General features: G+C 70.7%; 53 protein-coding genes and 8 pseudogenes (2 of these 61 running past the window's edge). 26 read left to right on the top strand and 35 right to left on the bottom strand.

Going from position 1 to position 55,452, the window contains the following annotated elements; genetic code table 11:
• From ABZU99_RS30115 to ABZU99_RS30125, 3 genes are all read right to left on the bottom strand, one after another.
• A protein-coding gene (locus ABZU99_RS30115; RefSeq protein ID WP_355952880.1) for a hypothetical protein crosses the window boundary here: on the bottom strand, positions 1-939 show its 5' portion. Its footprint begins 687 nt before the window's first position; the window shows 939 of its 1,626 coding nt (coding positions 1-939); its start codon is at positions 937-939; the stop codon falls past the left edge of the window.
• Between the two features lie 219 nt (positions 940-1,158).
• Complete coding sequence (locus tag ABZU99_RS30120; RefSeq protein ID WP_355952884.1) at positions 1,159-2,493, bottom strand: MFS transporter; 1,335 nt, start codon at positions 2,491-2,493, stop codon at positions 1,159-1,161.
• Positions 2,494-2,697: 204 nt separating this feature from the next.
• Positions 2,698-3,159: an SRPBCC family protein gene (locus tag ABZU99_RS30125; RefSeq protein ID WP_355952887.1), complete on the bottom strand. Its 462-nt coding sequence runs from the start codon at positions 3,157-3,159 to the stop codon at positions 2,698-2,700.
• A 400-nt stretch (positions 3,160-3,559) separates the two neighbouring features.
• Here ABZU99_RS30125 and ABZU99_RS30130 point away from each other — a divergent pair, with 400 nt between their 5' ends.
• A complete protein-coding gene (locus tag ABZU99_RS30130; protein ID WP_356048886.1) occupies positions 3,560-4,579 on the top strand; it encodes a glutathione S-transferase C-terminal domain-containing protein in 1,020 nt (339 codons plus the stop codon).
• 370 nt (positions 4,580-4,949) lie between these two features.
• Here the strand turns inward: ABZU99_RS30130 and ABZU99_RS30135 are convergent.
• Positions 4,950-5,309 (bottom strand): annotated as a pseudogene (locus ABZU99_RS30135) (ROK family protein); the annotation flags it as partial.
• On the opposite strand from ABZU99_RS30135, the pseudogene ABZU99_RS30140 reads away from it, so the two are divergent.
• Together ABZU99_RS30140 and ABZU99_RS30145 are read left to right on the top strand one after the other, a co-directional pair.
• Positions 5,205-5,521 (top strand): annotated as a pseudogene (locus ABZU99_RS30140) (alpha-amylase family glycosyl hydrolase); the annotation flags it as partial. The pseudogenes ABZU99_RS30135 and ABZU99_RS30140 overlap by 105 nt on opposite strands.
• A 454-nt stretch (positions 5,522-5,975) precedes the next feature.
• Positions 5,976-7,820: a glycoside hydrolase family 9 protein gene (locus ABZU99_RS30145; RefSeq protein ID WP_356048888.1), complete on the top strand. Its 1,845-nt coding sequence runs from the start codon at positions 5,976-5,978 to the stop codon at positions 7,818-7,820.
• 87 nt (positions 7,821-7,907) lie between these two features.
• Here ABZU99_RS30145 and ABZU99_RS30150 read toward each other — a convergent pair whose 3' ends face one another.
• Positions 7,908-8,522: a helix-turn-helix domain-containing protein gene (locus tag ABZU99_RS30150; RefSeq protein WP_355954720.1), complete on the bottom strand. Its 615-nt coding sequence runs from the start codon at positions 8,520-8,522 to the stop codon at positions 7,908-7,910.
• Positions 8,523-8,655: 133 nt separating this feature from the next.
• On the opposite strand from ABZU99_RS30150, the gene ABZU99_RS30155 reads away from it, so the two are divergent.
• From ABZU99_RS30155 to ABZU99_RS30165, 3 genes are all read left to right on the top strand, one after another.
• Positions 8,656-10,866, top strand: a complete 2,211-nt coding sequence (locus tag ABZU99_RS30155) for an MMPL family transporter (protein WP_355954718.1) — start codon at positions 8,656-8,658, stop codon at positions 10,864-10,866.
• Positions 10,867-11,088: 222 nt separating this feature from the next.
• Positions 11,089-12,099, top strand: a complete 1,011-nt coding sequence (locus ABZU99_RS30160) for a beta-ketoacyl-ACP synthase III (RefSeq protein WP_355954715.1) — start codon at positions 11,089-11,091, stop codon at positions 12,097-12,099.
• Between the two features lie 124 nt (positions 12,100-12,223).
• Positions 12,224-12,973, top strand: coding sequence for an SDR family NAD(P)-dependent oxidoreductase (locus ABZU99_RS30165; protein WP_355954712.1), 750 nt, complete (start codon positions 12,224-12,226; stop codon positions 12,971-12,973).
• 105 nt (positions 12,974-13,078) lie between these two features.
• Here ABZU99_RS30165 and ABZU99_RS30170 read toward each other — a convergent pair whose 3' ends face one another.
• From ABZU99_RS30170 to ABZU99_RS30205, 8 genes are all read right to left on the bottom strand, one after another.
• Positions 13,079-15,079, bottom strand: coding sequence for a BTAD domain-containing putative transcriptional regulator (locus tag ABZU99_RS30170; RefSeq protein ID WP_356048920.1), 2,001 nt, complete (start codon positions 15,077-15,079; stop codon positions 13,079-13,081).
• Positions 15,080-15,488: 409 nt separating this feature from the next.
• Positions 15,489-15,830 carry an antibiotic biosynthesis monooxygenase family protein gene (locus tag ABZU99_RS30175; RefSeq protein WP_355954709.1) on the bottom strand — a complete coding sequence of 114 codons (342 nt, stop codon included), beginning with the start codon at positions 15,828-15,830 and terminating at the stop codon, positions 15,489-15,491.
• On the bottom strand, positions 15,827-16,663 hold the full coding sequence (locus ABZU99_RS30180) for an SRPBCC family protein (RefSeq protein WP_356048892.1): 837 nt from the start codon (positions 16,661-16,663) through the stop codon (positions 15,827-15,829). Before ABZU99_RS30180 ends, ABZU99_RS30175 begins: the two co-directional genes overlap by 4 nt.
• Position 16,664: 1 nt before the next feature.
• On the bottom strand, positions 16,665-16,925 hold the full coding sequence (locus tag ABZU99_RS30185) for a phosphopantetheine-binding protein (protein ID WP_355954704.1): 261 nt from the start codon (positions 16,923-16,925) through the stop codon (positions 16,665-16,667).
• Positions 16,926-17,017: 92 nt separating this feature from the next.
• Positions 17,018-18,229 (bottom strand): ketosynthase chain-length factor, encoded by a 1,212-nt coding sequence (locus tag ABZU99_RS30190; RefSeq protein ID WP_356048894.1) that lies wholly within the window; start codon positions 18,227-18,229, stop codon positions 17,018-17,020.
• On the bottom strand, positions 18,226-19,497 hold the full coding sequence (locus ABZU99_RS30195) for a beta-ketoacyl-[acyl-carrier-protein] synthase family protein (protein WP_355954699.1): 1,272 nt from the start codon (positions 19,495-19,497) through the stop codon (positions 18,226-18,228). Before ABZU99_RS30195 ends, ABZU99_RS30190 begins: the two co-directional genes overlap by 4 nt.
• Entirely contained in the window at positions 19,487-19,930 is a 444-nt protein-coding gene (locus ABZU99_RS30200; RefSeq protein WP_355954696.1) for a cupin domain-containing protein, read from the bottom strand. Before ABZU99_RS30200 ends, ABZU99_RS30195 begins: the two co-directional genes overlap by 11 nt.
• A complete protein-coding gene (locus ABZU99_RS30205; RefSeq protein ID WP_355954693.1) occupies positions 19,930-20,250 on the bottom strand; it encodes a TcmI family type II polyketide cyclase in 321 nt (106 codons plus the stop codon). Before ABZU99_RS30205 ends, ABZU99_RS30200 begins: the two co-directional genes overlap by 1 nt.
• Positions 20,251-20,446: 196 nt before the next feature.
• On the opposite strand from ABZU99_RS30205, the gene ABZU99_RS30210 reads away from it, so the two are divergent.
• From ABZU99_RS30210 to ABZU99_RS30225, 4 genes are all read left to right on the top strand, one after another.
• Complete coding sequence (locus tag ABZU99_RS30210) at positions 20,447-21,493, top strand: methyltransferase (RefSeq protein WP_356048897.1); 1,047 nt, start codon at positions 20,447-20,449, stop codon at positions 21,491-21,493.
• Between the two features lie 137 nt (positions 21,494-21,630).
• Positions 21,631-22,020, top strand: coding sequence for a hypothetical protein (locus ABZU99_RS30215; RefSeq protein ID WP_355954688.1), 390 nt, complete (start codon positions 21,631-21,633; stop codon positions 22,018-22,020).
• Between the two features lie 72 nt (positions 22,021-22,092).
• On the top strand, positions 22,093-22,524 hold the full coding sequence (locus tag ABZU99_RS30220; RefSeq protein WP_355954686.1) for a hypothetical protein: 432 nt from the start codon (positions 22,093-22,095) through the stop codon (positions 22,522-22,524).
• A gap of 279 nt (positions 22,525-22,803) precedes the next feature.
• The gene (locus ABZU99_RS30225; protein ID WP_356048900.1) at positions 22,804-23,067 is read left to right on the top strand and encodes a hypothetical protein; all 264 of its coding nucleotides are present in this window, start codon (positions 22,804-22,806) and stop codon (positions 23,065-23,067) included.
• 274 nt (positions 23,068-23,341) lie between these two features.
• On the opposite strand, the pseudogene ABZU99_RS30230 reads toward ABZU99_RS30225, so the two are convergent.
• Both ABZU99_RS30230 and ABZU99_RS30235 read right to left on the bottom strand, forming a co-directional pair.
• Positions 23,342-23,702 (bottom strand): annotated as a pseudogene (locus ABZU99_RS30230) (respiratory nitrate reductase subunit gamma); the annotation flags it as partial.
• Entirely contained in the window at positions 23,701-24,183 is a 483-nt protein-coding gene (locus tag ABZU99_RS30235) for a pyridoxamine 5'-phosphate oxidase family protein (RefSeq protein ID WP_356048902.1), read from the bottom strand. The pseudogene ABZU99_RS30230 and the gene ABZU99_RS30235, both read right to left, overlap by 2 nt.
• Positions 24,184-24,537: 354 nt before the next feature.
• Here ABZU99_RS30235 and ABZU99_RS30240 point away from each other — a divergent pair, with 354 nt between their 5' ends.
• Positions 24,538-25,740 (top strand): globin domain-containing protein, encoded by a 1,203-nt coding sequence (locus ABZU99_RS30240; RefSeq protein WP_356048904.1) that lies wholly within the window; start codon positions 24,538-24,540, stop codon positions 25,738-25,740.
• Between the two features lie 168 nt (positions 25,741-25,908).
• Entirely contained in the window at positions 25,909-26,076 is a 168-nt protein-coding gene (locus ABZU99_RS30245; RefSeq protein WP_355954676.1) for a hypothetical protein, read from the top strand.
• Here ABZU99_RS30245 and ABZU99_RS30250 read toward each other — a convergent pair.
• Positions 26,039-27,793, bottom strand: a complete 1,755-nt coding sequence (locus ABZU99_RS30250) for a GAF domain-containing protein (protein WP_356048906.1) — start codon at positions 27,791-27,793, stop codon at positions 26,039-26,041. The genes ABZU99_RS30245 and ABZU99_RS30250 overlap by 38 nt on opposite strands.
• 76 nt (positions 27,794-27,869) lie before the next feature.
• Positions 27,870-28,460: pseudogene (locus ABZU99_RS30255) on the bottom strand (SDR family NAD(P)-dependent oxidoreductase); the annotation flags it as partial.
• On the opposite strand from ABZU99_RS30255, the gene ABZU99_RS30260 reads away from it, so the two are divergent.
• On the top strand, positions 28,374-28,559 hold the full coding sequence (locus ABZU99_RS30260) for a hypothetical protein (protein WP_356048908.1): 186 nt from the start codon (positions 28,374-28,376) through the stop codon (positions 28,557-28,559). The pseudogene ABZU99_RS30255 and the gene ABZU99_RS30260 sit on opposite strands and share 87 nt — an antisense overlap.
• 130 nt (positions 28,560-28,689) lie before the next feature.
• On the opposite strand, the gene ABZU99_RS30265 is transcribed toward ABZU99_RS30260, so the two are convergent.
• Positions 28,690-30,579: a serine/threonine-protein kinase gene (locus tag ABZU99_RS30265; RefSeq protein ID WP_356048910.1), complete on the bottom strand. Its 1,890-nt coding sequence runs from the start codon at positions 30,577-30,579 to the stop codon at positions 28,690-28,692.
• A 275-nt stretch (positions 30,580-30,854) separates the two neighbouring features.
• Between ABZU99_RS30265 and ABZU99_RS30270 the strand changes: the two genes are divergently transcribed.
• From ABZU99_RS30270 to ABZU99_RS30280, 3 genes are all read left to right on the top strand, one after another.
• Positions 30,855-31,025 (top strand): hypothetical protein, encoded by a 171-nt coding sequence (locus tag ABZU99_RS30270; protein WP_356048912.1) that lies wholly within the window; start codon positions 30,855-30,857, stop codon positions 31,023-31,025.
• 64 nt (positions 31,026-31,089) lie between these two features.
• Complete coding sequence (locus ABZU99_RS30275; RefSeq protein WP_356048914.1) at positions 31,090-31,683, top strand: 3'-5' exonuclease; 594 nt, start codon at positions 31,090-31,092, stop codon at positions 31,681-31,683.
• 236 nt (positions 31,684-31,919) lie between these two features.
• Entirely contained in the window at positions 31,920-32,348 is a 429-nt protein-coding gene (locus ABZU99_RS30280; RefSeq protein WP_356048916.1) for a VOC family protein, read from the top strand.
• Here the strand turns inward: ABZU99_RS30280 and ABZU99_RS30285 are convergent.
• Positions 32,320-33,009 (bottom strand): flavin reductase family protein, encoded by a 690-nt coding sequence (locus ABZU99_RS30285; RefSeq protein ID WP_356048918.1) that lies wholly within the window; start codon positions 33,007-33,009, stop codon positions 32,320-32,322. The two genes, ABZU99_RS30280 and ABZU99_RS30285, sit on opposite strands and share 29 nt — an antisense overlap.
• Positions 33,010-33,140: 131 nt before the next feature.
• Complete coding sequence (locus ABZU99_RS30290; RefSeq protein ID WP_355942260.1) at positions 33,141-33,740, bottom strand: TetR/AcrR family transcriptional regulator; 600 nt, start codon at positions 33,738-33,740, stop codon at positions 33,141-33,143.
• A 71-nt stretch (positions 33,741-33,811) separates the two neighbouring features.
• On the opposite strand from ABZU99_RS30290, the gene ABZU99_RS30295 reads away from it, so the two are divergent.
• Positions 33,812-34,654, top strand: coding sequence for a class I SAM-dependent methyltransferase (locus ABZU99_RS30295; RefSeq protein ID WP_356050242.1), 843 nt, complete (start codon positions 33,812-33,814; stop codon positions 34,652-34,654).
• A gap of 7 nt (positions 34,655-34,661) precedes the next feature.
• On the opposite strand, the gene ABZU99_RS30300 is transcribed toward ABZU99_RS30295, so the two are convergent.
• Complete coding sequence (locus ABZU99_RS30300; RefSeq protein WP_355942324.1) at positions 34,662-35,438, bottom strand: TetR/AcrR family transcriptional regulator C-terminal domain-containing protein; 777 nt, start codon at positions 35,436-35,438, stop codon at positions 34,662-34,664.
• A 101-nt stretch (positions 35,439-35,539) separates the two neighbouring features.
• Here ABZU99_RS30300 and ABZU99_RS30305 point away from each other — a divergent pair, with 101 nt between their 5' ends.
• Positions 35,540-36,415 (top strand): siderophore-interacting protein, encoded by an 876-nt coding sequence (locus ABZU99_RS30305; protein ID WP_355942321.1) that lies wholly within the window; start codon positions 35,540-35,542, stop codon positions 36,413-36,415.
• A gap of 79 nt (positions 36,416-36,494) precedes the next feature.
• Positions 36,495-36,674 (top strand): annotated as a pseudogene (locus ABZU99_RS30310) (substrate-binding domain-containing protein); the annotation flags it as partial.
• 112 nt (positions 36,675-36,786) lie between these two features.
• Here ABZU99_RS30310 and ABZU99_RS30315 read toward each other — a convergent pair.
• The 4 genes from ABZU99_RS30315 to ABZU99_RS30330 all read right to left on the bottom strand — a co-directional run bounded on the left by ABZU99_RS30315 (position 36,787) and on the right by ABZU99_RS30330 (position 40,728).
• Positions 36,787-37,608 carry an adhesin gene (locus tag ABZU99_RS30315; RefSeq protein WP_356050241.1) on the bottom strand — a complete coding sequence of 274 codons (822 nt, stop codon included), beginning with the start codon at positions 37,606-37,608 and terminating at the stop codon, positions 36,787-36,789.
• Positions 37,609-37,947: 339 nt separating this feature from the next.
• Positions 37,948-38,691 carry an HAD family phosphatase gene (locus tag ABZU99_RS30320; RefSeq protein ID WP_355942252.1) on the bottom strand — a complete coding sequence of 248 codons (744 nt, stop codon included), beginning with the start codon at positions 38,689-38,691 and terminating at the stop codon, positions 37,948-37,950.
• Positions 38,688-40,187: a mannitol dehydrogenase family protein gene (locus ABZU99_RS30325; protein ID WP_355942249.1), complete on the bottom strand. Its 1,500-nt coding sequence runs from the start codon at positions 40,185-40,187 to the stop codon at positions 38,688-38,690. Before ABZU99_RS30325 ends, ABZU99_RS30320 begins: the two co-directional genes overlap by 4 nt.
• Before the next feature lie 274 nt (positions 40,188-40,461).
• Positions 40,462-40,728 carry a hypothetical protein gene (locus tag ABZU99_RS30330; protein ID WP_356050240.1) on the bottom strand — a complete coding sequence of 89 codons (267 nt, stop codon included), beginning with the start codon at positions 40,726-40,728 and terminating at the stop codon, positions 40,462-40,464.
• A gap of 41 nt (positions 40,729-40,769) precedes the next feature.
• Between ABZU99_RS30330 and ABZU99_RS30335 the strand changes: the two are divergent.
• Both ABZU99_RS30335 and ABZU99_RS30340 read left to right on the top strand, forming a co-directional pair.
• Positions 40,770-41,168, top strand: a pseudogene (locus tag ABZU99_RS30335) (short-chain dehydrogenase); the annotation flags it as partial.
• Positions 41,169-41,487: 319 nt separating this feature from the next.
• Positions 41,488-42,693 (top strand): alpha/beta hydrolase, encoded by a 1,206-nt coding sequence (locus ABZU99_RS30340; RefSeq protein WP_356050239.1) that lies wholly within the window; start codon positions 41,488-41,490, stop codon positions 42,691-42,693.
• 21 nt (positions 42,694-42,714) lie between these two features.
• Here ABZU99_RS30340 and ABZU99_RS30345 read toward each other — a convergent pair whose 3' ends face one another.
• Complete coding sequence (locus tag ABZU99_RS30345; protein ID WP_355942240.1) at positions 42,715-43,380, bottom strand: helix-turn-helix domain-containing protein; 666 nt, start codon at positions 43,378-43,380, stop codon at positions 42,715-42,717.
• Positions 43,381-43,489: 109 nt separating this feature from the next.
• On the opposite strand from ABZU99_RS30345, the gene ABZU99_RS30350 reads away from it, so the two are divergent.
• The 3 genes and pseudogenes from ABZU99_RS30350 to ABZU99_RS30360 all read left to right on the top strand — a co-directional run bounded on the left by ABZU99_RS30350 (position 43,490) and on the right by ABZU99_RS30360 (position 45,547).
• Positions 43,490-44,611 carry an ABC transporter permease gene (locus ABZU99_RS30350; protein ID WP_355942237.1) on the top strand — a complete coding sequence of 374 codons (1,122 nt, stop codon included), beginning with the start codon at positions 43,490-43,492 and terminating at the stop codon, positions 44,609-44,611.
• Positions 44,612-44,695: 84 nt separating this feature from the next.
• Positions 44,696-44,931 (top strand): annotated as a pseudogene (locus ABZU99_RS30355) (ABC transporter permease); the annotation flags it as partial.
• Between the two features lie 73 nt (positions 44,932-45,004).
• The gene (locus ABZU99_RS30360; RefSeq protein WP_355942234.1) at positions 45,005-45,547 is read left to right on the top strand and encodes a hypothetical protein; all 543 of its coding nucleotides are present in this window, start codon (positions 45,005-45,007) and stop codon (positions 45,545-45,547) included.
• A 3-nt stretch (positions 45,548-45,550) separates the two neighbouring features.
• On the opposite strand, the gene ABZU99_RS30365 is transcribed toward ABZU99_RS30360, so the two are convergent.
• A complete protein-coding gene (locus ABZU99_RS30365; RefSeq protein WP_356050238.1) occupies positions 45,551-46,177 on the bottom strand; it encodes a pentapeptide repeat-containing protein in 627 nt (208 codons plus the stop codon).
• A gap of 417 nt (positions 46,178-46,594) precedes the next feature.
• Between ABZU99_RS30365 and ABZU99_RS30370 the strand changes: the two genes are divergently transcribed.
• The gene (locus ABZU99_RS30370) at positions 46,595-46,957 is read left to right on the top strand and encodes a hypothetical protein (RefSeq protein ID WP_356050237.1); all 363 of its coding nucleotides are present in this window, start codon (positions 46,595-46,597) and stop codon (positions 46,955-46,957) included.
• An 88-nt stretch (positions 46,958-47,045) separates the two neighbouring features.
• Positions 47,046-47,615, top strand: a pseudogene (locus tag ABZU99_RS30375) (hypothetical protein); the annotation flags it as partial.
• A 122-nt stretch (positions 47,616-47,737) separates the two neighbouring features.
• On the opposite strand, the gene ABZU99_RS30380 reads toward ABZU99_RS30375, so the two are convergent.
• The 8 genes from ABZU99_RS30380 to ABZU99_RS30415 all read right to left on the bottom strand — a co-directional run.
• On the bottom strand, positions 47,738-48,118 hold the full coding sequence (locus ABZU99_RS30380) for a TraR/DksA C4-type zinc finger protein (RefSeq protein WP_356050236.1): 381 nt from the start codon (positions 48,116-48,118) through the stop codon (positions 47,738-47,740).
• Between the two features lie 118 nt (positions 48,119-48,236).
• On the bottom strand, positions 48,237-49,586 hold the full coding sequence (locus tag ABZU99_RS30385) for an MFS transporter (protein WP_355942225.1): 1,350 nt from the start codon (positions 49,584-49,586) through the stop codon (positions 48,237-48,239).
• A gap of 236 nt (positions 49,587-49,822) precedes the next feature.
• Complete coding sequence (locus ABZU99_RS30390; protein WP_356050235.1) at positions 49,823-50,293, bottom strand: RpiB/LacA/LacB family sugar-phosphate isomerase; 471 nt, start codon at positions 50,291-50,293, stop codon at positions 49,823-49,825.
• Positions 50,294-50,494: 201 nt separating this feature from the next.
• Entirely contained in the window at positions 50,495-51,526 is a 1,032-nt protein-coding gene (locus tag ABZU99_RS30395) for a LacI family DNA-binding transcriptional regulator (protein ID WP_356050234.1), read from the bottom strand.
• 109 nt (positions 51,527-51,635) lie between these two features.
• Positions 51,636-52,679 (bottom strand): pentapeptide repeat-containing protein, encoded by a 1,044-nt coding sequence (locus ABZU99_RS30400; RefSeq protein WP_356050233.1) that lies wholly within the window; start codon positions 52,677-52,679, stop codon positions 51,636-51,638.
• Positions 52,680-52,697: 18 nt separating this feature from the next.
• On the bottom strand, positions 52,698-53,663 hold the full coding sequence (locus ABZU99_RS30405) for a sensor histidine kinase (protein WP_356050232.1): 966 nt from the start codon (positions 53,661-53,663) through the stop codon (positions 52,698-52,700).
• Entirely contained in the window at positions 53,660-54,004 is a 345-nt protein-coding gene (locus tag ABZU99_RS30410) for an STAS domain-containing protein (RefSeq protein ID WP_355942210.1), read from the bottom strand. The genes ABZU99_RS30405 and ABZU99_RS30410 overlap by 4 nt, the downstream gene beginning before the upstream one ends.
• A gap of 218 nt (positions 54,005-54,222) precedes the next feature.
• Positions 54,223-55,452, bottom strand: partial view of a BTAD domain-containing putative transcriptional regulator gene (locus ABZU99_RS30415; RefSeq protein ID WP_355942207.1) — the final stretch only. 1,566 nt of this gene lie beyond the right edge of the window; 1,230 of the gene's 2,796 nt are visible here — the last part of the coding sequence; its start codon lies beyond the right edge, outside the window; it ends in the stop codon at positions 54,223-54,225.

Genomic DNA, 55,452 nt, shown 5'->3' on the forward strand with positions numbered 1-55,452 from the left:
CACGGGGATCTGGCTGCGCGGCACCAGGTCGCGGGGCTCGCCCTGCGGCTCCTGGTGCAGCCCGGAGGATTCCGCGTATCGCACCCGGGCCGCGAGTCTGTAGCGCGCCTCTCTGCGACCCTGTCTTCTGCGCTTGGCGTCCACGGGGGTCAGATCGGGTGCCACCTTGACGAACAGCCTGATCACGGGGCGCTCCGGTTCGGAGCCGAGCCCGTCCACGCTGCGGCCGCCCAAAGGCAGGGCATCCGCGGTGCGGCCGCCGGCCAGGCCTGCGCGCATCGAGATCAGTCCGTCGTCGCCGTCCGCGACACCCCACTCCTGGGCGAAGTGATCGTTCCACGCGTACAACTCGCCCACCGAGGAGGCCAGGTCGGGGTGGAGGGCGAGATGCTCCAGCAGGGCCATGCTGGGCGGCAGCCCCCCGGGCGGGGCGTTGCGGCAGGCCAGATGGAGGAAGGCGTGCCAGGCGGTGGGGCAGTGGGCAGGGAGGCGGAACCGGTCCCCGCAGACCTCGGCGACGATCGCGCTCAACTCGGGTATGCCTATGTCGAGCGCCTGCCGCAGCGCCGCCCAGTCGCGTCCCCGGTACAGATCGGCCGCGTTCCACTCATCGAGCAGGGGCTGCAGCCGGTGGGTGAGGGCCGGAGCCACGAAGCCGGTGATCTCCAAGAGCACCTCCAGGCCCCCGTTCCGGTCGCCGCAGGCCCGTACTGCCTCGAAGAACTCCTGGTGGGAGGTTGGATAGGGCTCCAGCTCCAGCCCGCCGAACGCCTCGGACAGCTCTCGCCGCCACTGGTGCCGACCGCGAGCGTCGGCCAGTGCCACCGACCCTCCCAAGACAGTCACCATCTCCGCCAGCACCCGGCGCCGCGCACGGCTTTCCGCGAACCGCTCCGACACGTGCGTCCCCCCTCGCACCCGACAAGCGCGCTCCGGCATCGCGCTTATCCGGCATACCCATCGTCGCGAGCGTTTAGCGTAGAGGCACGATCGGCTTACTGGACACTATTCGTGCATGGAACACGGTGTCCGGGACGTGCCACCTTTGCCAGGGCCTCTGGGGACGGCTCCGCGGTCGATGTCGTGACGCCGTGGCGCCGGCGCGGAAGGACCGGGCCGGCGCCGAGGCAGCCGCGGCTGCGGCTCGGACGGTCCAGGTCACTCCCGGACGGCTGCCCGTTTTGCGAGAATTCTGATCGATATGAGGGCGATCACGGCGAGGCCGATGATGTAGCCGGAGACGGCCATCGAGGTGCCCGTCGCCTCCAGCAGCAGCACCATCACGAACGGCGCCAGACCTCCGCCGAACACCGCGGCGATCTGGTAGCCGAGCGAGGCGCCGGTATAGCGCATCTCGGCGGTGAACAGCTCGGCGAACAGGGCGGCCTGCGGCCCGTACATGATGCTGAGGAAACAGCTCGTGACGAACGTGCCGACGGCCAGCCACAGCAGCGACTTGGTGTCGATGAGCAGGAACAGCGGGACCGCCCAGACCAGCAGGCCGACCGCGCCCGCCGCGTAGATCCGCAGCCGTCCGATGCGGTCGGAGAGCGCGGCGGCGGCGGGTATCAGCGCGAGCTGGGTCAGGCTGACGCAGAGCGAGACGGTGAGCACCGACTCGCGGTTCATGTGGAGTTCGCGGGTCGAGTAGTCCAGTACGCCAGTGATGATGATGTAGAACGTCGCGGTGTTCACGGCGAAGGAGCCGCCGGCGAGGAACACCGTGCCGAGGTGGGTGCGCAGGATCGTCCGCAGCGGGGAGCGGGGCTCGTTCTTCTCCTGCTCGGCCAGTGCCTGTTCGGCCTCGCGGAACTCGGGGGTCTCCTCGACGCGGGTGTGGATGTACCAGGCGAGGGCGAGGACGAGGAGGCCGACCAGGAACGGCACCCGCCAGCCCCAGGAGGCGAAGCTGGCGTCGTCGGTGAGGGCACCCGCGGTGAGGAACACGGTGTTGGCCGTGACCACGCCGATCGGCACCCCGAGCTGCACCAGGCTGCCGTAGAGCCCGCGCTTGCCCTCGGGCGCGTACTCGGTGGCCATCAGCATCGCGCCGCCCCACTGGGCGCCGACCGCGATGCCCTGCATGACGCGGAGCAGGACGAGCAGCAGCGGTGCCGCGATGCCTATCGTCTCGTACGTCGGCAGGACGCCGATACCGGTGGTGGCCAGGCCCATCAGGGTGAGCGCGAGGACGAGCATCGGCTTGCGGCCGCGCTTGTCACCGAGCTGGCCAGCGATGATGCCGCCGATGGGGCGGGCGAGGAAGCCGACCGCGAAGGTCGCGAAGGCGGCGAGTACGCCGGTCGAAGGGCTGCCTTGGGGGAAGTAGAGATCGCCGAGGACGAGAGCAGCGGCGATGCCGAAGACGAAGTAGTCGTACCACTCGACGGCGGAGGCGAGGGTGGCCGCGGTGGCCACGCGGCGGCGGTGCCGGTCGGGGGGAGCGGTCGCCTGCGCCGTACCGGCGAGCGGGGAAGGGGGTGCCGTGTCCATGCGTGCACACTCCGATAGGTGCGGGGACGAGGAGTGCGGGGACCGTACCGACCGGATGGTATGGCGGTCAACGGTTCGCACAGCAGGAGTTTTTGCTCGGGCATTACTCGCCGGTAGTGACCACTGCCGGGCGCGGGCCCCGTCCCGGCCCGTTCGCCGCCACCCCGCACCACCTGGCCTCTTCGCGGGCGGGTCCCCCACCCGCTACCCGCGGGATTCGACCAGTCGGGCGAGATTGTCCAGGGCCATGCGCGTACCCAGTTCGTTGTCTTCGCGGGGTACGTCGTCGGGGACGCCCTCGTGCACCATCACGATCTCCGTCCCGCCGCTCACCTCGGTGAGCGACGTGGTCAGCGTCATCGTGCCGCGCAATGCGCCGTCGTCGGTTTCGAACTCCATCACCTCGACCACCAACTCGTTGGGAAGGAGCTTCGCGAAGTGGCCGCGGTACGTGTCCGTGTGCGCGCCCGACTTTCCGCAGCCCAGCGGCTCGTCGTAGGTGAGGGACACGCGGAAGGTGCCGCCTTCGCGAGGATCGAACGCGTGCACATGGCTGGTCATGCCGCTGGGCACTCGCCATGCCGCTACCGCGTCCGGGTCGATGAGTGCCCGGTAGACCGTCGCGGGCGACGCTTGCACACGTCGCGAAACCTGGGTGGCATACATGAAACCCAACGTACGGGTGGCGGCGGACCTGTGATGGCGAGGACGCGAGCGGAGGAGGGCCGCGGGACGCCGCCCGAACCGCGTCGCATAACGCTCCGGGGGTGTGGAACAGGGTAGGTGTTGAGCCCGCCCCGTGGACGCACCGCCCCGTGGACGCACCGTCCCATGGACGCACCGCCTCACAGACGCACGCCCCACAGGCGCACCGCCTCACAGGCGCACCGCCTCACAGGCGCACCGCCTCACAGGCGCACCGCCCCGTGGACGCACCGCCTCACAGGCGCACCGCCCCACAGGCGCACCGCCCCGTGGACGCACCGCCTCACAGGCGCACCGCCCCGTGGACGCACCGCCTCACAGACGCACCGCCCCACAGACGCACCGACAGGAGAGGGTCGAGTTGAACACCGCAGGCCAGGAGACACCCCGTGAGGAGAAAGAGTTCACCCGGTCCGGTCCGCACTTCTCCGACCGGATCACGGCCGACGGCCGGGACGGCTGGCCGGTGGAGGCCGGCCGGTACCGGCTGGTGGTCAGCCGGGCCTGCCCCTGGGCCAGTCGCGGGCTGATCTCCCGGCGGCTCCTCGGCCTGGAGTCGGCCCTTTCCGTCGCGGTCACCGATCCCATCCAGGACGAGCGCAGCTGGCGCTTCACCCTGGATCCGGGGGACCGGGACCCGGTGCTGGGCATCGCGTTCCTCAGTGAGGCGTATGACGCCCGCGAGACCGGCTGTCCGGGCGGCGTCAGCGTACCCGCGATCGTCGACATCCCCAGCGGCAAGCTGGTCACCAATGACTACCAGCGCATCACTCTGGACCTCGCCACGGAGTGGACCGCTCTGCACCGGGAGGGTGCCCCGGACCTGTACCCCGAGGAGCACCGCGACGAGATCGACGAGGTGATGGAGGCGGTCTACCGCGATGTGAACAACGGCGTCTACCGGGCGGGCTTCGCCGCGAGCCGGGGGACGTACGAGGATGCGTACCGGCGCCTGTTCGCCCGCCTGGACTGGCTCTCCGAGCGACTGTCCAGGCGGCGGTACCTGGTCGGCGACACCCTCACCGAGGCCGACATCCGGCTGTTCACCACGCTGGTCCGCTTCGACGCGGTCTACCACGGCCACTTCAAGTGCAATCGCAACAAGCTCAGCGAGGACCGGGTGCTGTGGGCGTACGCCCGGGACCTCTTCCAGACGCCGGGCTTCGGCGACACGGTGGACTTCAACCACATCAAGCGGCACTACTACCAGGTGCACGCCGACATCAACCCCAGGCGCATCGTCCCGCTCGGCCCCGACCTGTCCGGCTGGCTGGCCCCGCACCAGCGGGACGAGCTGGGCGGCCGTCCCTTCGGCGACGGCGCCCCGCCGGGGCCGATGCCCGCGGAGGAAGCGGTACCGGGGGCGGGCCGGGCCGTGTGAACGGTCGTGTCCGTCGCTGCGGAGCCCCGTGAACGCGTCCGCCAGGGCTCGGGCGCCCTCGCGTACGCCGTGGACCGGGAGCAGGCGGGTGGCCGGGAGGCCGGGCAGGAGGTCGCTGGAGAGGCAGACGAAGACGGCCGTATTCGCCCGCGCGAGGTGGACGAGGGTGCCGCGCAGTATCCCGGTGGCGAACGCGTCGCCCTCGCGTACGGCCGCGGCCGGCCCCCGGGTGTCGAGAGCCTCCGCGCGGACCGTCGCTCAGAGCGGCGAGCCGGGAGCGGGCGAATCCGGCGCAGTCGGCGACCGCCGCCCGGCGTGCCGCCGCGAGGACTCCGCGCCCGGAGGTGATGGCGCCCAGGTGGCCGGAGGCCCCGCGGTCGCACAGCGGCGCGCCGGGCGAGGCGTCGCACACCCAGTGGCCGAGCTCTCCGCCGTGGCCGTCGGCGTCCAGGAGTATCTCGCCGCCGTGGAAGACCTTGTTGCCGGTGCCGGAGCCGATGGTCAGCAGACAGAACGGCTGGGGCTCGGCGGCGGCGCGGCGCCGGGCCGCCGCGGTGAGATCGTTCACGACGGCGACGGGGACGCCGAGGCGCTCGGTGAGCAGTCCGGCCAGGAGCGGTGATTCGCCCTTCGCGGCTACGCGTCGCGCGGCGGACCGGCGAGCGGGATGTCCGGCGTCTTCGCTCAGGACTACCGCTACACCACCGACAAGGCCAACGCCTACGAGCAAGTGACCTTCCTCGGCAACCACGACATGGGCCGTATCGGCGGCTTCCTGGTGAAGGACAACCCGCGGGCGGACGAGGCCGAGCTGCTCGGACGCGACCTTTTCGCCCATGAGCTCATGTTCCTCTCGTGCGGCAACCGCGTCGTCTACTCCGGAGACGAGCAGGCTTCACCGGCGCAGGCGGTGACAAGGACGCCCTTCAGTCCATGTTCGCACCGGGCCATCGCGGCGCTTTCCCAGCAGGTTGCCCTTGTCCGGCAACCCCTCTGCCCGTCTGCCCGAAGCACCTGCTCAGCGCTATACGCCGTAGCCATACGCCGTAAACGCACCCCTTGAATTCCGTCGCAGGCCGCAGAGCCGGATACCTCAAATGAAGTAGATGGAATTCCCTCCATTGATGTACTCGAATTTCGGCTAAGCGTACGAAGCTGCAGGCCAGGTCATTTCCATAGCCTCTTGGGAGTGGGCCCCGGGTGATTTCCCGGCCTTTCTGTCACTCGCTTCGGGCGAGGCGACGGCCCTTTCGCTGACCACACCCGCAGTCGCGGCGGCGATCTCATGCCGTGCTGCTGTGTTGCCTTTGCTCCCTCTCGGAAGAACTGAGCCTTGATTCATTCTGCCCCCCGAGTACGTCCTGCCCTCGACCAGACCGGCCGCCGCCGTCAGCGCATGCTGGGTGCGGCGGTCGCAGCAGGCCTGACGCTGGGCGCCGTGACCCCTGCGGCAGTGGCCGTGGCGCACCCCGCGCCGCGCGGTGCCGAGGCGCCCGGCCCCAAGGTCGACACCGGCTCTCCGGTGCGGGTGAACCAGGTCGGTTATCTGACCCATGGCCCGAAGAAGGGCACCGTCGTCACCAGCGCCACCAAGCCCCTGAAGTGGACGCTCCGGGCCGCCGACGGCACGAAGCGGGCGAGCGGGACCACCACCTCCGCAGGCGTCGACCCGAGCTCCCGGCAGAGCGTCCAGACCTTCGACTTCAGCAAGGTCACCCACAGGGGCGAGGGGTACACCGTCACCGTCGGCGGGAAGAAGAGCGAGCCGTTCACCATCGGTGACAACCTTTACCGCTCGCTGCGCAAGGACTCGCTGGCGTACTTCTACCACAACCGCAGCGGCGTCAAGATCGACGCGGACCTGGTCGGATCCAAGTACGCGCGTCCCGCGGGCCATGACAAGGCGGCGCCGCACGGCGGCGACACCCGGGTCCCGTACCAGGACGGCGGCTCCGAATACCGTCGGAATGTCTCCGGTGGCTGGTATGACGCCGGTGACCAGGGCAAGTACGTCGTCAACGGCGGTATCTCCGTGGCCCAGCTGATGTCCGCGTACGAGCGCACCCACACCACCAAGGGTGCCCACGCCAAGCCGCTGGGCGATGGCAAGCTCCGGGTGCCCGAGCACGGCAACGGAGTCCCGGACATCCTCGACGAGGCGCGCTGGGAGATGGACTTCCTCATGCGCATGCAGGTGCCCAAGGGCAAGCCGCTCGCCGGCATGGCCTTCCACAAGATGCATGACAAGCAGTGGACCGGGTTCCCGACACGGCCGGACCAGGACAAGCAGCAGCGTGTGCTGCGTCCGCCGTCCACCGCGGCCACGCTCAACCTGGCCGCCGCTGCCGCGCAGAGCGCCCGCCTCTTCAAGCCCTACGACGCGGACTACGCAGCCCGGTGCCTGCAGGTGGCCAAGACCGCCTGGGCCGCGGCCAAGGCACATCCGAAGATGTTCGCCGGCGACCAGGACTCCACAGGCGGTGGTGCGTACGGCGACAGCAACGTCAGTGACGAGTTCTACTGGGCCGCGTCCGAGCTGTTCATCACCACCGGTGATGACGCCTACCGCAAGGCGTTCCTCAAGTCGCCGCTGCACGGCGACGTCAACGCCCTCTTCCCGCGCGGCGGCGGCCTGTCCTGGTCCGCGACCGCGGGCCTCGGGGCGCTGGACCTGGCCACGGTGGACAGCAAGCTCACCGCCAAGCAGCTCGCCGCCGTACGCAAGACGGTGACGAAGGCCGCTGACCGTTACGTCAAGGACTCCGCGAAGTCGGCCTACGGCGTTCCGTATGCGCCGATGGGCGGCAAGTACGAGTGGGGCTCCAACAGTCAGGTGCTGAACAACATGGTCGTACTCGCCACCGCCCACGACCTGACCGGTAAGCCCGGTTACCGTGACGCGGTGCTGCGTGGCATGGACTACCTGCTGGGCGGCAACCCGCTCAACCAGTCCTACGTCACGGGCTACGGCGAACGGAACTCGCACAACCAGCACCACCGCTTCTGGGCGCACCAGATCGACCGCAAGCTGCCGAACCCGGCACCCGGTTCGCTGGCCGGAGGCCCGAACTCCGGGCTGCAGGACCCGGTTGCCCAGAAGAAGCTGAAGGGTTGTGCCCCGGCGATGTGCTACACCGACGACATCATGGCGTTCTCGGTCAACGAGATCACCATCAACTGGAACGCACCGCTGGCCTGGATCTCCTCGTACGTCGACGACCTGGGCCACGGCAGGAGCTGACCCGCCCGGGTCACCTTTGGCGCGGCGCCCGCACTCGCGGGCGCCGCGCGCGTCGGTGAATCCTGTCGGTGGTCCCGCCGATATCGGTCACCCGGTCCGTGGTCCGCTCGGCATAGGTGCGTTGAGCACCGCCAGGGCGATGGAGACCAGCAATTCCCGTTCGGTGCCGGAGAGCCGGGGCGGGCCCGGCTTCGGGGCCGCCGTGGCGGACTGCTGACGCCTCGCGTGCGTCGACATGATGCCCACCCGGATCGCGCCGAGCGCACAGCGGCAGCGCAGCAGCATCGCCGGGTCGTCCGGGTCGGCGATGAGCTGTTCCAGGCGGGCCAGCCGCCGGCCCAGGTCGTGCCGGTCGACCAGGATGCGCAGTGCGGTGGGCTCGGTCGCGATGGCCTGGAGGGTGCGGCCGCTGTCCTCCAGGACGGCGATGATGCCGCGGACCAGCTCCTCCTGGTCGAGCCCGGCGCCTTCGGCCTGGTCGGCGAAGTGGTCCAGGCCGTCCATCACCGGGCCCACCAGGGCGGAGAGCAGCTCCTCCTTGGCCGGGAAGTGGTAGTAGAGGGACGCGCTGGTCATTCTCAGGTGCTGCGCGATGTCGCGCATCGAGGTGCCGGCGTAGCCGCGCTCCGCGAACAGCGCGCTCGCGGCGTCGAGGATCCGTTGCCGGGTGACTGCTGCGGTGCTTCCGGCGGTCCGGGCCATCTCTCTTCCCAATCTCGTTCCGCGGCTGAGGGGGTGTCCAGGTGTCTCACACATGTCGTGTCGTCACTTGGGCGCGTTGGCATGCTACCTTCGGAACTATTAATCGAGCGGACGATTAATTATGGGGAGAGGCATGGCCACCCTGGCGCGCTGGTGCTACCGGCATCGACTCCTGGTCCTGTTGATGTGGCTGCTGGCGTTCGGCGGCATCAGCGTGGGCGGCCAGGCCGCCGGCGCCGCCTTCGCGAATGTCTTCTCCGTCCCCGGCACGGAGTCGGAGAAGGCCCAGGACCTCATCAAGTCCGCCTTCCCCGAGCGGGCCGGCGACATGGACACCGTCGTCTGGCATGTGGCGGACGGGAGCGTCCGGGACCGCGCGGTACGCGAGCGGCTGTCCGAGGCGCTCGGCAGGATCGGCCGACTCGACACGGTCGGGCAGGTGACCAGTCCGTACTCGGCGGCGGGCGCCGCTCAGATCAGCCGGGACGGCCGTACCGCCTACGCCAGGATCACCTACCACAAGACGGCCCAGGAACTCTCGGCGGACGAGGCCGAGCGCATCGTCGATACCGCGGCCACGGCCCGTACCCACGGGGTGCGAGTGGAGATCTCGGGGCCCGTCGCGGAGAAGACCGAGGAGACGCAGGCGGGCAACATCGCCGAGTTCGTGGGTCTGGCGGCCGCCGCGATCGTGCTCTACCTCGCTTTCGGGTCGCTGCTCGCGATGGCGCTGCCGCTGATCTGCGCGGTCTTCAGCGTCGGCACCGGCGTGATGGCGATCCGGCTCCTGTCGCACGGCGCCGACGTCCCGGAACTGGCCGCCACCCTCTCGACGCTGATCGGCCTCGGCGTCGGGATCGATTACGCGCTGTTCATCATCACCCGCCACCGGCAGGGGCTGAGGGCGGGCCTCGACCCTGAGGAGGCCGCCGTCCGGGCGCTGAACACCTCCGGCCGCGCGGTGCTCTTCGCCGGCGGTACGGTCTGCATTGCGCTGCTGGGACTGCTGGCGTTGCGGCTGAAGTTCCTCACCGGTGTCGCGATCGCCACCACCTCGATGGTGGTGCTCACCATGGCCGCGTCGGTGACGTTCATGCCGGCGCTGCTCGGCCTGGTCGGCAAGCGGGTGCTCAGCCGCCGTGAGCGGCGGCGGATGGCCGCGGAAGGCTCGGGCGAGGAGGAGCCCCGGGGGATGGCGGTGCGCTGGGCGGCGTTGGTCCAGCGCCGTCCGGGCAGGCTGCTGACCGCCGCGGCGGCCGTGCTCGCCATCTTGACGATCCCGTTCTTCTCGCTCCGGCTCGGCATCTCCGACCAGGGCAACCGTCCCGAGTCGAACACCACCCGCAAGGCGTACGACATGCTGGCGGAGGGCTTCGGCAAGGGCTTCAACGGGCCCCTGCAACTGGTGGCCGAGGTCGGCGGTCAGGGCGACACGGCGGCACTGCGGAAACTCGCCGACACCGTACGCAGCGACGCGGACGTGGCCTCGGTGGTCATGCTGCCGGCACAGCCGGGCGCGAGGACGGCAGTGGTGCAGGTGATCTCCAAGACCGCCCCGCAGTCAGAGGCGACCTCGGATCTCATCTCACGGCTGCGCGACAGGGCGATTCCGGCCGCCGAGCACGGCACGACGATGCGGGTGCACGTCGGTGGCCAGACCGCGACGTTCGACGACTTCGCCACCGTGATGCTCGGGAAGCTGCCGTGGTTCGTGCTGATCGTGGTGGCGCTCGGCTTCCTGCTGCTGCTCGTGGCCTTTCGCAGCCTGGTGATCCCGCTGACGGCCGCGGTGATGAACCTGCTCGCCGCGGCGGCCGCATTCGGTGTGCTGGTGGCGCTCTTCCAGTGGGGCTGGCTGTCGGAGCCCCTCGGGGTCGGTGGGGCGGGTCCGGTCGAGGCGTTCCTGCCGACGGTCATGCTGGCGGTGTTGTTCGGGCTGTCCATGGACTACCAGGTGTTCCTGGTGAGCCGGATGCACGAGGAGTGGGTGCACTCCCGTGACAACGGCAGGGCGGTGACCGTGGGCCTGACCCATACCAGCCGGGTCATCAACGCCGCGGCACTCATCATGATCTGCGTGTTCTCCGCGTTCGTCTTCCGCAAGGAGCGGATCATCTCCGAGTTCGGAGTGGGCCTGGCGGCGGCGGTCGCGCTGGACGCGTTCATCATCCGCACCGTGCTGGTGCCCGCCGTCATGCGGTTGCTGGGCACCGCCAACTGGTGGCTGCCCCGCCGGCTCGACAAGCGGCTGCCGCATCTGGCGGTCGAGCCCACGGAGCCGCCACCCCTTCCGGACCGCCGTCCCCCCGCGCCGACCAAGACCACGGACGTGTCGGCCAACTGACGCCGACTGCAGACCAACTGACGGCCAACTGGACCGCCTGCTGACAACTGACGGTGTGCCGGTCGCAACGGCACTGATTCCCCCAGCCGCAGCTTCCCGCTGGGGGATCGGTGGTGGACGGCTCGTTCCGCTGCTGGTGACGGTCGGCCCTTCGCGCCATCGGTCCGCGACCCGGCCCTGCGAGCATCACGCCGCAGGTGGATCCGTACCGGAGGAGCGCAGATGTCCCAGTTGTCGTTGTCGCAGTCGGCTCCCGTCGGTGGCAGCCGTATCCGCGGCGTCGGAGCGTACCGGCCCGCGCGCGTCGTCACCAATGAGGAGATAGCCCCCCGGATCGGGGTGGCTCCCGACTGGATCGCGCGCCGGTCGGGCATCCGCACCCGGCGGTTCGCCGGGCCGGACGAGCCGCTGGCGGCGATGGCCGCCACAGCATCGGAGAAGGCCCTGGCCGCGGCGGGCCTGTCCGCCGGCGAAGTGGACTGTGTCCTGGTCGCGACGATCAGCCATCTGCTGCAGATGCCCGCGCTCGCGGTGGACGTGGCGCACCGGCTCGGCGCGGCGCGCGCCGCGGCATTCGACCTGTCGGCGGCCTGCGCCGGGTTCTGCCACGGCGTCGCCATCGCGGACTCCATGGTCCGGTCGGGCGCGGCCCGCAACGTCCTGATGATCGGGGCCGATCGGATGACGGATGTGGTGGACCCGAACGATCCGGCCACCGCCTTCCTCTTCGCGGACGGCGCGGGCGCCGTTGTCATCGGCCCGTCCGAGACGCCGGGCATCGGCCCGGTGGCGTGGGGCGCGGACGGCGATCGCATGGATGCCATCACCATGACCGGCCACTGGACACCCGGACTCCGCGAAAACCACGACCTCCCCTGGCCCTATCTGTGCATGACGGGCTGGAAGGTCTTCCGGTGGGCCACCGAGACCATGGGCCAGGCGGCGCGCGACGCCGTCGAACGGGCCGGGCTCACCCCCGCCGAGCTGTCCGCCTTCATCCCGCACCAGGCGAACCGGCTCATCACCGACGCGCTGGTCAAGGACATCGGGCTGCCCGCAGGCGCGGCCGTCGCCCGGGACATCGTCGACAGCGGCAACACCTCCGGCGCCTCGATCCCGATGGCCATGGAGCGGATGCTCGCCTCGGGCGAGGCCCGGTCCGGGGACACGGCACTGCTCATCGGGTTCGGCTCCGGGCTGGTGCACGCCGGGCAGGTCGTACTCCTCCCGTAGAGCGTGTGTGCGGACATTCCGGTGGCGGCCCGCTGGTGCCCTGCCCCCAGTCCCTGACCAGCGGGTTCAGGGAGGATCCGACCCGTAACCATCCCGCCTCGTATGCGACCTTGGAGTGGCTCGTATGAATCTGACCCTCACCGGCAAGCACGCGCTCGTCACGGGCGGCAGTCGTGGCATAGGCCGGGCCATCGCGCTCGCCCTCGCCCGGTCGGGCGCCACCGTCCTGGCCTGCCACCAGAACCCCAGCGCGCAGGCCGACCAGCTGGCCGCCGAGCTGAAGGAGACCGGCGGAGACCACCAACTGGTCCGGGCCGATGTCAATGACCCGGCCGATGTCGATCGGCTGGTGTCGGAGGCGAGGGCCCGCTACGGGTCGCTGGACGTCGTCGTGCACAACGCCGGCGTGATCAGCCATATCCCGCTGCCGGAGCTGGAGCCGGCCGAGTGGCACCGGGTGCTGAACACCAGCCTGACCGCTGCCTTCACGGTGGTGCAGAAGACCTTGCCACTGTTCGGGGAGCGGTCCTCCGTCGTACTGATCGGTTCGCGGGCCGCGGCCCGCGGCATTCCGCTGCGCAGCCACTACACGGCGGCGAAGGCGGGGCTGGAGGGGTTCGCCCGCTCGGCGGCCATGGAGCTGGGCGGCCGGGGGGTGCGGGTCAATGTGATCGCCCCCGGAGTGATCGACAGCGATGACACCAAGGCGATCCCGGCCGAGCGCCGCGCCCAGTTGATCGCCCGCTACCAGGCCATGACGGCGCTGGGGCGGCTCGGCGAGACGAAGGAGATCGCCGGCGCCGCGCTCTTCCTCGCCAGCGATCTGTCCTCCTATGTGACCGGTCAGACGATCAACGTGGACGGCGGGATCTGATGCCCCGCGGCCGTGTCACGCCGGTGAGCCTTCCCGGTGTGACACGGCCGCGTTCCGCGGGCGCAGGGCGAGTCCGGGTGCGGAAGCGGCGTGGCGGGGGCGGTGTCAGTTCCCGGCCAGCCGTTGCAGTGCGTAGGCCCTGACCAGCTCATGGACGCAATAGCCCATCGGGCCGTCCTGGGCGCCGGTCGTCTGGAGCAGATGGCGCTCGGCGAGCCGGGCGAGCACACCCTCGGCGCTCAGCAGATCGCAGCCGAGCTGCGCGGCGGCGTCCTCGGCGGTGAACGGACGGCCGGCGGCGCGCATGGCGAACAGCTGTATCGCCAGCCGGTCCCGCTCGTTCAGCTGCCGGAACCCGGTGTCATAGGAAGCGCGCAGGTCGAGGCCGGGGAGACTGGACTCGTCCAGGCGGCGGCGGGGGTCGGTGAGCCGCTCGGCGAACTGGCCGAGCGGCCAGCCCGGCAGCCGGCAGAGCCGGGTGCCGACCGCGCGCAGCGTGAGCGGAAGCCCGCCGCAGAGCTTGACGATGCGGTCGACCGCGGGCGGGTCCTCCCACACCCGCTGGGGTCCGATGATCGAGGTCAGGAGCTGGTATGCCTCGTCGTCGGGCAGCGGGTCCAGCAGCACCGGCTCGGAGCCGGCCAGCCCGTGGGCGAGGCTGGTGACGATGACCGCGCAGTCGCCGCTGCCCGGAAGCAGTGACTTGACCTGGGCCGTGGTCGCGGCGTCATCGAGGAAGAAGAGCAGCGAACGGGAGGCACAGCGGCTGCGGAACAGCTCTCCGGCCTCGTCGATGTCGTCGGGGAGAGCGGAGCGGTGCTCCCCGAGCGCGGCGAGGAAGCGGTGCAGCACGGTGCGTGAGTGCACCGGATCGGCGCTGCCGCCGCGCAGGTCGACATAGAGCTGACCGTCCGGGAAGCGGTCGCGCACCCGGTACGCGAGCCGGGTGGCCAGGGCCGTCTTGCCGACGCCCGGCATGCCGGTGATCCACAGGACAGGCAGCGGGGCGTACTGCGCACGGCATTCGGCCAGGCGGCTCTCCAGCCGGGAGAGCACCTCCTTCCGCCCGGTGAAATCCGCGATGTCGGAAGGCAGTTGGGCCGGATGCGGGACGGACGGGATCAGCTGGGCCGGGCCGGGCGCGGCCAGTTGGACCGCGGTCGCGATCCGCGCTCCGGCGACCTCCACCAGCTCTCCCTCCCCGCCGTCGCCGGCCGTGGCGGGCCCGGACACCGTGTCGGCGCCGTCCGGCACGGTCCGCACCGGGCGCAGCTCCAGCTCGGGTGAGGGCTCGGCCCCGATGTGCAGTTCGGGTTCGGGCGCGAGTATGGCGCTGTGCAGTCGGGCCAGCACGGGCGAGGGCTCCAGACCCAGCTCGTCGATCATGCTCCGACGGAAGGTCTGGTACATCTCCAGGGCTTCGTGCCGACGGCCCGAGCGATACAGGGCGATCATCAGCTTGGCCTGCATCCCCTCGTCGAGGGGGTGGGTGGAGCACAGCGTCTTCAGCTCGCTGATCAGCTCGCGGTGCCGGCCGAGCTGAAGCTCGGCCTCCAGCCGCAGCTCCAGGGCGCGCGTCCGGCGCTCCTGGAAGCGGGTGATCTGAAGGCCGAGCTGCCCGCCGGCCTCGACATCCGCCAGCGGGGCACCGCGCCACAGGGCCATGGCATCCGCGAGCAGTCCGGCGGCGGCCTCCGCGTCTCCGCCGTCGAGCGCCTTCTGGCCTCCGGCGATCAACTCATCGAAACGGTGCACGTCGAGGACGCCGACAGGAATGTGCAGCCGGTAACCGTTCGGTTTGGTGTGGAGCGAGACGTCGCCGTCCCCGGCCACTTCAAAAACGTTCTTCCTGATCTTGTAGATATATGACTGGAGAGTAGCAAGCGCGCTCGCGGGAGGACGGCTTCCCCAGAGCTCGTCCATCATCTCGTGTATCGCGACAATCCGGTTCTCGGACACCAGCAGAAGCGCCAATAACTGGCGCAACTTGGGTGCACTCGGCGTTAACTCACGATCTGCACCGCCGCTCACCTCCAAAGGCCCCAGCACACGGAATCGCACCTCAGCCACATGGTTCATCCCCATGATCCCCCTTACTGAGCGCATCGCCTCAGCTGCGACAATCTCATTCCCGGACCCCCGCCGGATGATCACCTGGAGGCGAGTGACTCCCCCTCGGCGGAATAATGCGTTCTACCGCCCGCTGAATGGGAGTCCTGAACCGGCGAGCCCATACCGTGAGTCAGCCTAGTCTAGTGACGGCCGGGTCGTAGGGAATTTCCCTGTCGTGTCGGAGGGATAAACTCCTCAATGACTTGTGTCTACGTATCCCGCCTGTCCCGTGCGGCTCACGTTTATCGAAGACGCGTGGCGAATTCTTTGCACGTGCCAGGTGGACTTTCCGCCGCTTTCCGCGGTGCCCGGCTCGGCCGCCCGGCCGGCGGACCGCTGGGATCGTGGATGAGGTGAGGCAGCGGCACCGTCGCCGACGGTGCCGCTGCCAGGGCCAGGATCCTCATTCCGAGTACGCCGCGACCACCTCATAGACGGCGAAGGGCATCCCGGCCGGCCGTGGGTCGGCGAACTTGCGGATCGGTGCCGTCTGACCCTTGTGCCGGACGCCCTCTTCCCACTCCAGGAACGTATGCCGGTCCTTCCACTCGCTCAGCACCGCGAAAAGAACCCGGTCCTGTGAGTCGCGGAGCAGCTCGTTACGGATCAGACCGGGCGTACCCCGCAAAGCCTCGCTGGCTTCGTGGTACGCCCGTACCAACTCCTCCACCGCGCCCGGGCTCTCATCCGTCACCCGTAGGTAGTTGACGACCCGGACCGTGCCCCACTCGGCACTGGCGCTCACCGCGCACCGGCCTTCACCATCTCCGCGACGACATCGGTGGTCACCATCGAACCCTTCGTCCGGAACGGCTGCAGCTTGCTCCGGTGGCCGACGTGAGCCTCACTGCGCTCGAACGCGCGGAAGCGCTCCTCGTCTATCCAGTCGCTGATGATGTAGTAGACGCCGGGCTCGTCGTGGCTGCGCATCAGCCACTGGCCGAGGTTGGCGGGCTGGCCGGTGATGACCTCGCCGATCCCCCGCCACGCCTCCTCGAACTCCTTCTCCTTGCCCTCCGCGATCTCGGCGCGCAGCAGCACCCTGAAGACCGGTCCGCGCTTGCCGCTTGCCGCCGAGGTGTCCGTCATGCCCTCTTTCCCCTCCGCCAGGCCCGCGCGGCCGCCGTCGGCCCGCGCGGCTTTTTCGACCAGCTTCTTGATGCGGGCCATTTCCTTGACCGTCTGCCGGTTCAGATACGCCTCGGCGCCGCGGTCGTCCACCGGGGCGGACGGCTTCATGGTGAACTCCTGGATCCAGCGCATCCGGATGCCGCGCGGATCCGCCGTGTATTCCCAGCGGATGTTCATGTACTCGAACATGGCACTGTCGAGCCGGCGTGCGCTGACCGTACGGCTCTTGGGGTCGGCGGTCCGCTCGGAGACCCAGCTGTGCTGCTTCCCGTCCTCGTCCGGCTGGGTGGTGAGCCGGAACCGGACCGTGTTGCCCTCGACGGCCAGGACCTCCGACGTGGCGTACTCGGCGAACAGTTCGGCCCAATGGGAGACATCGTTGGTCATGTCCCAGACGAGTTCCATGGGCGCGTCGATGACGACGGAGTTGTCGGTGCGGCCGGCCATCTCAACCCACCTCTGCCAGACGCCCGTTGACGTAGTCGAGGACCTGACGGGGGGTCTTCATCTCGTCCATGGCGGTGTCCGGTATGCGCAGCTGGAATTCGTCCTGGATCTGGGTGACGACCTCCAGAACGGCCAGCGAGTCGACGTTCAGGTCGGTGAACGGCGTATCAAGGGCCTCCTCGTTCAGGCCCGACAGGTCCTCGGACTCGCCCTGGGTGGCCCGCATGATGTCGATCAGCTTGTCCACGCTCAATGTGCTCACGTTCGCTCCCTCGGTGGGTGGTGGGTGGTGGGTGGTGGGTCGTCCCCGGGGCTTCCGCGGACGGGTGTTCGCCGGTACGGGTCCGTTCGGGGTCAGGCGGCCGTGCGCAGCACCATGGCCGCGTTGAAGCCGCCCACCCCGCGGGCGCAGACCAGTGCCTGACGCACCGGCAGCTCACGTGGCTCCCCGCGGACCACGTCCAGGGGACAGTCCGCGGCGAGCTCCTCCACATGCGGGGTGGGCGGCACCACGCCGTCGCGCATGGCCAGCAGGGCGGTCGCGACATCGAGGGCACCGCCGCCCGAGTACATCCGACCGGTGGCGGTCTTCGGCACGGTGACCGGCGCCCCGCGCGGGCCGAACAGCCCGGTCAGCGCCTCGGCCTCCGAGCGGTCGAGCTCCGGCGTGCCGTGGCCGTCCGCGAAGACCACGTCGATGTCCTGCGGCGCGGTCCGGGCATCGTCGAGCGCGTTGCGGATCGCCCGGCCGAGCGTCGGGCCGCGGTCGGAGCCGGGGACGGGGTCGAAGGTCGCCGCATAGCCGGCGACCTCGCCGTAGATCCGCTCGGCACCGCGGCGCACCGCGTCCTGGCGCCGTTCCATGATCATGACGGCGCCGCCCTCGCCCGGCACATAGCCCGCCGCGCGGGTGTCGAACGGCAGATAGGCGGCCGTCGGGTCCGGGCTGCGGCTGAGCAGCCCGGTCGCCAGCTGCGCGACCATGCAGGCGGGGGAGAGCGGTGCGTCGGTGCCACCGGTCATGGCGAGCCGGGCGCCGCGCCTCAGCTGCCGCCGGGCGTGGCCGATCGCGTCCAGCCCCCCGGCCTGCTCGGTGGCGATCAGACCGCAGGGGCCGCGCAGGCCGTGATGGATCGACAGCTGCCCGGTGGTGGCCGCATAGAACCAGGCCACCGACATGTACGCGCTCACCCGCATGGGGCCGCCGCTCCACATCTTCTGCAGCTCGTGCTGACCGTACTCGACGCCCCCCGAGGAGTTCGCCGTGACCACGGCCCGCTCGTACTCGGGAAAGGCATCGAGGTCGGCACCGGCGTCCGCCAGCGCCATCTCCGCCCCGGCGAACGCGAAGTGCGTCATCCGGTCGGTCTGGGCCAGCAGCTTGGAGGGGACGTGGTCGCCCGCCTCGAAGTCATGGACCTGGCCCGCGAGTTGAGTGGTGTAGCCGGTCGGATCGAAGCGGCGGATGCAGTCGATGCCGCTCTTGCCCGCGAGGGTGGTGGCCCAGTAGTCGTTCAGCCCCACGCCCGTGGGCGCGACCACGCCCAGGCCGGTGATCACCATCATCGCTTGCTCCTCGGTGAGATCAGTACGACCGCGCTCTGGAAGCCCCCGAAGCCGCTTCCGACGCTGAGCACCACATCGGTGGGGTGCTCGCGCGCCTCGCGCGGAACGTAGTCCAGATCGCACTCGGGGTCGGGAGTGGTGAGATTCGCCGTCGGCGGTACCACTGCGTGCTCGATGGCCAGTGCGGAGGCGGCCACCTCGATCGCGCCGATGGCGCCCAGCGAGTGGCCCACCATCGACTTGATCGAACTGACCGGTACCCGGCGGGCGTGGCCCTTCAGGCTGCGCTTGAAGGCGGCCGTCTCATGCCGGTCGTTCTGCCGGGTGCCCGATCCATGCGCGTTGACATAGTCGATGTCCTCGGCGGCGATGCCGGCCTGTTCCATGGCCCGGTCGATGGCCTCGGCCAGTTCCCGGCCGTCCGGCTTCAGACCGGTCATGTGGTAGGCGTTTGCCCGCCCGGCGTAGCCGGCCACCTCGCAGTAGATCCTCGCGTCGCGTCGCGCCGCCCGCTCCCTGGCCTCCATCACGAAGACCGCGGACCCCTCTCCCAGCACCAGCCCGTCACGGTCCCGGTCGAAGGGGCGGCAGGCACGCGCGGCGTCGTCGTTACGGGTCGAGGTGGCCTTCAGCGAGTCGAAGCAGGCCACCGTGATCGGGGAGATCGGGGCGTCCGTGGCGCCGCCGATCACGACGTCCGCGGAGCCCTCCTCGATCAGCTGCGCGGCATGGCCGACCGCGTCCAGGCCGGAGGTGCAGCCGGTGGAGACCACCGCGGTCGGGCCCTCCGCGCCGACCCGGCGGGCGACCTCCACGCCGGCGGTGCTCGGGATCACCGCGCCGTACAGGTGCCGTACGCCGTACTCCTCGTCGCAGAGCCACTTGCGGCCGCTGTCGCTGATGACGACGTATTCCTCCTCCATCATCATCGTGCTGCCGACCGCGTTCCCGATGGTCACGCCGGTACGGGCCGGATCCAGGTCGCCCTCGCCGACCCCCGCGTCCGCGAGTGCCTCCCCGGTGGCCGCCACCGCCATCTGCACCGCCCGGTCCATCCGGCGTATCTCCTGCGGAGTCAGCCCCAGCGAGGCGGGATCGAAATCGCACTCCGCGGCTATCTGGCAGCGGAACCGCTCGGGGTCGAAGAGGGTGATCCGGCGCGTGGCCGTACGGCCCGCCGTGACCGCGGACCAGAAGTCCCGGGTGCCGACTCCGCCTGGGGCGATGACGCCCATACCGGTGATGACGGCGCGTCGTTCATGCCCCATCGGGATCAGGCTCCTCCGTGTCGACATGCCCCAGCTCGGGCCGGGGCGCGAGCGGACATGAGTGGAAGACGACGAAGGCCGGCACGGTGCCGTCGTTCAGCATCTTGTGCCGGGTCATCCGCGGGATGAGGATGCCCTCTCCCGCCGTCACCCGGTGGACGTCCGTGCCGTCCGTCGTCACCTCCAGCCCGCCCTGCACCACGTACAGGAACTCGTCCGAGTACGGGTGGTAGTGCTCCCTGATCCGCTCACCGGCGGCCAGCAGCCCGGTGCCCATGAAGCCGCTGGCCACTCCGGTCGTGGCCGGGCCGAGCACGATCCGCAGATCGCCGCCGTGCCGGGGGCTCGACGGGACGTCGGCCGCGGCGACCTTGGTGACCGGCAGTTCCGCCTCCTCCGCCGGTGGCCCGGCGGGCGCCTCTTGGGCGGACATCAGCCGGCCTGCCAGGTGTAGAAGGGCTGTGCCATGGCGTGCTTGGGCTCGGACCACTTCGGGTCGTAGGCGCTGATGAACGGCAGCAGCCGCTGGTGCAGCTCCTTGAACAGCGGGTGCTCGCGCGCCTCGTAGAGCTTCCCGGTGACGTCCTCGTCGGCCTCGACCAGGTGCATGTACAGGTCGTGGAACCGGAAGAGCGTGCGGCGCCGCGCGCCGATCAGATGCGGCAGCTCCGTGCTGTCCGACCAGCGGAAGAGCTCCGCCACCTGGTCCGCGTCCTCGGGTTTCATCCGTGCCACGATCAATGTCCGGTGCATTCCGCCTCCCGGCAGTAGCTTTCTGTGTGCCGCCTGTGGGCTGGATTTGGCCCATGCGCATCGTGGGCGCAACTCCTGGCGGCCTACTGGTCTCCCGCACGCATCGCGCCACCAGTGCGCGGACAGTGACCCACCATCACCCTCGTCCAATCTCGAGCCGTCAGACCCTGGAGACCGCAGCGATTGCGAGGAATCCATGTCCGTATCGCAACCGGCCGGTGACGCCGGCATCCGAAGGCTGGGCGAGCTGGCCTTCGCAGCCGGGAACGCGGCTGCCGTCCAGACGGCAACCCGGCTGAAGATCCCCGACATGATCGATGACAAGCCCGTCCCGGTCGAGGAGCTCGCCGAGAGGACGAACCTCGACCCCCATCTGCTGTACCGACTGCTGCGCGCCCTGACCACCTATGGGGTGTTCCAGGAGGTCGGAGGGCGCTGCTTCGCGCACACCGACGCGTCGCTGCCGCTGCGCGAGGACTCGCCCGACGGCATCCGCAACCTCGTGCTGTGGATCGGCGCACCGTGGACCTGGCGGGCCTGGCCGCTTCTGGAGGAAGCGATCCGCACCGGGAAGTCCGTCATCCCGGGAGTCTTCGGCAAGGAGTTCTACGACTACCTGCGGGAGGACGCGCCCGAGGACGAGCAGCTGTTCGCGCGGGCCATGACGGACTCCAGCGTCCGCAGCTCCGACGTGGTCGCGCAGACCATCGACCTGACGGGCGTCCGCAAGGCCGTCGACATCGGCGGCGGTCAGGGCCTGTTGACGCGCACCCTGCTCGACCGGTTCCCGGATCTGCACGGAGTGCTCTTCGACTTCGAGCAGGTCGTCGCGGGCGCCCACGAGGACCTCAAGGCGGGCGGCCGGCTCGCCTCCCGCGCCACCGTCATGCCCGGCGACTGCCTGAAGTCGGTGCCGGTGGAGGCGGACGTCTACATCCTGAAGAACCTGCTGGACTGGCCGGACGAGAGTTCCCGCGCGGTACTCCGCAACATCGCCGCGAGCGCTCCGCCCGGAGCCCGGGTGATCATCATCGACAGCCTGGTGGACGCCCACCCCGACGAGATGCGGATCACCACCACGCTCGACCTCTTCCTGCTGATGAACGTCGGCGGTCAGAAGCACAGCCTGTCGGGCTTCGACAAGTTGTTCGCGGAAACCGGGATCGAGAAGCTGAGGGTGGACACCGTCCCGGGCACGCTCCCACGGCTGCACCTGATCCAAGGGAGCCTGCGCCGGAAGTGAGCGTCACCGGACCACGCCGCCCGGCGTCACCCATGCCACCCGTGACGGCACCGAAGCCTTGCCCCGGGTGCGCCGGCGGCGTGGTCGCACCCTCCCCAGCCACCCCGGGCCTTCACCAATTCTTGAGGTGACCGCTGATGCGGAAGTCAGTCGCCGTTCCGGCCGTGCCCATTCCCATCCTGCCGCCACCCCTCCCGGCCCCCGCCGAGTCGGCTTCGCTGGCCGGCCGGCGCATCGCCGTCCTCGGGCAGGGCGGGGTCGCCCGTGCCGTCGCGGCGCAGCTCGGCGCCCACGGCGCCACAGTGACGCTCCCCTCACCCGGGCGCGGGATCGAACGCGCTGCCGCGGGTGTGGCCCGCGAGCCGCTGGACGGCGTACTCGTCCTGCTCCCCAGGGCAGCGGGCAACCCGGCCGCCTCCGACGCCATCGCGGAGGCCATGCGCTGCGCCCCCCGCTGGCTGCTGGTGCTGGCCCCGGGCACCGACCCCGCCCAGGCGGGGCGGGCGGTGCTGCGGCTCGGTGGCTGACGTCTTCCCCGGTGCCGGCCGGACGCGCCCGAGGACGGGTTTGCTGTCATGCCGAGCGGTAACGCGGAGACCATGACCGAGAAACAGAACGCACGCACCACTGCCCGGAACGCCACCGCGAACGCGAAGGCCACCGCCACCAAGGCCAAGGAAACGTCGGACAAGGCCAAGGACACCGCGAGCGAGGCGGGGACCACGGCGGGGAGCGCGGCTCGGACCGCTACACGGACCGCGGCTCGGACCGCACACGTCGCCGCCGACAAGGCGCATGTCGCAGCCGAAAAGGCGGTCGACACCGGTCGTGCCGTCGCGGCCGAGGCGCCCAAGAAGGCGGCTGCGGCGGCCGGCACGGCCTGGATGGTGATCAAGGCACGGAAGGTACTGGCCGCCGCCACCGGCGCGGGCGCGGCTGTGGCCGGCGCCACGGTGGTTGTCCTGCGGCGGCGCGCCGCTCGCCGTCGCCGCCCCCTGGCACGGCTGACCGGCGGCCGGCTCGGCGCCTGAGGTTGCGCGCCGGCAACGACCCACACGGCCAGAGCCCACCGGGAATGCGGGACGGTGGCGAATGGTTGAACCATTCGCGGGCGCCGGTCAGTGGACAGTGGGCAGCCCGCACCCTCAAGCTCGGCGCCGGCCAGGTGCCCCCGTCCTGGCCGGCGCCGATTCCATGCCCGCCGTGAGGGCCGATGACGCAGACTGGAATGGTCATGGGGGTTCCCTCCGGGTGCCGTCGCACTGGCAGGACGGGAAGACCGACCATCTCGACATCTTCGGAGGGCAGCAGTGATCACCGACGCTGTCCCGACCCCGACCCCGACCCCGACCCCTGCCGACGGCGTCGGGAGCGCAGACGACGACGAGCTGGACCATGTCTACTGCTGCGACCCGGACCGCGGCCTCTGCGGCGCCGACCTGTCCGACGTCGCCGACGTCGTTGACAACTGGGACAACGGTGATGCTGATGTGTGCCGCGTCTGCGTCGAGCTCGAGCGGGGCGGCGTGCCGTGCTGCGCCACCTGCCCCAAGGCGGCGGGTGGCCGCATCTGAGCACACCGTGGCGCAAGGGCCGGGCGTCATGATGCCCTCGCCGCCGCGACGGCAGTGTCATACCAGTCGGCCGACTACGGCCGCGACGGTCAGCGGGATGGCCAGAATCGCCGCGAGGAGGAAGAGCGGGCGATAGGCGTCCACATCGTCGACGGTCCTGGTCATCGGTGCCCGCAGCCGTACGCCCCGCACCCGGTGCTGAACACCGATGAGCGCGTCGGGCTGCGTGCGGGTGCGGACGGTGATGCACGTCCTCCATCGCGGTAGCCCATGATCAACCACTCTGTGCCCGGCGCCGGTAGACCAGATACGGACGGGTGAGACAGCCGACCGGGGCGCTCCCCACATGGACGAGGCGGGTGAACGGCCAGGCGGCGAAGAGCAGGCAGGCGCAGAGGGCGTGCAGCCGGAACAGCAGCGGTGCGCCGGCGATCGCGCCCGGATCGGGGTGGAGGGGTGAGGACGCCGCGGAACCAGACCGAGACGGCGGCGCGGTAGTCGTAGCCGCCGCCGATCATGTGGTGCGCGCCGGTGGCGGCGATGCCGAGCAGGACGGTGGCGGACAGCAGCGGGAACAACAGCTTGTCGCTGCGGTCGGCGGTGCGGCCGATCCGGGGGACGAGCAGCCTGCGGCTACGGCCCGGACGCCGGCCGCGCGCCGTGCGCGGGAAACGGGGCGGCGACGGCCTGGACTCCGTACAGGGTGCGGCCCCTGACCAGTTGCCGTCCCGTGACCATCTCCGAGTCAATCCGTACGAAGACGCCGTCCCGCGCGACCACCCAGGGCAGCGGGCCGGCCCGCGACAACCGCTCGTACTCGGTGGGATCGGTCACCACGGAGGCCCGGCCCGTGACCACGACGCTCCAGCCGGATCGCTGCGCCGCGTCGAACTCGTCCGCCTCGAAGGCGACGACGACACCGTCGATCGCGGCGGCGAGTTCCGAGGTGGCAGAGGTGCGCAGCAGCACGGAGAAGTCCGTGCCGAGGGAGAACCCGACTGGGAGGACGGCAGGCATCGCCTGCCGGGTGAAGACGATGCGGCCGACCGGCACGCCGGCCAGCAGCCGCAGACATTCCCGGCGACCGAGGGTGCGAAAGCCGTCGTTCTCAAACATAGGGCCAGCTTTGTCAGGCAGTATCACATCGCCAAGGGCCGGAAGGCCCTCATACGCGCCACTCCGGCCCAAAGTGGCCCCGGGCGGCGGGTGACCGGGCACCGGCCACGGCGAGCCGGGCTCTTCCGGCGGGCCTCGCCAGGGGCTGTCGGCACCGGGGGCCGGGCCGGGCGGCCCTGCCGTGGGCGGCGCCGCGGGGCCATGCGTCCCGTTCCCCTGGGCCACTGGTCCCGTCTTCCGCCGGGGGCCGTCCTACCGGCGGAAACGGAGCGGCCGGATTGCTATACAGGGTGAGCCGGCGGTCCGCCTCGGCCCCCGCCCCAACTCCCTTTCCCCCCGCCCTTGGGAGGCCTCATGCTGTCCGAAGAATCGGCCGCCGTGGTGCGAGCCACTCTGCCCGCGGTGGCCGGAGCGCTCGACGAGATCACCACGCGTTTTTACGGCGCGATGTTCCGTGACCGCCCCGGACTGCTCGACGGGCTGTTCAACCGTGGCAACCAGGCCAGCGGGGCCCAGCGGCGCGCCCTCGCCGGATCCATCGCGGGCTTCGCGAGCGCCCTTCTCGCCGAGCCGGACACCCGGCCCGACGCGCTGCTGAGCCGGATCGCCCACAAGCACACCGCCGTCGGGGTCACCGACGACCAGTACACCATCGTGCACAAGTACCTGTTCGGCGCGATCGCCGAGGTGCTGGGAGACGCGGTCACCCCGGAGGTGGCCGCCGCCTGGGACGAGGTGTACTGGCTGATGGCCGGCGCCCTCATCGCCCAAGAGGCCCGCCTGTACCAGGACGCGGGAGTGGAGCCGGGCGAGATCTGGCGGCAGTGGACGGTCGTCGAACGACGGGAGGAGACCCCGGACGCGGTCTCCTTCCTGCTGCGCCCCAGGGACGGCGAACCCGCCCCGGCCGGCCGCCCCGGCCAGTATGTGAGCGTACGGGTGCGGATGCCGGACGGCGTGCACCAGCTGCGCCAGTACAGCCTGTCCTCCGCCCCTGGCGGCGACCTGCGCCGCATCACCGTGGAACGCGTCCTCGGCATCTCCGGCGCACCGGACGGCGAGGTGTCCAACCTGCTGCGCGCCCACATACGCCCCGGGGACGAGCTGACACTGTCCGCGCCGTGCGGCGATGTGGTCCTCGACGACGCCGACACCCCGCTGGTCCTGGTCTCCGCCGGTATCGGCTGCACGCCCATCGCGAGCATGCTCGGCCATCTCGCCCTCACCGGCTCCACCCGCCCCGTTCTGGTCCTGCACGCCGACACGTCCCCCGCCGAGCACGCCCTGGCGGCCGAAGTGCGCGAGGTGGTGGAGCAACTGCCACGGGCCCGCGCCGTCTTCTGGTACGAACACGGTGCCACCGAGTCGGCCGGTGCGCGGACCGGCCGGATGGACCTCGACGGCGTCGCCGTCCCGGCGGACGCCAGCGTGTACCTCTGCGGCCCGCTGCCGTTCATGCGCGCCGTACGGGGCCGGCTGCTGCGTGCCGGAGTCCCCGCCCGGCGGATCCGCTACGAGGTCTTCGGCCCCGATCTGTGGCTGCCCGACGCGGCCTGACGGATCCGGTGACAGAGAGGTGAGGGAAACGATGCTCCAGCCGTCGAGGAAGCCGAGGAAGCCGAGGAAGCAGAGGAAGCCGAGGAACCCGAGGACGCCGAGGCCGTCGAGGACAAGGGGCGATGCGCCGCTGCCGGGCGCGCCCCGAGGGTCGGTGCGGTCAGCGGCGTGGTCGGAGCCGCCGGGGGCCTGGGCGGCTTCGTACCGCCCCTGGTGATGGGCTCGCTCCACGGCGCCTACGGCTCGTACGCGCTGGGCCTGGTCCTGCTGGCCGCGGTGGCGGGCGCCGCGCTGGCCTTCACGAGCCGGAAGGCAGCGGTACGACCCACTCGATGACGGTGCCGGTCGGCTCGTTCGAGGACAGGACGAACGTGCCCTGAAGGTCCTCGGCGCGCTGCTTCAGGTGGGTCAGCCCACTGCGGCGGGTGACGGCCGGGTCGATGCCACAGCCGTTGTCGGCCACTCGCAGTCGCAGGGCCGTGGCGGTGACCTCGGCACTCACGTCGACCGCGGTCGCGTGCGCGTGACGGGCCGCATTGGACAACGCCTCACCCAGCACAGCCAGCAGATGCGCGCTGTGTTCGGCGGGCACGGCGGTGTCCAGCAGGCCGGTCATCCGTAACGCCGGGGTGAACCCGAGTGCCTCGGCGGCCAGTTCGGTGGCCTCCACGAGCCTGGTGCGCAGCCCGCCGAGGTGTGTCCGGTCGTGCTCGCGCAGGGCATAGATGGTCGAGCGGATGACCTTGATCGTGTCGTCCAGGTCGTCCACGACTCGCTCGATCCGCTCGCCCACCTGCGGCCGGTCGGCGACCCGGCCGAGCGTGGACTGCAACGACAGCGCGCCGGCGAACAGCCGCTGGATGACCAGGTCGTGCAGGTCGCGGGCGATCCGGTCACGGTCGCTGAGGACGATCATGCGCTCGGCGTCCTTCCGGTGCTCGGCCACCTCCAGCGCCAGCGCCGCCTGATTGCCGAACCCGATGACCATGTCGATGACCGCGTCGGTGAAGAGGGGGCCGCCCGGCACGTGCGCCACCTGCAGTACCCCGCGGACGTGTTCGTGTGTGCCGAGCGGTACGAGGAACGCGGGTCCCAGCTCCACCACCGAGGCGCTGCCGCCCTCGACGCGCGGGTCGGCACTCACCGCCTCGCTGGTGATGGTCTCTCCGGACGCGAAGACCTTCGCGCCCAGGGTCGTGGCGGGCAGCACCAGCCCGCGCACCTCCCCGGCCCGCGGCCCGGAGGCGGCCTCGACGACCAGCTCGCCGCGGTCGCCGACCGGCACCGCCACGGTGACCAGGCCGGCGCCGGTCATCTCCCGCACGGTGGCGGTGAAGGTCTCCAGCACCGTGGCGGGCTCCGCGCCCGACAACAGGCTGCGGGTCAGCTCGTTGCTCGCCGCCAGCCACCGCTGTCGGCGGCGGGCGTCGTCGTACAGCCGGGCGTTGTCGATCGCCACCCCGGCCGCCGCGGCCAGGGTGCGCAGCACCGCCTCGTCGTCGGCGTCGAACTCCGCGCTGCCCTGCTTGTCGGTCAGATACAGGTTGCCGAACACCTGCTCACGCACCCGGATCGGGGCACCGATGAAGCTCGTCATCGGCGGATGCCCGGGGGGGAAGCCCGCCGACTGCGGATGCTCCGCCAGATCGGCCAGACGCAGCGGCTCCGGATGGCGGATCAGCAGGCCCAGGATGCCCTCGCCGCGCGGGTAGTGCCCGATCCGCGAGATGGCCTCCTCGTCCATGCCGACCGTGAGGAACTGCTTGATGGTGCCTTCCTCGCCCAGCACGCCCAGCGCCCCGTAGCGGGCGTCGACCAAAGAGACCGCGGACTGCGCGATGCGCTGCAGCACCACCCCCAGATCCAGGTCGGATGCGATGGCCACCACCGCGTCCAGCAGCGTGTGCATCCTGGTCTGCACCGCGCGCACCTCGCGGACCTGCTCCTGCAGGCCCTCCAGCAACGCGTCCAGCCGCAGCTGGGGAGACGTCCCGGATACCCCGACCCCGTGCCGGCCCCGCGCCCGCTCGTCCACCCCAGATCCCCTCGCCATATAGCCGGACCACCCCACTCAAGGATGCCCGACGGCGTGGATCGCCACTGTCGGCCAGCCGGGGGACAGCCGATATTCAGTCAGGGGTCGGCAACGCGAACCGCACGTCGGTCAGTTGTTCCGACACCTCCCACAGGCGGCGGGCGGTCTCAGCGTCGGCCGCCGCCGGGGACAGCCGTACGCGCGTCGGTCCGCCGCGCAGCTCGGCCGGGCCATCCGGCCCGATGAACTGGCCGCCCTCCACATACGGATCGGTCGCCGCGTACAACTGTGGCAACGCGCCGTCCGCCGGGCTCTGGGCGAACAGCGGGTTGCCCATGCGGCCGAGTACCACCCGCCACAGGCCGACCGCACTCGTCTGCAGCTTGGTGGCGGTATAGCCGGGATGGGCGAGCACGCTGCGCACCGGGCTGCCGGCCTGGGTCAGCCGCCGGTGGAGTTCCTGTCCGAAGGCGGCATTGGCAAACTTCGACTGGTTGTAGAAGCCCATGGGCGAGTAGGCGCGCTCACCGGCGAGGTCGTCGAAGTGGATCCGCCCCCTGCGGTGGTTGATCGAACTCACCGTGACCACGCGGGGGTCGTGCCCGACGGTCAGCAGGTCGAGCAGCAGCCCGGTGAGCGCGAAGTGGCCGAGATGGTTGCAGGCGAACTGCGACTCGTGGCCCTGGACCCTGCCGCACTGACCGACCGGGCCTTCACCGTGATCGCCCCGGCGCTGGACGCCGTCGAAGGAGGGGCCGCTCCCGGGCAGGAGCGGCGCCGCTAGAGGAGCTCCTCCAGGGGGTGTCCTGGGCGGTGTATCCCAGCAGGTCGATACCGTACCCCGCGGCAGGCCGGATGATCAGGCCGCGGTCCGGCTCAGGCGGTGACCCGCCCGGCGGGGCCCGGCCGTATGGTCAGCCGGTGCACTCCTCGACGGTCCCCCAGCGGGTGAACTCCGCTCCCGAAGCACCGGACCACGCGATGGCGAACCGGGTGTACGGCCAAGCGCTTCCGTCGGCCCGCCGCTTGTCGGACAAACTCTCACAGACCCGCCCGGCCACCATTGTGGACCACTCGTCGATCTGATCGCGGCTCCACTCGACGTGGTTGTTCCAGACATACATGGCCGACGTCTTGTCGAACCCGATGGCGATGTCGTCGGTGTCCTGGATCTCCGCTACGCCGAGCTCGGCGGCGGACGCGTTCGTCGCCCCCACGAGGTCTTTCATCACCGTGTCCGCGAACCGGATCTCGGACCGGTCGGTGCTCGGCCGTGTCGCTTCCGTGTAGCCGCTCATGTCCGGCGTCCAGCCGTCGTCAGCGGCGGGGGTGGCCCCCTGGTCCGCCGCTGTCCGGCACCCGGTGTTGGTGATGAAGTCATCGACCCATGTCACATGCGGTGTCCCCGTCGTGGTCTGGTCGACCATCACATACTTGCGGTACGGCAAGTCGGGGTGGAGCCGCACCACCACATCACGCAGCGCCAGACACATCGCGCTGGCGAGCTGGGTCTCGGTGTACATCCTTCCGGCCTCGTCACCACTGAGCGTGTAGGCGAGATAGACCTCCTTGCGTGGCTGGTGGAAGGTCACCTTGCCGACGGCGACCTCTGTTCCGTCACCACCGATGAGGCTCGTGTCGTGCAGCACCGACCGCGCGACGTCGTGTTCACCGCTTCCCTGAGCCGGGCGCGACTGCCTCCACGTGTCCACGCTCGCCCTGCCCTCGGAGCGGCCCGACTTGGGCTTGTCGGCGGACTTGCCGACCGTCGTTGGGCTCGGGGTGGCCGAAGACCCGGCTTTCGGCGAAGCGGCCTGTGAGGTCGTGTCGCCATCGCTGTCCTTCCCCGCGAGGGCCATGGCGCCGCTGACCAACCCGCCCACGAGGGCCACCGTCACCAGGAACACGGCTAGGCCGTGCGCACGGGAACGCGTGGGCGAGGCGTGCCAGTTCGGGTCTTCCAGAGTGGGCATGTGCCACTGGGCGGCGATGAGGTCGCCGACCCTGGTGGGCTCAAGGCCGCTGTGCACCACCTGCGTTGTCTCCGCGGCCAGCAGCACCGAGGACTCCTTGGCGACGGCGGCTGCCGTCGGCCGGTCGTCCGCATCCTTGGCCAGGGCCTTCTCGACGATGCGACGCAGCCCCTCGGGCATGCCGTCGAGGTCGGCCTCCCCGGACATGACGCGAAACGCCACCACATCGGGTGCACCCGTGCCGAACGGGAGACGGCCGGTGGCCGCGTAGGCGACGAGCGCGCCCCAGGCGAACACATCCCCCTCGGGCCCGGATTTTCCGGTGCGGTAGTGCTCCGGGCTGATCCAGCCGGGGGTTCCGGTCATCGCCCCGGTGCGGGTCACGCTCGTGCCGTCGGCGGCATGGGCGATACCGAAGTCCAGGACGCGCGGGCCGGCCGGGCTGAGGATCACGTTCTGCGGTTTGACGTCGCGGTGGACGACACCGGCGGCGTGGACGGTGGCCAGGGCCTGGGCGGTGCCGGTGGCGAAGGCGTACAGGCTCCCACCGGTCAGGGGCCCGTGCGTGGCCAGGCGTTGGTTCAGGGTGAGCCCGGGGACGTAGGCGGTGGCCAGCCAGGGCGCGGCGGCGTCGGGTTCGGCAGCCAGCAGCGGGATCAGGCACGGCCCGGTGACGCGGGCAGACAGCTCCACTTCGCGCCGGAACCGGGCGCGGAACTCGGGGTCTTCGGCCCGTGCGGGGTGGATGACCTTCACCGCGACACGGAGCCCATCCGGGGCGAGGGCGGCATGCACGGTGCCCATGCCGCCCTCGCCCAGGCGGCCGATCACGCGGTACGGCCCTATGCGGGTGGGGTCTCCCGGACGGGCGGGCTGAACGCGGCCGGACAACGAAGATTCGTGCCCCGTAACAGACTTGTCCGACATAGGTGCCCCCCGGTATATGCCCCACGTGTGGTCTCATTCCATCGGATGACATGGCGTAGTGGAACTGCCGTTACGAACTTGGAACCTCCGAACATCAGCAGGTGGGAGGGGTCGTCGGGGCGTCGCGCACCAGCGTTCAAGACCGGCCGCCCAGCGGGCGGCAAGGTCGGGCACATGCCGTGTGCGCCACGCTCTTTCTCGGCGAGTCCTTCGGCGGCCTTCAGGCGCTGGGCGCGCTGGTGCTGCTCTCGGGCGCGGTGCTCGCCGTCACCCGGGGCCGTCTGCCGCGGCCCCGACGCCCGAGCGCACGGCAGACGGCGGAGGCGGAGGTGAAGCAGGGGTCCGACTGACGCGCTGTCACTCTGGCGCGGGTACCGTTCGCAGGGAAGGCACTTCAAGGCGAGGAGAGACCGTTTGTCGACCTTTGTGGTGTTCGACCTCGAGTTCACGTCATGGCCGGGAGCGCTTGAGCAGGAGTGGTCGGCTCCGGGGCAGCTTCGTGAGATCGTGCAGATCGGCGCCTTGCGCCTCAGCGATGACTGTTCCGTTGTCGAGGAGTATGAAGCGCTGGTGCGGCCGGTGGTCAATCCGGGGTTGTCCGCGTACTTTACCGACCTCACCGGCATCGACCAGGAAACAGTGGACCGCCATGGCGTCTCCCCAGCCGAAGCGATGGGTGACTTCCTGGGATTCTGCCAGGGGCAGTCCGTGCTCTCCTACGGCAACGACATGGTCGTTCTCGGGGAGAACGTGGGGTGGGCGCGAGCTCGCGGCGAAGAGGTCAAGAACGGCTTTCTCGGCGCCAACTTCTTGAACATCCGCCCTTGGCTGAACGCTGTCGCGCCGATGACGGCGACGGCCAACTCGGGCCGCCTGTGGGACGTGCTTGGCTTGCCCAAACCTGTTGTCGGCGATGAGCATTCGGCGCTGTTCGACTGCTATTCCTCTGCCGCGGCGGTCCGGCACGTATGCGCCGGTGGGGCCGCGCTGCCCGAGGGGTGCCTGTAGCGTTCCCCGGCGGCCGGACGGGGCAGGTATCGGCGTGGCCGTGATGGGTCATTGACAGTAGTATCTGCCAGGTGACTGCCGGGTCGGCCATGGGCCACGCACGAGTGAGGCGCCCGGCCTCGGCGTGAGCGCCAGGCGGGCAAGAGCCCCGCCCTTTTCTCCGCGTCTTTCCCCCCGGGCGCTCGCAACGCGACGCCCCTCCCAGCGGATCCCACGACCGGAGACACACACCGCAGATGTCACACGAACAGCACTCCCAGCACGCGGCCGGGTTCCCGGCTACCGCCGTCCAGCTCAACCACACCGCCGTCTACGCCACTGACCGGCAACTGTCGGCCGAGTTCATCGCCGCGATACTGGGGCTGAAGGTGAGCGCTCCCTTCGGGCCGTTCCTGCCCGTCGACCTCGGCAACGGCGTGACGCTCGACTACTACGAGAAGAGCGACGAACCGATCCAGCCCCAGCACTACGCGTTCCTGGTTCCAGATGAGCGATTCGACGACATGATCGCCCGTCTGGAAGCGGTCGGGGTCACCTACTACGCCGACCCCTCCCACACCGAGCCTGCTCAGATCAACCGTCTCTTCGGCGGTCGCGGCGCGTACTTCGACGACCCGGACGGACACAACATGGAGATCATGACCCGACCCTACGTCCGCCCCTAGCGGCGGCGGGCTCGGACCGGCGGGGCGTCCGGGTCCGGTAGGAGTGGCCGAGTTCGGGGCCGAGGCCGAAGTAGTGGCGGAAGTTGTAGATGAGGGGGTTCCAAGCGGCGGGGTCGATATGGTCGGTGCCGGGAACGACGATACGAGGGTCGGCATGGACCTTTCGTACGACGGCCTCGACGATGACGAATCCGCCGGAGACGTCCGGCTGCACACGCTCGGCGCAGGCCTCCAGCTGGAGAGGGCATTCGGTCACGCGAGGCGGCCGGACCAGGTGGGAAGGTTCGCTGTGCAAGCCGGCCGCGCCGAATTTGTCCGGTTCGAAGCGGCAGCCCTCGGCTTTGGTCGGGGGCACCGGACTCCGGCCGGTCAGCCCCGCCAGCCGCTCCACCGCGGGCCACTGTCCGGGGGCCGGCAGGTTGATCACCAGCCCGGGTCGATGACCGAGGTTGTACGCGGTCTGCCCGTCGGCCCCCAGGCCGAGCACGACCGTCTGCCCGAGCGCCCATGCGGAGGATATCGGGGCGAGGTTGAACGAACCGTCCTCATTCTCCGTCGACAGGAGCACCACCGGCGTTCCGAAGTACAGGATGGAGGGCTCGATCGCCCTGTGGGTGGCGGCCGGCTGTGCGGGCAGGGTGCTGGGTGGCGTGGCGTTCATGGGGGTGGACGCTAAGCGGGGGACGCTTCGGCAGGCACCGAAGTCTCAGCTCCTGCTCGTGGGCCCGGGTCGAAGGGTCGAGCCCCTGTTTCGCCCGGCCGGGATCGGCCGGGCGAAACAGGGGCTCCGGCTCATGGCTGCGGTTCTCTCACGACGCCGGCGATGACCGTGGCCACGACCTTGCGTACGGCTCCGGTCTCCGGCGGGGTGCCTTCCCGGTCGGCGAACAGCAGGTGTCCGGCGCCGATCAGCGTGGGAGCGAGTGTGTCGACATCGGCGTCCGCCACGATGCGGCCCAGCTCGCGTTCGCTGGAGAGGTAGGAGGCGATCATGGCCGTGGCTTCCGTCATGAGCGGGATACCGGTCACCTGTGCCTCGCGCAGCCGGGCGCGCAGGCCGTCCCGGGAGGTGACGAGAGCCACGATCGCCACCGCGACCGGCCCGAACACGTCCGTCAGCGCGCCGGTGAGGTTGTCGGCGATGGTGCCGGTCCCGGAGGACTCGCGCAGGGCGGCGGCCTGGTCGTCGATCCGGGCGATGCGGTCCAGCACGAGTTCGGCGAGGAAGGCGTCGAAGTCGGCGAAGTGCCGATGCAGAACGCCCTTGGCGCAGCCTGCCTCCGCGGTGACCGCCCGGCTGGTCAGCGCGCTCGGCCCGTCCCGGAGCAGGACGCGCTCGGCGGCGTCGAACAGTTGCTCACGCGCGTCGCGGAGGGCTACCCCTGTCGGCACCGTGCATCTCCTCCTTCTCTCGACGGGCCCACTTCGTTGACGAGTGGGCATGTGCCCACTAAGGTGGGCATGTGCCCACTATACCGCCGGACAGAGCGCGTAATTCCGGCCACGACCCTCATCAGCTGCGGGAGGTCGCGGTGTCGTTCGGCTCGGAGGCCGAACGCTACGACCGGGCCCGGCCGCGCTATCCCGACGCCATGGTGCGCCGGATCGTCGCCGGCAGCCCCGGCCCCGACGTCCTCGATGTCGGCTGCGGTACTGGCATCGCCGCCCGGCAGTTCCAGGCTGCGGACTGCGCAGTGCTCGGGGTCGAGCCCGACGCGCGGATGGCGGACCTGGCGCGGCAGTACGGCGTCGAGGTTGACGTGGCGACGTTTGAAGCCTGGGACCCGGTCGGCCGGGCATTCGGCGCGGTCGTCGCCGGCCAGGCCTGGCACTGGATAGACCCGGTCGCGGGAGCGGCCAAGGCCGCCCAGGTGTTGCGGCCGGCCGGCCGGCTGGCGGCGTTCTGGAACGCGTTCCAGCTTCCGCCCGAGGTGGCGGAAGCCGTCTCCGTGGTGTGCCGGCGGGTGATGCCTGACGCGCCGTTCGCCTTCCAGGCGATGCCGAAGCGAGCCTTGGGCGGGTACGAGGTGCTGTTCGGCAGGGCCGCGGACGGGATCCGGGAGCTGGGCGGATTCAGCGACCCGGAGCAGTGGCGATTCGACTGGGAGTGGTCCTACACGCGGGACGCGTGGCTGGACCAGATGCCTACCCAAGGCGCCTTCACCCGGCTCCCGCCGGACAAGCTGGCGGCGGTGCTGGAGGGCGTGGGGGCCGCTGTCGACGCGATGGGCGGCAGCTTCACGATGCGTTACACGACGGTGGTGGTGACCGCGGTGCGAACCCGCGGCCCGGCTGAATCGGATTGACGGTACGTCACTCGGAGCGGGCGACGGCCGCCTCGATACCGTCCAGCAGGACGGCAAGACCCACCTCGAACGTCTTCTCCGCTTCCCGCACCAGATACGGCACCGACCCGCCCGCCTCCGTGCCGTCCTCTTCGGCCGCGGCAGCGGACGGCTCGCTTTCCAGCCAGCGCACCGTCGGGTAACGCTCCGCGAAGTCGGGGGCGACCTCCTCCAGCAGGGCCGCCCGGGTGTACCACCACTCGATGTCCCCGACCCCGGTCTCCGTCGCGGCCTGCCGCGACTCCGCGGCTGTCTGCGCAGCCGAGCGCACGAGGTGGAACAGCGTGCCGGCCATCCGCCGCAGGACCGGCCGCTTGAGGCCGGTCTCGTGCAGGATCCGCAGCAGAGCCTCCAGAACCGCGTACTCGTGGGGGCCGAGTACCGGCCGGGCCTGGGAGACCTGGAGCACCCAGGGGTGCCGCACATAGAAGTTCCAGGTGTCCTTGGCCCATCGGGTCACGGCGTCCCGCCAGCCGGCGTCCAGGTCGTAGGCGGTGGGCAGTTCCGCGAGTGCGCGGTCGTGCATGAGGTCCACGAGCTCGCTCTTGCTGGGGACGTACGTGTAGAGCGCCATGGCGGTCCGGCCGAGCCGTTCGCCCACCGCGCGCATCGAGGGCGCTGCCATGCCCTGTTCGTCGGCGATCGCGATCGCGGCGTCCACGATCGCGTCCACGCTCAGTGCGGGTTTGGGGCCCGGGCCGCCGCGCGCCTTACCGGAGTCGGTGGTCCGCCACAACAGGGCCATCGTCCGGCGTGGGTCCCCCTGTCCGGCGAAGACGACCCTCACTTGCGACTCCCTACGCCGTAACGTAACGTGCCCGCGATAACTCTTTACGGCGTAAGGATATCAGGATGGAACTCCCCGTCTCCCTGGTCACCGCCACTGATGTCCAGCGGATCACCCCGGGCATGGCCAGGGTGACCTTCCGCGCCGACACGCTCCCCGACTCCGTCGGCTCCACCCCCGATCAGCAGGTGAAGCTCTGCTTCCCGCGGCCCGGCCAGGACCGCCCCCGTGTCCCCGCCGCCGACGGCGACACCATGCGCTGGTACCAGGCGTTCCTCGCCATCCCCGGGCACGAGCGCCCGATCATGCGCAGCTACACCATCCGGCGCCGCCACCCCGGCACCGACCTCGTCGATATCGACTTCGTCCTGCACGGCGACGCCGGTCCGGCCACCCGCTGGGCGCAGGCCGCGGAGCCGGGTCAGGTGCTCGGGATGGTCGGCCCGTCCGCCGAGTACGCCCGACCGCTCAGGGAGACCGACCTGCTGCTCCTCGCGGGCGACGAGACCGCGCTGCCCGCCATCGGCACTCTCGTGGAGTCGCTGCCCGAGGGCGCCCGCGCCATCGTGTACCTCGAGGTCGCCGACGAGGCCGAGGAGCAGGCCTTCGACACCCGCGCCGACCTCACCCTCCACTGGCTGCACCGCGGGACGGTCCCGCCCGGCCAGAGCCGGCTCCTGGTCGACGCGGTGCGCCGGGCCGATGTTCCGTCCGGCACCGTCTTCGCCTGGCTCGCCGGCGAGTCGGGCGCCGTACGTGCCCTGCGTCGTCACCTGGTCGACGAGCGCGGCATCGACAAGCGGTCCATCGACTTCTCCGGCTACTGGCGGCTCAAGCTCACCCAGGACGACGCCCCGACCGATGAGGACATCGCCGAGGCGCAGGAGAAGCTCGCTCAGTCGCGGGCCGAAGGCGGCGCCACCGGGTGGGTCTGACGCCTCGCCGGGACGGACCGGGGCCGGCGGGACACACCGCCTCGGCCCCCTCGGCGCGGTCTGCGACCGCGAGTGCCGCCAGGTGATGCGCGAGCGGGGGCGGCGGGTGCCACACGATGTGGCGGTGGTCGGCTTCGACGACTCGGCCGCGACCGTCACCTCTCAGCCGCCGCTGACGACGGTGCGCCGGCCGGTGGAGGAGATGGCCGCCGAGATGGCCCGGCTGCTTCAGGAGGACATAGAGGGGACGCGCGCCGAGGCCACGTTGATCATCGCCGGCCACCGCGCCCGCACCGACCGCGCCGCCCGACCCCGCTCACCGGTGCCGGCCCCACCCCGACGGTGGGGCCGGCACCGGCGATGGCATGCGCTCAGGACCCGGCCCGGCAGGTGGCCTTCATCTGGCCCGCCGCATGGTGGGCGTACGTCGGGCCGTCGTCGTCCCAGTCCTGGCCGCGGTCGAGCATCCGCACCGCGATACGGCCCCCCTCGACGCGATACGTGCCCGCGTTCACGAGGCTGCCGCGGTTCGCCCGCTGGTCGATCTGGAACGTCGCGTACGCGCCGCCCCGTTCCGAGAGCACCTGGTAGGTCGTCGGGTCTCCGCCCACGTCGGTGCTGTCGCCGTTGGGCACGAACACCTCGATGGTGCACGTGTCGTAGGCGCTGTCCACCGACCACCACCACCACGCCGAGTTCTCGTTGTCCTGCGTCCGGCTCCCCGACATGGGGACGGCGGCATAGGAGCCGTCGCAGGAACCGCCGTCGTAGCCGCCGTAATCCACGGTGTACCAGCCCTCGTCGCCGTCGTCGTAGCGGCCGTACTCGCCGTATCCGCTGCCCCCGCCGGAGGAACAGCCGTGTCCGGCCCAGGCGGAGTACGCGGCGGGCCCCGGAGCGGCCGGGGCGGGGTGCTTCGTTGGCTTGGGGCCGGGGGAGCGGGAGGCGGGGTGCTTGGTCGGCTTGGGCTGGGGCGAGCGGGAGTGCTTGCCGCCACCCGGCTTGGCGGAGCGTGACGCCGAGGAGGAGGCGGCCGGGTCCGGTAGTTCCGGGTCTTCCGTGGGCAGGACCAGGCTCGGTAGCCGCACATGACGCGCCTCCGGGTCGGCCGCCGTGTCCTGTGTCGTCTCCGGGTCGGAGAAGGCGGCGGAGGAGATGAGCAGGGCCCCGCCGCCGACCAGCCCGGACAGCACGAGCAGGGCCCCCAGCGCGACGCCCGCTTCGCGGATGATCCACGGACGCGGGCTCGGTGTCCCGGTCCCGCTTAATCCGCAGGAACAGGGGCTTCCCGACAGCGCCTGTCCATTCCCGCCGCACCGCTCACATGCCATCGAAGTCCCTGTGGTCCGTACCAACAAGCCGATCAAGGTGTGCAAGGGGGACCACTATGCATCAGGTCACACCGCAGAGGTAGTGGTATGACGGCAACTCTCACCAGGGCATGGGCCCCGCGGCGTCGAAGCAGGCCCCGGTCGGACCGCCGGGGCCCACCTGCGCCCTGCGGATGATGATCTCCGCCCATGGCGCTGCCGTCAGCGGGACAGCATCGGGGCCAGCTCACGCCAGCCGGACACCACGGTAACGGCCCCCGCCTCCCGCAGTTGCCGGGTCCGCTCGGCGCGTTCGTCCAGCGGTACGAACATCACGTCGCCCACGGTCGGACACCCCGCGCCCACCGCGGAGAGCGCCCCCGGCACCGAGTCCTCGACCGCGAGCCCCGTCGCCGATGCGATCTCCAGGGTGCGGCACGCGAAGGTGTAGACCGCGGGGTCCGGCTTGCTCGTCGGCACCGGCAGCGAGTCCTCGGCGCTGAAGCGCCGTTCCGGCGGGAACAGCGGCGCGAGGCCGGTCACCTCCAGGCAGGCGTCGAGCCGGGACAGCGCGCTCGATGACACGACCGCGAGAACATGGTCCCGGGAGAGCTCCGTGAGCGGCTCCAGGACGTCGGGGTCCGGGTGGAGGACCTTCCGCAGGTACGCCGTCACCTCCTCCTTCTCCCTCTGGACCCACCGCTCCAGGACCGGGTCGATGCGCTCCGCCGGTACGCCGTGTTCGGCGGCCAGCGTGAGCGCCGAGGACCGGAAGTTCTTCCCCGTGCCGACCGCGCGCAGCTCATCCGGGGTGTACTGGCGGTCGACCCCCATCTCGGCCAGGAACGCGTTGGTGGTGCCGGTGGACGCCACCCAAGCCGGCTCTTCCGAGGGGAACAGGACGTTGTCGGCGTCGCACAGCAGCGCCCGCAGCGCGCCGGTGTCCACCCCCGGCAGCGACGTCATGCCGGCTGCTTCCCGGCGGCCAGATACGCCGCCACCGCCTCCCGCGGCCCCTCTCGCAGCGCCCGCATCGCCTCGGTGACCTCCGCGGCGAACCCGGGGTCCTTCCCGAGGCCGCCGAAGACCTCCGCCACGTCGAGCAGGGGGCGCGGGTCGTCGCCCGCCTCCTTCGCGAGGGGCAGCAACGTGTCGCGCATCGGCCCCTCCACCGGGACCTCCCCGCCCGCGTAGTCCTCCCCGCGCAGATACCGGAACCACCCGGCGACCGAGAGCGTGAGCAGCCGGTGCGACCGCCCCCGCTCCCGCGCCTCGCGGATCGAGGGCAGCACGTGCATCGGCATCTTCTGCGACCCGCGGCGGCAGAGCCGGGCGAGCTGGTCGGGGATCTTCGGGTTGGCGAACCGCTCCAGAAGCGTGCGCTGGTAGTCCGCCAGGTCCACGCCGGGCGGCCGGGGGAGGAGCGGTCCGACCTCGTCCCGCATCAGCGTGGCCACGTACTCGTGGAACGTCGGGTCGGCCATCACCTCGCTGCTCAGCCGGTATCCGGCCAGGTAGCCGAGGTACGCGAACGCGAAATGGCTGCCGTTGAGCAGCCGGGTCTTCACCAGCTCGTACGGCTCCACGTCGTCGACGAACTGGACCCCGACCGCGTCCAGCGGGGGCCGCTCGTTGCAGAACCGGTCCTCCACGACCCATTGCGAGAACGGCTCGGTGATCACCGGCCACCGGTCCCCGACCCCGAACGTGGCCATGATGGCGTCCCGCTCCTCCGGCGTCGTATGCGGGGTGATCCGGTCCACCATGGAGCCCGGGAACGCCACGTTCTGGTCCACCCAGTCGCCGAGCCGCTCATCGCGCAGCCGGGCGAAGGACACCGTCGCGGTCCGCGCCGCGTCGCCGTTGCGCTGCATGTTGTCGCAGGAGAGCACGGTGAACGGCGGGGTCCCGGCGCGGCGGCGGCGGTCCAGCGCTTCCACGAGGTAGCCGAACACGGTGTCCGGGTTCCCGGGGTCCTCCAGGTCAGCCGCGATGTTCTCGTCCCCGGTGTCGAATTCCCCGGTGTGCGGGTCCAGGGGATAGCCGCTGCCGGTGATGGTCAGGGTGACCAGACGGGTCTCTGGGGAGACGAGCGCGTCGAACACGGGCTCGGGCGACTCCCCGCCGAAGTGGTACGCCCGCATCGCGCCGATCACGCGCGCCTGGTCCTCGTCCGGCCCCCGGGCCACCACCATGTAGAGGCAGTCCTGATCCCGCATGACCTCGCTCATCGCCGGGTTGTGCAGCCCCACCCCGGTGATGCCCCAGTCCATGCTGACGCGGCGCTCGGCGAGTTCGTCCAGGTACACGGCCTGGTGCGCCCGGTGGAATCCCCCGACACCGAAGTGGACCAGCCCAGGCCGGAGCGCCTCCCGGTCGTAGGTGGGGACCGGGACCCGGCTCGCGAGGGCGGGCAGAGTGGCGTTGGTGAGCGGCAGGTCCGGCTGTTTGGTGCGCGTCATGACGGCGTTCCGTTCCGTCCATCGGGATCGCGGCCCCTGTTTCGCACGGTACGCCAACCCGTCGGACCCGGCAGCGCGGGGAAAGATCACCGGGTCAGGGCCCATATCGCCGATGCGGACACCAAGAGCCGAACCTAGACTGATGAGGGGATGCAGGGTCCTGCATGAGGGAGACGCACCATGTCCCAGCGAGGCAACAAGCGACGCGCCCGCAAGAAGAAGAGGGCCAACCACGGGAAGCGCCCCAACGCCTGAACCGGCCGGGAGAGCACACTCACCGTTCGGACCGCGGTGTACCGGCGCTTCGGCGGCGGGCCACCTTGTCGAAGAGAGTCCAGCCGTCCATTTCCTTGGTCTCCTTGGTCTCCTTGGCCGAGGGGTCCTTGGCGTCCCACCCCCGGGCCATCGCCGCGTCGAGGAAGGCCCTGACGGTGCCCGGCTCGTGGAGGTTCAGGAAACCGCCCTCCGTGGTGCCGACGCCCCCGGAGTGCACAAACCCATCGGGTACCAGCCGGCCGGGGGCCGCGCGGAAGGAGATCACCGGGCGTCCGTTCGCCCCCAGCGGGCGGATGACGAGGAGTTCTCCGGCTCGGCCTCGACACCCACCTGATCACCTCGCACCATCTGCTGCCGCTCCTGATCGAGAAGCCGGGCGGTCTGCTCGTCGAGGTGACGGAGCACCACCGCGTACAACGCCGAGCGGTACCGGATCTCGGTGTTCTACAACCTGGTGAAGACCGCGGTGAATCGGCTGGCCTTCTCCCAGGGCCACGAGCTGGCGCCGTACCACGCGACGGCGGTCGCCATCACGCCCGGCTGGCTGCGCTCGGAGATGATGCTCGACAACTACGGGTCAGCGACTGGCGTGACGCCCTGCTTCCGGACCGGGGCGAGGGCCGTCCGACCGCTCCCCAGGGCCTCGCGTCCTCCGAGTCACCGCGCTACATCGGCCGGGCCGTCCCCGCGCTCGCCGCGGACCCCGGCCGCGCGAGCATGTGCTGTCCTGGACGCACCAGCAGCACATGGGCATCTACGCCGCCCTGCGTGCTCGCGACAGCCTCGCCGCGTTCACCGCGGCCGGCCGCCACGTGGGCGACGTGGAACTGTGGGTCCGCAATCGCCTCTGGACGGGATGCGCGACCGGTCCGGGTGACGCGCCGGCCGGCACGTCGCCGGGGCGGGTGGACCCTGGCGGTCGGGCGCGGGTGCCGTCGCGTCTACCCTGATGCCGAAGCTGGGCGCTCCTCACCGTTGATGGCCTCCGCCCGGAGCTACGCCGACGACACAGGAGAATGGCCCGATGAACGCCCGTGTCCGCATGCAAGCCCGCGGTCCCCACACCCGATGGTGGCGCCGTGCAGGTCTCGTCCTGTGGGTGGTGGCCTCGGTGGTGGTGGCGCTGCCCGTGCTCGGCGCGGTCATTCCGGCCATCCCGGTCGTGGGGTACTACGGGACCACGTGGGTCGGGCCCCGGCCACTGTGGTTCGTGGTCCTCGGCCTGATCATCGCCGTGGGTGCGGCGGTGGCGTGGGTGCGCCGGGCGCGCAGGACGGCGGTGTGGACCGCGGCCACCTCGGCGGTCGCCGCCATCGCCGCGGCGGCCGTACTGACCACGCAACTGCTGTACGCCCACTCCCAGCACGTGCCGGTGTCCGCCGCCGATGTCCTCGCCGTCGATCAGCCCGTGGCGCCGCCGGACCATGTCATCGACTACGCCCGCCCCGGTGGCCGGACCCTCAGGGCCGGACTGTGGACGCCGCCCGCCGGGCATCCGCAGGGGGCCAGGCCCATGGTGGTGTGGATCCACGGCGGCGGGTTCGCCACCGGCAGCCGGAACCAGAGAGCGGGCGCCTACCGCTGGCTCGCGGACCACGGCTACCCCGTCGTGTCCATCGACTACCGGCTCACGCCCCCACCACGCTGGAAGGACGCCTCCGGCGATGTCCTGTGCGCCCTGTCCCGCCTCGCCCGGTTGGTCCGGCCGTACGGCATCGACTCCTCCCGGACCGTGCTGGCGGGCGGCTCCGCGGGCGGAAGCCTCGCGCTCAACGTCGCGTACGGGCTGAAGACGGGCCGTATCCACAGCAGCTGCACCGCGCACCTGCCCGCGCCGCCGGTCGCCGTCGCCGGTTTCTACCCCGCCTCGGACCTCAAGGGGCTCTGGCAGGACAACGGCCTGCTGGGCTACGGGCGGGAGATCACCGAGGCTTACACCGGCGGCACCCCCGCCCAGCGCCCCGAGCGCTACCGCTACGCCTCCGCCACCAGCCGCGTACGCGCGGGTCTGATGCCCACTCTCCTGGTCACCGGCGCCTCCGACCACCTCATCCGGCGATCCCGCGTCCAGGCCCTCGCCGACCGGCTGCGCCGAGCCCACGACCCCGTGCGGTTCAACGCCGTCCCGTACAGCGACCACGCCTTCGACGACACGTACCACAGCGTCGCCGGCGCCGTCGGCCGGAACCTCCTTCTGCGCTTCCTGGACGGCGCGACACCTCGTAGCTGACCCGCGTACCTGACCGGGGTCCTAGGCGCGGGGGCTGAGGAGTGCGGTGAGCATGTCGCGCAGCCAGGGCCGCAGCGTGGCCAGGTCCGGCTCCAGCAGGAGCCTGCCGGCTGCCGCGTCGTGGAGGGTGATGACGGCGGCCGTGAGCGCCTGGGGGTCGCGCAGCGCGGGCGGCATGGTGTCGGGGTCGACCACGCCGACGACGATCGGCTGCAACGTCTCGCGGATCGCTTCGCGGTGCCGGATCAGGGCCGTGGCGGTGTCGGGGTTCCGTGCGGCGTGCAGAAGGAAGTCGGTGCGCACCAGGACCCAGGTCCGGTCGATGAGCTGGGCGTTGATGACCCGCTCCAGCAGGGCCGGCAGCCCCTCGTCGGGCGTGGCGCCGGCCAGCGCGTCGTGCACCTGGGCCATGACGCGCTCGGCCTGCCGCTCGTAGAGGACGAAGAACAGCTGGTCGATGCTGTCGAAGTTGGAGTAGAAGGCGCCACGGGTGTAGCCGGCCGCCTCGCAGATCTCCTCGATGCCCACGCGGCCGAAGCCACGCTCCGCGAAGACCCTGAGCGCCGCGTCCAGCAGGCGCTCCCGGGTCTCGGCCCGGCGCCGTGTGACGCGTGCGGGTCTGCCGTCCGCTCGCCGGCCGGTGCGCTGCGCCCGACGGTCGGGCGCGCTGTTACTGGCTTCGGTCATGCACCCATCCTATTCCGATACACCCGTGTATCCGATGCGCGACTGCATCCGATACAGTTATGTATCGCAACCGCCGGACGATCCAGACGCCGTGAGGAAGTGCAGGTCAGTGAGCCAGACGAACACGGAGGACCAGGAGACCCCGAGGCGAAGCCCGGAGCCGGACGAGGAACGGCCGCAACCCGGCCGCCCGAAACCAACCGGGTTCCGGGCCGAGCTGCGGGGCGCGGCCGCACCCCGCATGGTGGTCCTCGTCCTGGGAGCCCTCCTGCTCCAGCTGGGATTCGTGCTCTCCTACGTGGGCGCGTTCCACCACCCCGAGCCCCACCGGATCCCGGTCACGGTCGTGGCGCCGCAGCAGATGTCCCCGGACGTCGTCGGGAAACTCAACGCGATACCCGGCCACCCGTTGAAGGCCACCGCGGCCGCCGATGAATCCACGGCCCGCGCGCAGCTGCGTACGGGAGACATCAAGGGCGCACTGATCGTGAGCCCCACCTCCCGCACCGACACCCTGCTGGTGGCCGGCGGCGGGGGCGCCTCCACGGCGAACGCGCTGGAATCGGTGATCACCCAGGCCGAGAAGGCCCAGCACCGCACCGCGTCGGTCGTCGACGCGGTACCGGCGCAGGCGGGTGACGCCCGGGGGCTCAGCGGCTTCTATCTCGTCGTGGGATGGACCGTCGGCGGATATCTGTTCGCCGGACTCCTGGGCGTGTCAAAGGGCGCCCGGCCGGCCACCGTACGCCGCGCCGCGCAGCGTCTGCTGGCGGCCGTTCCGTACGCCGTCCTGTCCGGCCTGGGTGGTGCGGCGATCGTGGACCCCCTGCTCGGAGCCCTGACCGGTCACTTCCTCGCCCTGTGGGGGATCGGCGCGCTGGTCGTCCTCGGCGCCGCGGCCGTGACGATCGCCCTCCAGGTCCTCTTCGGCGTGCTGGGGATCGGGGTGACGGTGCTGCTGTTCGTGGTGCTCGGCAACCCCAGTGCCGGTGGCGCCTACGGGCCCGAACTGCTGCCGCCGTTCTGGCGGGCCATCAGCTCCGCCCTCCCCAACGGCGCGGCAACCCACGCCGTACGCCACATCATGTACTTCTCCGGCCACGACATCGCCGCGAACCTGGCGGTTCTGGTCGCCTACGCGCTCGGTGGGGTGGTGGTCACCCTTGTGGCGGCCACCTTGATACACCGACGCCTGTCGCCCGAGATGGACCCGGCCGGCGCCCGCGCCTGACCGGACCACTTCTCCGCCCCGGACGGGAAGCCCACCGCAGGGCTCCCGTCCGGGGCGGCTTTCGTTGACCGCCGGGGCTCTGCCGTTTTGGACCTCGACGTCCAGGGCTCGCCGTGGCTCCTGCTGGTCATCGCCCTCCTCGACGCGTTGCTCGGGACGGCGCCCGGGCTGTTCGTCCCGGCCTTCACCGCATCAAAGTTCCAGGCCGTGCAGTTCCCGCCGGCCGTGCTCTTCCCGCAGCTTCTGCTGTGCGGGCTCTTCGCGCCGAGGGAATCCATGCGCCCTGTCTTGACGCCGTCTCGGACGTGCTGCCCATGTCGGGCGCGGCCACGCTCCGCCGCCGCAGGGCCTGACCCCGCCGCCCCCGCCGCCCCGCCGTCTAAGGTGACGGTCATGTTCAAGTCAGGGGTGGGGTTCTTCGCGCTGTTCGGGCTCGGCTGGTGGCTGATGGGCGCGAGCGCATTCGGGGGGTGGGTGTGGCTGGTCGTGATCGCGGCCGGCTGCGCCGTGACGGTGGGGCTGATGCTCGCCGCGCGCCGGGTGCTGCAAGCCCCGGCAGGCGGGCCGTTGCCCGTCGACCGGCGCCGACGGTTCCACCAGATCAACGGTCTTCAGTGGCTGCTGATCGTTGCCATCGCCGTGGTGTGCGGCCGTGCGGGGGTGCCGGTCCTCATACCCCCGATGGTGGCGCTCATCGTCGGGCTGCACTTCCTGCCGTTGGCGGCGGTGTTCGCGCAGCCCCGGCTGCGGATACCGGCGGCCCTGCTGATCGCGGCCGGCGCGGTCGGCCTGACCGTGTGGCTCGCGGACGGCCCGGACCGGGCGGTCCCCCTGGTGGTGGGCCTCAGCTCCGCACTCGCCCTGTGGGGCACGGCCGGCTGGACGGTGATGGGGGTGGCATCGGCGGTGAACTCCCCGGCCGACGCGGACCGTTGATGGTCAGCTGCCCGGCTGCCCGGGGTGTGGGCCGCCCAGGGCGAGATGGTTCGTGCAGGACATCCTGGCGTCCGACCGGGAGCCGTCCGGGCACACGACGTTCTCCCAGCTCGTCCGCGAAACATCGGCCCCCCGCATCCGCGCGCCACGCAGATCCGACTCGGACAGGGCGGCCCCGGCGAGATCGGCGTCGCGCAGGTCCGCCGTGGTGAAGTCGACGTGGCTGAGGGATGCCGCACGCAGATCGGCGCCTGCCAGGTGTGCCCCGCCGAGGCTGACGTTCGTGAGGAGCGCCTTGCCGAGCTCGGCCCCGCTCAGGTCGGCGCCGCGCAGGTCGACCTCCGACAGAGTGGCGGAGGTGAGCTTGGCGCGGCGGAGGTCGGCGTTGCGCAGGTCGACGTTCTCCAGCGACGCGCCGGACAGTCGTGCCGCGTAGAGGTTGCCGCGACTCAGGTTCGCCTCGGACACCAGCCCGGTCAGCTCAGCGCGTTCGAGATCGACGCAGCGCAGTGTCTTCTGCCAGAGCTCGGACCCGGCGACGGTGCGGGCGGAGAGGTCCTTGCCCGTGCGGTGGGGACAGCTGCGGCCATGCTTGTCCTGCCCGCAGCCGATGAGGAAGGCGGCGGACACGGCGGCGGCGAGGACGCACGAGAGCGAACGAGGTCAACGCGTGTTCATGGGCCATCCCTGCCGCCGCGTGGTCGCGGAGTGCCGAGCAGTACGGGGAGGGGCGCGGGTCCGTTGCTCCGGGATATCCGGACCGGCGCCTTCCGTGAGTGTAGACGAGCGTGGAGAGACGGAGTAGAAGTGGCGTGGTCCTCGCGTGTTGCCGCCCGGACGGCGGCACGGTGGCGGCATCGACGAGGACGTCCGAGCCGGGACGCGAAGCCCGCTGACGCACGAACAAGGGCCCGCTCCGTCAGGTGGAGGGAGCGGGCCCTCGTGCGCCTACTCGGTCACCATTCCATCACAACGCCTCCACGGCACTCCCACACCGCCCCCGCACGCCGCATGATGCACCCCACCATCCACGCACCTGGGGGACAGATGCGCACTCACAGCACCGCGGCCGCGGCCGTCGTCGCCACCACCACCCTCCTGCTCACCGGCTGCTCCGCCGTCGGCGGCTCCAACGACAAACGCGTTCCGCCCGGCGCCCCGGCGTCCGCCGTCGAGGCCGGGCTCAGCAAGGCCGAGATCACCCAGCGCTGCGTCGACGCCATCGTCGAGCGAGCCGCCGCCACCAGGGGCGGTGCCGTGCGCTCCAGCCCCGTCCCCAAGCCGTGCACCCCGTTGTCGGACGACGAGTACCTCGACGCATACATGGACGGACTCCACGAGGCCCAAAAGGACGCGCGGGAGAAGCTGGACGATCGGACCGAAGAGCCGGCCGGCGCCACGGCGGGCTGAGGCATGCGTGCCCGGGACCGGCGGGCCGGCCCCGGGCATGGCGAATATCCGTTCGAGGCAGACGCTTGGCCCTGCTGGCGTGCGTCGCGTGGCGAAACTCAATCAGGTCATCGCAGTGGAGAAGGGCGTCAAGGCCAAGACGCGGCAGGACCTGACGGCTGCCCAGCGTGGGCTGGACAAGCCGGCGCTGCTGGCCGGTATCTCCCGGACGTACCAGCCGAAGGACGAGGAGGGCGAGCACCTTCCGCCCGAGTCCACGCGTGTGCAGGTCAAGGCGGAGGACGTGCTCCGCGACACCGCGGCGACCCTGGCCCGGCTGTTCGATGTCACCGCCGCCAAGGACTGGGCGAACTGTGACGCGCGCGCGGACATCGAGGTCGAAGGCCGTACGCTGCTGCGCGATGTGCCCGTCTCGTACCTGCTGTTCCTGGAGAAGCAGCTGACCGACCTCGGCGCCTTCATCCGCAAGCTGCCCACCCTCGACGCCGCCGACTCGTGGTCGCTGGACCCGTCGAGGGACGCCTGGAAGACCGATGCCGTGCGGACCGCCGGTACGAAGAAGGTGCCGCGCAACCACGTGAAGGCGGAGGCCACGGACAAGCACCCGGCGCAGGTCGAGGTGTACTACGAGGACATCCCCGTCGGCTACTGCACGACGACATCACAGTGACCCGCCCCCGAATGTCCGGGCGTGCGCATGCGGGCGGCATCACAGGGCCCGGGGATGGTCAAACCCTCGGGCCCGCTTCGCGCGCCCGGATCCACCTCCGCTCACCCCGGTCAGCGCGGGCGGGCCGCGGCGCAGCGTACGCAGGTGTTCGCCGCCGGGCGCACTTCCAGACGCTCCGCCGGGATCGGCTCACCGCACTTTTCGCACCGTCCGTAGTCGCCTCGCTCCAGCCGTTCCAGCGCTTGATCCAGGTCGGCCAGGTGGTCGCGCGCCTGTGCCAGCAAGGCGGCGACATGGGCTCGCTCGAAGGCGGTGCTCGACCCCTCCGGGTCGTGCTCGTCGTCGACCGCCACCAGGGCATTCGCCTGGACGATCCCCTCGAATTCACGACTCAGCGCCGCGATCAGCGCGCTCGTGCCGACCCGCTCGGTCGCCAGTCGCTCGCGGACGGCGTCACGATCGATCGGGGAGAAACAGGCATCACCGGACATACCGCTCACTCGTGCGACAACATCGGCGTCCGGGTACGCATTCCCCCGGACCCGTCCATGGCCTGTGACGTGCGACCCCGCACGTCACAGGCCATGGACTCACCGTGGCGGCGGACGGTCAGTGGTGTTGCTCGGCGGAAGAGGGGGCGGGGACGTCAACCAGCCGCTCCGCCGTGGCCGGGGCGGCCGCGCGCTGCTCGGGGCCCCAGGTCTCGCGCGTGCACAGCACGCCGAGGAGGCCCACCATGCCGACGCACACATAGAACCCCGCGGGCCCGGTCCATCCGAAGGACCCCGCCAGCAGGACGGCGAGGAACGGGGCGAAGCCGGCCACCGACGCCGCCGTCTGGTATCCCAGCGAGGCTCCGGACGTCCGCGTGCTCGTGGTGAACAGTTCGGCGAACCAGGCTGCCTGGGTGCCGGTCAACGCGGCGTGGATCACGCCGATGGCGATCAGGAAGATCAACACGATCGGCACGGGCGCCCCCGTGTTGGCCATCAGGTACATCGGGAAGCCGAAGATCACTGCCAGCACACACGCCACGAGATAGACCGTGCGGCGTCCCACCCGGTCGGTGAGCGCGCCGGAGAGCACCGTGGTGGCCACGGCGAGCAGGCTGGCGGTGACGACACCGGCGAGCGCCACGCCGCGGTCGTCGGGGTTGCGGTCGGTGATGTACGACAAGAGGTAGGTCGCCGTCAGGTAGTAGGCGCAGGACTCGACGACCCGCAGCGCGATGATGCGCAGGATATTGCGCCAGTCGTCGCGCACCACCTTCAGCAGCGGGTTGCGGACCGTGTTTCCCTTCGCCTTGGCGGCCTCGAACTCGGGGGACTCGGACAGCTTCATCCGGACGACCACTCCGACCGCGATCAGCAGGGCGCTGGCCAGGAAGGGCAGCCGCCAGGCCCAGTCACTGTCGAGGGAGGAGGACAGGAGGAAGGCGATGTTGGCGAGGGCGATGCCCAGCGGGTTGCCGGCCTGCGGTATCGCCGAGTACAGGCCGCGGCGCCTGCGGGGCGCGTGCTCGTACGTCATCATCACGGCGCTGCCCCATTCGGCGCCGAACGCCAGACCCTGGACGCAGCGGGTGATCACCAGCAGGACGGGGGCGGCCACTCCGACCTGCTGATAGGTGGGCAGCAGGCCGATCAGCACGGTCGCGATGCCCATCGTCAGCAGGGCGCCGACCAGGACCGGCTTGCGGCCGTGCCGGTCTCCGAGGTAGCCGCCGACGGCCCCGCCGATCGGGCGCATGAGAAAGCCGACGCCGAGGGTGACGAAGGCCAGCAGGGTGCCGACCACCGGGTCCGAGTTGGGGAAGAACGCATCGCCGAAGTAGAGAGCGGACGCGGTGCCGTAGGCGACGAAGTCGTAGTTCTCGACGCAGGTGCCGGCGGCGGACGCCAGGGCTGTTCTGACGCGTCCTGGTGCGGGCGAGGTCGACGGTGGGGTGGGAGCGCTCATGCCGGTCTCCTTTGATCGGGTATGCGCCGGAGCGGTGGAATCGACAAGTCGATTCATAGGGGAGTCAGCCGGCACAGAGGCGTGCCGGTGAAATCGCGCGGGATGCCGGTGGCTCGACGGCATGCGGCTTACGACGTGCGTGACGCGGCAGGTGGCCGGTCTCGCAGGGCAGGCCGAGTGGGGGAGGCCGAGCCAGGCGGGGGAGTGGGCCGAGACAGCCCGGGGCAGGTGAACGGTCAGAGCTGGTCGGCGAGCTCGCGGGCCGACCGCAGTTCCAGCTCACGGAGCTTTGCCACGCGGCGCACGGTGTCGGTGTCGTCGTCGAACCTCGCGCCCAGGAATGCCTCCAGGACCTCGGTGGCCATCTTCGGCCCGATGAGCCACGCGCCCATCGCGATCGCGTTGGCATCGTCGTGCTCGACGGCCTGGTGAGCCGAGTACACGTCGTGTCCGAGGCCGCAGCGGATTCCGGCGATCTTGTTGGCGGCCATGAGTGCTCCCGCACCCGTGCCGCACACCAGCACGGCGCGGTCGGCGTCACCGCTGCGCACCGCGTCGCAGGTGGCGAAGGTGATGTCGGGGAAATCGACAGGAGCGTCGGTGTCGGGACCGCGGTCGATGACCTCATGTCCCAGGCGCCGCAGCTCCTGGCGGACATGTTCCTTGAGTGCCAGTCCGGCGTGGTCGTTGCCCAGTGCGATGCGCATGGTCGGCCCTTCGTGGTGAAGTGTGAGCGGGTCACGAAACCCGCGGTGATGGACGGATGGAAGCCACGGCATGGCGGCGCATGACGGCAGGCGAGGCGGGCACGGCGGCCTCGCGGCGCGCACCGGGCAGGTGGGATCCTCGGCCGAGCACGGCTGCCCGGTGACCGGGTTGGAGGAGGTTGCGGGAGTCGGGGGAGTGGGTCAGGTGGCCGTGTGCGCGACCGCGGTCTTCGCTCGGACCGTTGATGACTGGCGGGGGATGAGCCGCATCGGCAGGACGACCGACTCGGCCGTGCCACCGTTGATGACGTCGAGCAGGAGCCGCATCGCGGTCGCCCCCAACGCCCGGGCGTCATGGGCCACCACGGTGAGCGGCGGATCGAGTTCGCCGAACCACTCGATGTCGTCGAAGGCGACCAAGGCCAGATCATGGCCGATGCGCAGGCCACGACGCCGTACCTCCGTCAGGGCGCCGACCGCCATCAGGCTGTCGACGGCAAGCAGCGCTGTCGGGGGCCGCCTGCTCGAGAGCAGTTTCGCGCCCGCCGCGCCGCCGCTCGCCCTGCGGAAGTCTCCTCCGACGATCAGCTCGGGATCGTCGTCCAGGTCGGATCGGGCGATCGCGTTCAGGAACGCGCTGAGGCGGGCACGCCCGGTGGACACGGACGGCGGGCCGCCGATGTATCCGATACGGGTGTGGCCCTGCGCGACGAGATGGGCCACCGCCAGATCGATGCCCTGTGCGTTGTCGGCGGTCACGCTGGGCACGTCGAACCCCTCGACGGTCCGGTCGACGAAGACCAGCGGCATACGGGCCTGTTCCAGAGTGCGCAGGTTGCCGCACCCTTCCCCTTGTGGGGCGATGATGACGCCGTCCACGCGCTGGGTGAGGAACGCGTCCAGATAGGTGTCCTGTTGCGCGGTGTCCTCATTGGCGTTGGCCAGCAGGGTGACGTACGACGAGGCGAGTGCGGTCTGCTCGGCGCCGTGTGCGATGTCTGCGAAGAACGGGTTGCGTACGTCGGAGACAAGGAGCCCCACCGCATGGCTGCGGGCCGATCGCAAGGCGCGTGCCCGAGCGTCCAGCCGGTAGCCGAGTTCGGCGGCCGCCGCCTGTACACGTTCGCGTGCCGCGGCCGAGGTGGCCGGACTGCCGGAAAGCACCCTCGATGCGGTTCCCACGGAGACGCCTGCGCGCGCGGCGACGTCCTTGAGGGTAACGGTGGCGTCCACATGTGGCCTTTCCCTGCGGCGGCTGCTCGGAATCGATTCCATGGAATCGATTCCACCCGGGATCTTGATGGACGTTCGCACCAGCGTCAAGACTTCGGACAGGGATACTTCACTGGCGAGGCCACGGGCGGCGCTCGTGAACCGGCTTTTTTGGCGCGGAACACCGCCCGGCGAAGTGGCAGAGGCCATGCTCACCCATGCCGACCGCCGGGTGCGGACCGCGCTCGCCGAGAGCCGGACCTCCGCCCCCGCACTTCGTCGCCACCGCCTGACAGATGATCGTCAACGCCGCACAGCCGGAGAAGGCCCCGGTCGAGGCGGTGCTCCCGAAGGAATGCACCGTCATGTGATCGAAGGCGGAGGGGCCCAAGATGGCGTCGTCGAAGGACGTGTCACCGTGGAAGGTGGTATGGCGCAGACTCGCGCGGCCGGTGAAACGCGTGCCGTCGAACTCGGCCACTCCATGGAAGGTCGCGTGGTCGAACCCGCTCTCCTCGGAGAACACCGCCCCGGTGAACGTCGTGTTCCCGTGAAAGACCGCGTGATCGAAGGTGGCACCTTTGGAGAATCTTGACTTCGCGAACGAGGCGCCGTCCGTGAAGACGGCGTGGTCGAAGCCGGCCGGTTCGGAGAACCGCGCCCTGGCGAATGAGATTCTCTCGGCGAAGACCGTCTCCGTGAACCTCGCCGCGCCGAACCGGGCCGTGCCGCTCACCGGCTCCCGCAGGGCGTCCAGGAGTTCCTCCAGCGCCTCGGCGGTGAACTCGGTGCCGGATACGTCGATGGCGTCACCCGCCCGGAGCCCGGACAGATACGCCGCGCGCTCGGAGGGCGCCGGGTGTCGCAGGCAGTCGTGGTGGCCGGGTACGCGGATTCCACGGCAGCCCACCGGATCGTCCGAGGACGCCTCGAAGCCGCAGTGCGGCCATGTGGGAACACTGAAGGGGTCGGATACGGCGAGCCGGAGCAGCCTGAGCTCGTGAGCGAAAAGGAAGGCGTCGCCCCGGGCCGCCTCGTCCTCCTCGGCAGGCGGAACGAACCACGGCGCCCAGTGTGCCCCGATCCGGCTCAGCAGCCCGTCCCGCACACCCCGGGAGACCACCGGCACCAAGACGGGGGAGGAGCCCGGGGCGCGGAGTGCCGCGCGGTGCACCCCGACCGTAAGCCTCGGTCAGGCGCAGGTCCGCAGCCGCACGGTGGTGCCCTTCGACCCCGTCCGCACGCGCACGGTGTCGCACAGCATCCCGACTCCCCACAGTCCGAATCCGGCCTCCAGGGCGGACTCCGGCGGGGCCCAGGTGAGCAACTCCTCGGGCTGCCAGTGGCCGGAGTCGGTGATTTCGCAGATCAGGCCGTCGTCCGGCCAGGCGCGCAGCGTGACCGGTGCGCTGCCGTGGCGGATGGCGTTGGCGGCCACCTCGGTCACCGCCACGAGCAGGTTGTGCAGGGCGTCGCCCGCGACCCCGCAGCGCTTGGCCTGCTCGGCGACGAAGGCCCGTACGGTGTGCAGGTCGGTGGGCCGGATCTGCATCGAGGCGGCGGAGTGCGGGGAGGGCGGCAGGGGCTCCCGGTCAATGGCGGAGACGAAGGCCTCGGGCTCCACGTAGTCCGGGTTCTCCCGCAGTGACCCGCTCTCGAACATCTTCGGGTGGGTCTGGCGTACCGCCGCGATGGCCTCAGGGGTGAGGTGCTCGGCGTTGTAACAGCAGAAACCACGGAAATCGTTGCTCGCGAAGGCCAGGTTGACGATCGAGTCGTACCGCATCCACTCCTTCACATCCGGCTTGTTCGACCAGTCGTCCGCTACCAGCACCCACGCCGGGCGTGATCCCAGCGTCTTGGCGACGGCGGTGAAGGCGGCCATGGCCCGGACGGGGTTCTTGTAGAGCTCCGACGGGTCCATGAACTGCACGGCCGAGGCATCCCGTCCGAGCGAGTCGCGCAGCACCTCGGTCTCTGTCTTTCCCGCGACCGCGAACGTGGCGTCTCCGGCTTCGACGCCCGCGCGCAGATGGGGAAGGGCCGCGGCGAGGAGCTCGCGCTCGCCGCGGTACAGAAGTCCCTGGTGCTCGAGCGTGTGGTAATGGTCGTTCCGGCCGTCGTTCAAGGGCAGATCCGCATGTGTCCCGGTCGTCATGACATTCCCTTCCGCCCCTGGACGAGCCCGGGCAGACGCTCCCAACCCACCGTCTCGATGAGGTTCGCCACATCGGGTGACAAATTGTCCAGGACGAGCCGGACTCCGCTGTCGCGGCGCTCCACGAAGCCTGTCAGCAAACTCAGAGTGCCGAGGTCGATGAAGCTCAGCCCGGCGAGGTCGAGCCGCACTTCACTGCTCTCGGCCACCAGTGAGGACAGTGCCTCGGTGACGTCGCTGTGCCGCGTGGCATCGAGTTCCCCCTCGATGCGCAGGCTGGGGGGACTGATGGTCCGGGTGATCCGGAAGATTCGCTCGTCCGATTCCGGAATGACTTCCATAAGGGCCTGCCGAGTCCTGGGATGGTGAGTGTGAGCGGAGCCGCGCCTGACCGTAGAGGAGGCCGGGGCCTGCCGGAAGTCCCCGGACCGAAGCGTGCGGTGGGCCTCCCTGGGGTCACGCGCCTGCCAACGGATTGTTCCCCACTTTGCGCGCGGACGGTATAGCGGCGGTAACCCGGCGCACGGGGCCCGCGTCGCCTTCACCACTCGACGGGCCCTCAAAGCGGCGGGGGAGCAAGGGGTTCGGGGCCCATGGGAAGCTTCAGGCAGGCGGGGAAGAACGCGCTCCAGGTGTGCCCCCGCCAGGTCACGTACACCGCGAGGCCCTCTCCCACGACGACGGCGGCGGCGCGCTGCAGATACTCCCGCGCCTCCGGGGTCCTGCCCTGATCGAGCCAGACGAGGCCGATCTCGCGCAGTGCGAAGCCCTCCAGAGCTCCGTCGCCGATCTCCCGCGCGTGCTGGCGGCTTCTCTCCAGGCACGCCCGGGCGTCCTCAAGACGGCCCATACCCCGGTAGGCACGCGCGAGGTTGCCCAGGCCCGACACCAGGGCCAGGCGGTCCCCGGCCTCCCGCGCCAGGTCGAGCTGGCGCGACTGCACGGGAACGGCCTCCTCGTAGACCTCCAGTTCGGCCAGTGCGTCGGCGAGGTTGTGCAGGGAACGCCGCTCCCCGTCACGGTCGCCGATCTCACGCCAGATGGTCAGCGCCGCGTCGAGGCACTGCCGCATCGCGTCGTACTCGCCGTGCAGCCAGTACACGGTGGACAGGTTGTCCAGGCCCCACGCCTCGCTCTCCCGGTCGCCCAGGCGCCGGGCGGTGTGGATGGCCAGCTCGCCCAGAGTCCGCAACTCCCGGGCGCGGGCATGCGGGTAGAGGTACCACTGCATCGGCCGCGTCAGCATCATCGCGAGGCGTGCCGCGGTGTCGGACTGCGTGGCGGCGTGGGTGATGGCGGCCATCAGATTCGCGCGCTCGGTATCCAGCCATGTCTCCGCCTCACGGCGACTCGTGATCGTCTTCGCCGGGCGGGCGGGTGTGGTGGCGTCGTCGGTGTCCGCGGGCTCATCCACGGGCCATGGCAGCCGCGGCGGAACGTCGAGGAACGCCACTGCCTGCTGTGCCGTGGCGAGATAGAAGCGCAGGATGCGCTCGAGTGCCCGGTCGCGCTCGGCCGCCGGTTCCTCGGTACGCACCTGCTCGCGCGCGAAGAGCCGGAGCAGGTCGTGCATCTGGTAGCGGGAAGGGGCCGGGCTGTCCAGCAGATGGGCATCCACCAGCCGTTCGAGTGCGTCCTCGGCCGCCCACCTGTCCACGCCGAGCAGCGCGGCGGCGGCCGGCAGGCTCATGGTCGACCCGGGTACCACGCCGAAGAGCCGGAAGGCACGTGCGGCGTCCTGGTCGAGGGAGTTCTCGCTCTGGCAGAGGGAGTCATAGCTCGCATGGAA

The sequence above is a fragment of the Streptomyces sp. NPDC005266 genome, assembly GCF_040607655.1.
Classification (GTDB): Bacteria; Actinomycetota; Actinomycetes; order Streptomycetales; family Streptomycetaceae; genus Streptomyces.

Excerpts from the sequence above, each read along its gene's own strand:
- ABZU99_RS30160 (WP_355954715.1), top strand. The coding sequence starts at position 11,089 with ATGTCCCAGTTGTCGTTGTCGCAGTCGGCTCCCGTCGGTGGCAGCCGT.
- ABZU99_RS30380 (WP_356050236.1), bottom strand. The coding sequence starts at position 48,118 with ATGTCCGGTGATGCCTGTTTCTCCCCGATCGATCGTGACGCCGTCCGC.
- ABZU99_RS30345 (WP_355942240.1), bottom strand. The coding sequence starts at position 43,380 with ATGACCGAAGCCAGTAACAGCGCGCCCGACCGTCGGGCGCAGCGCACC.
- ABZU99_RS30320 (WP_355942252.1), bottom strand. The coding sequence starts at position 38,691 with ATGACGTCGCTGCCGGGGGTGGACACCGGCGCGCTGCGGGCGCTGCTG.
- ABZU99_RS30360 (WP_355942234.1), top strand. The coding sequence starts at position 45,005 with ATGTTCAAGTCAGGGGTGGGGTTCTTCGCGCTGTTCGGGCTCGGCTGG.
- ABZU99_RS30240 (WP_356048904.1), top strand. The coding sequence starts at position 24,538 with ATGCTGTCCGAAGAATCGGCCGCCGTGGTGCGAGCCACTCTGCCCGCG.
- ABZU99_RS30165 (WP_355954712.1), top strand. The coding sequence starts at position 12,224 with ATGAATCTGACCCTCACCGGCAAGCACGCGCTCGTCACGGGCGGCAGT.
- ABZU99_RS30155 (WP_355954718.1), top strand. The coding sequence starts at position 8,656 with ATGGCCACCCTGGCGCGCTGGTGCTACCGGCATCGACTCCTGGTCCTG.
- ABZU99_RS30285 (WP_356048918.1), bottom strand. The coding sequence starts at position 33,009 with ATGAACGCCACGCCACCCAGCACCCTGCCCGCACAGCCGGCCGCCACC.
- ABZU99_RS30280 (WP_356048916.1), top strand. The coding sequence starts at position 31,920 with ATGTCACACGAACAGCACTCCCAGCACGCGGCCGGGTTCCCGGCTACC.
- ABZU99_RS30390 (WP_356050235.1), bottom strand. The coding sequence starts at position 50,293 with ATGCGCATCGCACTGGGCAACGACCACGCCGGACTGGCACTCAAGGAA.
- ABZU99_RS30170 (WP_356048920.1), bottom strand. The coding sequence starts at position 15,079 with ATGCGCTCAGTAAGGGGGATCATGGGGATGAACCATGTGGCTGAGGTG.
- ABZU99_RS30150 (WP_355954720.1), bottom strand. The coding sequence starts at position 8,522 with ATGGCCCGGACCGCCGGAAGCACCGCAGCAGTCACCCGGCAACGGATC.
- ABZU99_RS30145 (WP_356048888.1), top strand. The coding sequence starts at position 5,976 with ATGCTGGGTGCGGCGGTCGCAGCAGGCCTGACGCTGGGCGCCGTGACC.
- ABZU99_RS30405 (WP_356050232.1), bottom strand. The coding sequence starts at position 53,663 with ATGACGACCGGGACACATGCGGATCTGCCCTTGAACGACGGCCGGAAC.
- ABZU99_RS30125 (WP_355952887.1), bottom strand. The coding sequence starts at position 3,159 with ATGTATGCCACCCAGGTTTCGCGACGTGTGCAAGCGTCGCCCGCGACG.
- ABZU99_RS30200 (WP_355954696.1), bottom strand. The coding sequence starts at position 19,930 with ATGTCCGCCCAAGAGGCGCCCGCCGGGCCACCGGCGGAGGAGGCGGAA.
- ABZU99_RS30215 (WP_355954688.1), top strand. The coding sequence starts at position 21,631 with ATGCGGAAGTCAGTCGCCGTTCCGGCCGTGCCCATTCCCATCCTGCCG.
- ABZU99_RS30205 (WP_355954693.1), bottom strand. The coding sequence starts at position 20,250 with ATGCACCGGACATTGATCGTGGCACGGATGAAACCCGAGGACGCGGAC.
- ABZU99_RS30210 (WP_356048897.1), top strand. The coding sequence starts at position 20,447 with ATGTCCGTATCGCAACCGGCCGGTGACGCCGGCATCCGAAGGCTGGGC.
- ABZU99_RS30385 (WP_355942225.1), bottom strand. The coding sequence starts at position 49,586 with ATGAGCGCTCCCACCCCACCGTCGACCTCGCCCGCACCAGGACGCGTC.
- ABZU99_RS30300 (WP_355942324.1), bottom strand. The coding sequence starts at position 35,438 with ATGGCCCTGTTGTGGCGGACCACCGACTCCGGTAAGGCGCGCGGCGGC.
- ABZU99_RS30195 (WP_355954699.1), bottom strand. The coding sequence starts at position 19,497 with ATGGGGCATGAACGACGCGCCGTCATCACCGGTATGGGCGTCATCGCC.
- ABZU99_RS30120 (WP_355952884.1), bottom strand. The coding sequence starts at position 2,493 with ATGGACACGGCACCCCCTTCCCCGCTCGCCGGTACGGCGCAGGCGACC.
- ABZU99_RS30220 (WP_355954686.1), top strand. The coding sequence starts at position 22,093 with ATGACCGAGAAACAGAACGCACGCACCACTGCCCGGAACGCCACCGCG.
- ABZU99_RS30370 (WP_356050237.1), top strand. The coding sequence starts at position 46,595 with ATGCGCACTCACAGCACCGCGGCCGCGGCCGTCGTCGCCACCACCACC.
- ABZU99_RS30340 (WP_356050239.1), top strand. The coding sequence starts at position 41,488 with ATGAACGCCCGTGTCCGCATGCAAGCCCGCGGTCCCCACACCCGATGG.
- ABZU99_RS30410 (WP_355942210.1), bottom strand. The coding sequence starts at position 54,004 with ATGGAAGTCATTCCGGAATCGGACGAGCGAATCTTCCGGATCACCCGG.
- ABZU99_RS30325 (WP_355942249.1), bottom strand. The coding sequence starts at position 40,187 with ATGACGCGCACCAAACAGCCGGACCTGCCGCTCACCAACGCCACTCTG.
- ABZU99_RS30235 (WP_356048902.1), bottom strand. The coding sequence starts at position 24,183 with ATGTTTGAGAACGACGGCTTTCGCACCCTCGGTCGCCGGGAATGTCTG.
- ABZU99_RS30190 (WP_356048894.1), bottom strand. The coding sequence starts at position 18,229 with ATGATGGTGATCACCGGCCTGGGCGTGGTCGCGCCCACGGGCGTGGGG.
- ABZU99_RS30180 (WP_356048892.1), bottom strand. The coding sequence starts at position 16,663 with ATGGCCGGCCGCACCGACAACTCCGTCGTCATCGACGCGCCCATGGAA.
- ABZU99_RS30250 (WP_356048906.1), bottom strand. The coding sequence starts at position 27,793 with ATGGCGAGGGGATCTGGGGTGGACGAGCGGGCGCGGGGCCGGCACGGG.